This window comes from Bacillus sp. bc15, assembly GCF_900142585.1.
Taxonomy (GTDB): domain Bacteria; phylum Bacillota; class Bacilli; order Bacillales; family Bacillaceae_G; genus Bacillus_A; species Bacillus_A cereus.
Map to the genome: position 1 here is coordinate 403,700 of NZ_FRBJ01000002.1, position 57,671 is coordinate 461,370.

Here is a 57,671-nt window from a genome sequence, read left to right on the forward strand (position 1 = left end):
CTCTTCACGATTTGTCTTCTCACCACGAACTTTGAAGGAATGGCATTACAATTGTGGTTTATGATATTTAAAATTATTTTATTATTATTTACTCCATTAATGCTGCTTTTTTTTTATAAAAATAACCCCGAAAAAGAACGACCAAAGTCAGTAAAATTAACAGGGGATAATAGATGGTATCGGTTTACACCACTTATTGTCATTATAATCTGGAGTTACTTCAACTTCTTTTCTATATTCTCTACACCATTTGTTTCAATGAAAATGGAACCCACGATTTTAATCTCCATTTTACTTGTAGGGTTTCTTATAAATAGTGTACTTGAAGAGATTTTTTATAGAGTTTGGTTGCAAACACGTTTGGAATTATTACTAGGTACTTGGCCGGCTATTCTTCTTACATCATTGTTATGGGCAAGCTGGCATATCGCATTACATGGCTCTGGTCATTGGGATATTGATACAGCTACGGTCATTGTGAACCTTGGTATCGTAGGTCTATTCCTTGGATATTTGTGGGCGCGTTATCGTAAGGTATGGGTAATTATTATTGTTCATGGATTAATTAATGCACATCCACAACAACTAATTGAGATTATATTTAAGTAAAGAGCGCGATTGAGAAATAAAAAATAAAAGGGATTATACATGATTAATATGTATAATCCCTTTTATTTAACCTTATTCAAACGTAACTTCTACCTGCACAATCTCCGACCTACTACCAAGTCTAAGCGGTGGTCCCCAAAATCCAAATCCAGAAGAAACAATTGCGTGGAACGCGCCTTTTTGTGCGTATCCCCAGTCTAGCTCGTACATTCTTCTCGTTACAATATGATTGGGCGCCATTTGTCCGCGGTGCGTATGACCGGATAACAATAAGTCTACACCTGCCGCTGCTGCTTGTTTCAACTCAAATGGCTGGTGATCCATTGCGATAACAGGCATCGATTTATCTACCGTACTCATTAATTGTTCAAAGCTTTGGCGATCTCGCTCTGTTTTATCTCTTCTTCCAACGAGATAGAAATCATCTTCAATGGTGATTACTTCATCTAAAAGAATACGAATATCAATCTTATCCATCTCTTGTAAAAACTCTGGAACCGCTCTGCCGTAGTATTCATGGTTTCCTAATACGCCATATACACCTAATGGTGCTTTCATTTGTTTCATGATTGGTCCCATATTCTTTTGAATGAACACACCTGGATGATCATCGATAATATCACCTGGCAGCAAAATAATATCAGGTTCCATCTCATTTACATGACGAACAAGTCTTTTTAAATGTGAAACGCCAGACAGTTTACCGAAATGCATATCAGAAGCCATCGCAATGCGTAAACTTTTACGCCCCTCTACTTTTTTCGGTATGTGCACTTCGTACTTTCTTACTACCGGACTATACGCATTAAATACTCCGTACGCAAAGATAAAGATAAATGCAGCTATCACAGCCGCCCCTGTCCAAATAATTGCTGCTTCTTTCTCCACTGAAAACTGTAAAAGAAAGACCATAATATCAGCTAATGGCAACAACATAAGTGCATATTGTATAACCGCAAACCAAATCGAACCTATCGTTCGCAGAAATGGCAGAAACTTAAACACTTGCACGAGAATGTACGCATATGAAATAAATGCGACTATGAAAGCATAATATCCCCAAGATTCCCAGCCAAATACCGCATGAAGCCAAACCCATCCGTTCCAGCCGATGTAAAACATAAGTAGTGTGTATATAATTAATATGGTAAATATATTGAGATAACGAAGATTCTTCACAGCCAGCCTCCTTATTGATTTCTTCTATTATAACTTGTTATGCACTTATAACGTAAATATTAAGCGCTTCAATCTTCAGAATAAGAACATTGATAAACATATTGTCTTAAAATTTTTAAGAACGGCTGTAATGGACATTTTTGAGTCTTACGTGTTGGATAAAATTCTATTATCTTTATCCTTCAAAACTCATCTATGCAATTATGCATAACCATCAATTCCGTTTTATTTTCATGTTACGATATAAATGTAATACGACATATATCGACAAAAATAAAAGGAAGTGATTGTATGAAACGTTCTAAAACATATTTAAAATGTTTAGCATTATCCGCTGTTTTTGCTAGTAGCGCTGTAACTCTTTCAACACCTGCTGCTTACGCTCAAACGACGTCACAAGTTGTAACAGATATCGGGCAAAATGCAAAAACACATACGAGCTATAATACATTTAATAATGATCAAGCTGATAATATGACAATGTCTTTAAAGGTAACTTTTATCGATGACCCAAGCGCTGATAAACAGATTGCCGTTATTAATACAACTGGTAGTTTTCTAAAAGCAAATCCTACTATAAGTGATGCACCTATTGATAACTACCCAATCCCTGGCGCTAGTGCAACATTACGTTATCCTTCACAATATGATGTTGCATTTAACCTTCAAGATAACAGCGCTCGTTTCTTTAACGTAGCACCTACAAATGCTGTAGAAGAAACGACTGTAACATCTAGCGTATCTTATCAACTTGGTGGCTCTGTTAAAGCTTCTGTAACGCCTAATGGCCCTAGCGGTGAAGCTGGTGCAACTGGTCAAGTCACTTGGTCTGACTCTGTAAGCTATAAACAAACTAGTTATAAAACAAATTTAATTGACCAAACAAACAAAAACGTAAAGTGGAACGTATTCTTTAACGGATATAACAATCAAAACTGGGGTATTTACACACGTGACTCCTATCATTCTTTATATGGAAACCAACTGTTCATGTACTCTCGCACATACTTATATGAATCTGATGCAAAAGGTAATTTAATACCGATGGATCAACTTCCAGCACTAACAAATAGCGGTTTCTCTCCTGGTATGATTGCTGTTGTTATCTCTGAAAAAAATACAGATCAATCTAACTTACAAGTCGCTTATACAAAACACACCGACGACTACCAACTTCGTCCAGGCTTCACATTCGGAACTGCAAACTGGGTTGGAAACAACGTAAAAGACGTTGATCAAAAAACATTTAACAAATCGTTTACACTAGATTGGAAGAATAAAAAATTGGTAGAGAAAAAATAAAGAAAACCGAACCGCCACTTAGATGACGGTTCGGTTTTTATTTAAATTACAAAATCCTCCGGAATAAACACTTTCACTTCTTTCGGCTGTACGTATACGAAATCACCCGCTTGAATGTTCAGCTGTTTGAACTGTTCTTTCGTAATTTCTGCTTCTAAATATTCATCTGTTTCGTCTCGTTTTAATTCTACATATACGACAGGTCCGACTGCGTGAGAATAAGATACTTTTGCCGGGATTGCATCTACGCTTTGTTTCGTACGAGAGATTGATAAGTCATGCGGTCTTACGTAGGCTATTCCGTCTACGTTGGAAACGTGCTTATGCTCTGGTGCTTCTAGTTCGACCGATCCTACATTTAGCTTTCCTTTATGAACGCGGCCGTGAAATAAATTTACATTTCCTAAAAAGTCATATACAAACGGACTTGCTGGGTTTTCATATACTTCTTCCGGTGTTCCCATTTGTTCAATGCAGCCTTCATTCATTACAACGATGCGGTCTGCAACGTCTAACGCTTCTTCTTGATCATGCGTTACGAATACGCTCGTAATTTGAAATTCGTCATGTAATTTTCGGAGCCATCTTCGTAATTCTTTTCTCACCTTTGCATCGAGTGCACCGAACGGTTCATCAAGTAATAAAATTTTCGGTTCGACTGCAAGTGCCCGGGCTAGTGCAATACGTTGACGTTGTCCACCAGATAATTGCGCTGGATAACGTTTAGCAAAGCCATCCATTTTTACGAGCTTTAATAATTCTGTTACCTTTTCTTCTATCGCTTCTGCTGACGGTCTTAAGCTTTTCTTTCTTACTTTTAAACCGAAAGCGACATTCTCAAATACATTCATATGCTTAAAGAGCGCATAGTGCTGAAAGACGAAACCGACTTGCCTGTTTTTTACGTGAATGTCTGTTAAATCTTCCCCATCAAATGAAATAGAACCCCCATCCGCTTCTTCTAATCCTGCAATAATGCGTAATAACGTCGTTTTCCCAGAACCTGATGGGCCTAATAAGGCCACAAGTTCACCTTTTGGAATATCCAAATGAATGTCTGTTAGTGCTTGAAATGTACCATATTGCTTTGATACACCTTGAATTTGAATACTCACCGTAATCCCCCTTATTGTCGTTTTTCCATTCGCCATTCAATCCAGTTTTTTATAACGAGTGTAAACACTGCAATTAATGACATTAACGTCGCTACTGCAAATGCTGCTGAAAATTGATATTCATTGTACAAAATTTCAATATGGAGCGGCATCGTGTTAGTAATGCCACGCACGTGACCTGATACGACAGAAACAGCTCCAAACTCACCGATAGCACGGGCATTACATAGAATCATGCCGTATAAAATCCCCCATTTTATATTTGGAAGCGTAACGCGCCAAAACATTTTCCAGCCACTTGCGCCAAGTGATAAAGCTGCCTCTTCTTCACTTTTCCCTTGCGCCTGCATAATCGGAATTAATTCACGTGCAACGAACGGGAAGGTTACAAAGATTGTTGCGATAATAATGCCTGGTACAGAGAAAATGAGTTTCACTCCATGTTCAAGTAACCATTCGCCAAGAGCACCCCTCGGTGTGAAAAGTAAAACGAATACTAATCCTGCGATAACTGGTGACACAGCAAACGGCAGTTCAATAAGAGAGAGTAATACTTGTTTTCCTTTAAACTGAAACTTTGTAATAAGCCATGCGGCCGCTACCCCAAATATCGTATTAAGCGGCACAACGATTAACGCAACGAGAAGCGTTAATCTAATTGCTGAAAATGCTTCTTGATCTGTAATAGCGGCAATGTATACATCCATCCCTCTTTCAAAGGCTTTTAGAAAAATAGTTATGAGTGGCAGTAATAGAAAGAGAGATAAAAATAAAACTGTAATCGTAATTAATATGCCTGGTACAAGCTTAGATTCTTTTTTAGCTGATACGCTTTTTACTATTTTCTTTTCTAATACTGTTGGTTCCATTTTCTCTCCTCCTATTCACTTTTTAGTTCATGCCTTCTACTCCAGCTTTGAATCATATTAATAAGAAGAAGGAAAAGGAGAGAAATAATAAGCATCACGGTCGCTACAGCTGTTGCCCCCGCATAATCATATTGTTCTAGTTTCGTCATAATCATCAGTGGTGCAATTTCTGTTTTCATCGGCATATTACCTGCGATGAAAACGACAGATCCGTATTCTCCTAATGCTCTTGCAAATGCGAGTGAAAAACCTGCAAGAAGAGCGGGAAAGATCTCTGGTAAAATGATTTTCACAAATATTTGCAAGCGGGATGCACCTAAACTCGAAGCTGCCTCTTCTACTTCTTTATCAATATTTTGCAGCACTGGTTGCACCATTCGAACGACAAATGGTAAACCGATAAAAGTAAGCGCAACGATAATTCCGAGTGGTGTAAAAGCTACTTTTATGTGAAACAGACTAAATATTTTCCCAATCCATCCATTTTCCGCATAAAGCGTTGTAAGTGTAATACCAGCTACAGCTGTCGGAAGTGCAAACGGTAAATCAATGAGTCCGTCTAATAGTCGTTTCCCTGGAAATTTGTAGCGTACGAGCACCCAAGCTATTAATAAACCGAAAATGGCATTTACAATAGCAGCTGCAAATGAAGTTGTAAAACTAACTTGATAGGAATGCAACACACGCTCGTTCGTTATAACCCCAGCGAACTTCTTCCAACCTAACTGTGAAGTTTGAATAAATACGATAGAAAGTGGTATAAGTACGAATAAACTCATGTACAACATTGTAAATCCAAGCGATAATCCAAACCCTGGTAAAACACGCTTCTTCCTCATCCTCTTTCACCTCATCCCCCTTTAGCAGTGCATTATTTTTGATAAATTTTATCGAATACGCCGCCGTCATTAAAGTGTTTTTCTTGTGCTTTTTTCCAGCCACCAAATAGTTCATCTACTGTAAATAATTGAACTTTCGGAAATTGGGATGCATATTTTTCTGCTACTTTTTCATTACGCGGACGATAAAAGTTTTTCGCCGCAATTTCCTGTCCTTTTTCTGAGTACAAATATTCAAGATACCCTTCTGCTACTTTTTTCGTTCCTTTTTTATCAACGACTTTATCTACAACCGCTACTGGTGGTTCTGCAAGTACACTAATAGAGGGGGTTACAATTTCAAATTTATCTTTTCCAAGCTCTTTTTGAGATAATAACGCTTCATTTTCCCATGCGATTAATACGTCACCAATTCCTTTTTCAACAAATGTTGTCGTTGCTCCGCGCGCTCCTGAATCTAATACTTCTACGTTTTTATAAATTTGACTAACAAACTCTTTCGCCTTATCTTCACTATTATTATATTTTTTCAATGCGTATCCCCACGCCGCTAAATAGTTCCAACGTGCTCCGCCTGATGTTTTTGGATTTGGTGTAATGACAGACACACCTTTTTTCGTTAAATCATCCCAGTCTTTAATTCCTTTCGGGTTTCCTTTTCGAACAAGAAATACAATTGTTGACGTGTATGGAGTGGAATTATTCGCAAGTCGCTTCTGCCAATCTTCTGCTAGTTGTTTTTTCTTACTAATCGCATCAATATCATAAGCAAGTGCTAGTGTAACAACGTCTGCTTCTAAGCCATCAATAACAGAGCGCGCTTGACTTCCAGATCCCCCGTGTGATTGTTTTACATTTACTGTTTGCCCATGCTTCTCTTTCCAATACTTCGCAAAATCTTTATTGAAATCTTGATATAACTCCCTCGTTGGATCATAAGAAACATTTAAAAGCTCAACTGTTTTTTTATCTCCACTTCCTTCAGAATTACTAGTGGATGTTGCCGAACCACACCCTGATAAAAGTACAACTGCTGATAATAAAACACCTGTACTTTTCATAAACGCTGTCTTACCCCACTTTTTCATCGTTAAGCCCCCTTAGTTTATACAATAGAAAAAGGCACACAATATATTCACAAATGTGAACATTGTGCGCCTTCAGTTTATCTGATTAGCTTCTAATGTATTGTATTCGATTTCTTTTCATTTTAATTCTGTAATTCATATGTGTCAACTTGGAATTTGAATTTTCTTACTAAACTAAAATATTGGCATACTTCGAGCCCAATGATTTTTCAAATCAGCAAATTCTTTTGGTAACTTACTATTTTCATTCCATTCTAATTTATATGCATTTACTAACACCGTAGCCATTGATTCACGGTTCATTACTCCATTTTGATTAAAATTACCGTTCTTATCATTTTCAGAGTTCATCCATAATTTCACAAATAAGATATTGCACTCGCCGTAAGCGTTAATCCCTTCTGTTCTATGTATATCTCCTCCTTGTTGGTCATATGAAGCTTTAAATATATGGCACCACAGCTTAATCAATGCACAAAAAAATGAGGCAACCACCTTCAAAGATGGTTGCCTCATTTTTACACTTGCATCGCTTTCTCTCTCAATGCTCTTCTTAACAACTTACCAGTCGTATTCTTCGGTAATTCTATTAAAAACTCAATGCTTTTCGGCACTTTATATTTCGCTAAATGTAACGTACAGTAATGCATTAGTTCTTCTTCTGTTACGTTCGTTTGTTTCAGAACGACGTAAGCTCGCACTGCTTCTCCTAAGTTTTCATCAGGAACACCGATTACAACAACTTCCGCTACTGATTCGTGCGTATATAATACTTCTTCTACTTCACGAGGGTATACGTTATAACCGCCAACTAAGACGATATCTTTTTTACGATCAACGATATAGAAGTAACCTTCTTCATCCATTTTCGCTAAGTCACCTGTATATAGCCAGCCGTCTTTCAATGTCGCAGCTGTATCTTCTGGTGCATTATAGTATCCTTTCATAACGTTAGGTCCGCGAACGATTAATTCGCCGACTGCGCCGACAGGTACTTCTTCCCCAAGTTCATTTACAATTTTATTTTCTACATGCCAAATATTTGTGCCAATTGATCCTGGTTTACGAGGACGATCTAGCGGGTTGAAACAAGTAACTGGTGATGCCTCTGATAAACCGTATCCTTCTGAAACAATAACGTTAAAACGTTTTTCAAAGTTTTGCAGAAGAGCAACAGGCATCGATGCACCACCGGAAATACAAAGACGAAGCGTCTTCACATCTTCTGCGCTTGCTTCTTCAAATAAATATAAATAATTGTACATCGTCGGTACGCCAGCAAAAATCGTTGGTTCGTACGTGCGACAAATACGGAATACTTCTTTCGGACTAAATTTCGGTAACATTAAAATTGTTGCCCCGTTCACAATCGGTGCATTTACCGCAACTGTTAAACAGAACACATGGAACATTGGCAGTGCCGCAACGACGCGATCGTCAGCAGTAAATTGTAAATAAGACGCAACATCATTCGCATTACTATATAAATTTTTATGTGTTAACATAGCGCCTTTTGGTTTTCCAGTTGTACCTGAAGTGTATAGGATAACCGCTACATCTTCTTCATCTAGTTCAGGGCCTTCGTATTGTAAGTCTCCAGCCCCCACAAAACTAGTAAACGTTTTCATTTTTTCGGTTTCTGTATGGTTAAAATCTGATGAGGTTTCGCATATGATGATGTTTTCTAATGAAGGAAGTCTTGTTGTAAGAGATTGTATAACAGGTAGAAGGACGTCGAGTACGATGATTGTTTTTACATCTCCATTTTGTAAAATGTAATGCATTTCGTCTGCTGTATAAATTGGATTAACTGGAATAACAGTTGCTCCGGCTTTCATTGTTCCGTATAAACCGACCAAAAAATGTGGTGAGTTCCCAACAACTAATGCGACATTGTCCCCTTTTCCAATGCCCATTTCTGCTAAATTGCTAGAAAACCTTGTGACCATTTTGTTTAATTGGTCATATGAGACCGACTGATCCATAAATATATAAGCCGGTTTATCCCCCTTCTTTTTTGCCGTTTCAGCCAAAGATTGAACGAGATTCACAAAAACCCCACCTTTATAAAATTTAGAATATTTAAAAATTCTAAATTAATTATATTAAAAGAAAATTAAAGTAGCAAGTGATATTCTATTAACTGCATATAGACAGATCACCTTCTCTTAGTTTACTTTGGAAAAATAAGGGGATTTTATTTGCAAGTAATTTATAACACTAGACCAAAAATCATTTTAGGATAATATGCACTCATCTTTTCTTTAAGCTTTTCAAGTTCCTCTTTATTTAAGTTCGTATACTCTCCATACAAATTCAAAACGTCCGCTCCATTTTCATGAAAATACACGGTAACATATAACGTCGGTAACCCTTTATTGTTTTCATCTATTGATAAGACGACATCTGGCGTTTTATTAACAGTGCTGAATGTTTCATTTCTTTTCCACTTCTTATTTTGAAACATGTCTTGTATATTATGTATCTTTCGTTTGTTATCTATATGCGTAAAATATATAACATTATCCCGCGCTGGCTTTCCGATAGATAAAAGGGTACGACTTGAGGAAGTTTCACTGTTACACGCTGCAATCCCAATGACGAATCCGAGCAATATTACAATGTGTATGACCCTTTTCATATCGATCCGCCTCCTTTTCATATATATATTCCTTTATAAGAGGCAGATGTCCTGTAAGTATACATTTTGTGGTAAATGGAATTATATCGACAAAACTACAAAAAGAAAGAGGCTGCCTTTATGGCAGCCTCCCTCATTTTTAGAAGAATAAATGTAAGAAATCTTCTGTTGTAATGTTACCGAAGTAGCGTGCGATATCTACGCCTTCTAAAGCTGCAGTGAATGCATCTTTATCGAACTGAATGCCTGTTAGACGCTCTTCAATATCATGAACATCTAGTGAACCAAAGAAGTCGCCGTAAATTTTACATTCTGTTACTGTTCCTTTTTTCACTTCAAGACGAACATCAACTTGTCCAACTGGGAAGCGGTGTGAATGTTGTAAGTTGAACTTCGGTGATTTTCCGTAGTTCCAATCCCAATTTTGGTAACGTTCTTCAGAAAGTTTGTGGATCTCTTTCCAATCATTTTCTGTTAATTCGTACGTTGGGATTTCTGTTTCTCCTTCGAAAATTGTTTCTAGAAGAAGTTGTCTGAACTCTTCTGTCGTCATTTCTTCGTTTAGAAACTCTGTAATGTTCGCAACGCGGCTACGGATTGATTTAATTCCTTTTGATTGAATCTTATCCATTTTTACTTTTAATGCTGATACGACGTGATCGATTTCAGAGTCAAATAGTAACGTACCGTGACTGAACATACGACCTTTCGTTGAGAACTGCGCGTTACCTGAAATTTTTCTACCTTCAGCTAAAATGTCGTTACGACCACTTAGTTCTGCATTTACGCCTAATTTACCAAGCGCTTTCGTTACAGGCTCAGTAAATTTTTTGAAGTTGCTGAAACTGTCTCCATCATCTTTCGTAATAAAACTGAAGTTTAAGTTTCCTAAGTCATGATATACTGCGCCTCCGCCTGATAGACGACGAACGACATGAATACCTTTTTCTTTTACGTAATCTGCATTAATTTCTTCTACTGTGTTTTGATTTTTACCAATGATAATCGAAGGCTCATTAATGTAGAACAGTAAATATGTTTCGTTAATATCTAAATTCTTCACACAATATTCTTCGATCGCTAAGTTTATTCTAGGATCTGTAATTCCTTTATTATCAATAAATAACATCGTATCACCTCATGAGTTCCATACGTAGCCACTATGCGCTAGCGTAATATGGCCACTGAAAATTTGTTTTGCTTCTGTTACTAAATCAGATGGGTTGCCTGTATGCGGTAAGTGCGTTAATAAAAGTTCTTTTACATTCGCATCTTTTGCAATACTTGCTACTTCTGTACTATTCATATGCCCTGCTTTTGCAGCCTCTTGATGTGCATACATATTACACTCACAAATGAAAAGATCAGCATCTTTTGTGAATGGAATGAATTCAGGAATATAACTTGAATCAGCGCTGTATACTACAGCATCATCTCCAGCTGTAATACGCATCGCAAAGCATGTAACAGGATGAACAGTTTTTAAGAACGAAATCGAGAACGGTCCAACTTGAAGTGTTTCTTCTGGATTGTACGCGATTCCTTTCGTATGTGGTTCATGTGTTAAAGAATGGAATCCATTCTCGTCAAACGTATGACCGTATATTGGTAATTCCGGTAGTTGCCTTGTTGTCGCACTCGTAATTAATCTCGCATATTGCAATACCCCAATGTCCGCAACATGATCGTGATGATAGTGTGACAGTACAACTGCATCTATATGAGATGGTGTTATATATTTTTGAAGCTGTGCTAGTACACCACTACCACAGTCTACAAGTAAACGAAAACCATCGTGTTCAAACAAATACCCCGACGTTGCTTCTCCCGCTTCTGGAAAGCCGCCCCAAAAGCCGACAACAGTCATTTTCATATGTATCCATCCTTTCTAAAACCGAGTAGGAATGCAGTTTTTCTCCGTACTTGAGAAAGTTTTTTACTTACATCCTACATTGTTAACTATAATCCATTTCCTAAACTTTTTCATTAATTTTCAATTTTGTTATAAAACAGTTGTTGACTTTTATTTTTTGTACTAATACAATGATAGTAAGAAATGGAAATGGAGGGATTGACATGATCGATCAACCAATGGAGTTTTTCAGAAATTTACCGACGAAAACTTGCGCACACTGTGGGAAAGAAATTGATGAGCAACACGAAGCATACCATAACAAATGTGATGACTGCGTTCACGAAGAATAGTAGTTTGTGAACATAAAAAAAACTAGCAGACATAGTCTACTAGGCTAATAACATCTTATCCTTCATCGTTGAACCTTTCACCAAGAGCTCCAGTTCAAACTCATACAATTCTTTTTTTCGATAATTTTTCGTATGGATTTTATCCATCATCAGATCGACAACTTTTCGGGCCATTTCATCAATTGGCTGTTCAATTGTCGTAATACCTGGTTCTGTAATCTGCGATAATATTTGATTATCAAAACCGATAACAGCGAGATCCTCTGGAATGCTCCAGTTATGGTGCTTCGCCTCTGAGATAATTCCAGCTGCTACCTCATCGCCTCCTGCCAAAATCGCGGTAGGATTTTTTTTGTCCTTTAATACTTCATGGAATATTCGTTTTCCATCTTCCCAAGAGAAAGCGTTTTCAAGAAAGTCAATCGCTTCTACTTGGCGGCTCTTCTCAGTTATTGCACGTAAAAAGCCCATTTTTCGCTGCTGGCTAACTAATTTGGTTTCGTTACCACGGCAAAAAATAAGATTACGATATCCTTGATCTAACACATGCTTCGCAGCTATGTATGCTCCTTGCGCATGATCAAACTTCACTGTTGGAATATTTGCTTCCTCAATATATTCATTACACAACACGATTGGACCGTGCTGTAAGTATGGCTCTACATCTTCCCACGGATTTTCTAGTGAACATAGAATAATCCCATCTACTTGTTTCGTAGATAATAATTGTAAATACTCCATCTCTTTTTCCGGTAAATATCTTGTTTGACAAATAATCAGTTTATATTTATGTTCAGAAGCAGCAATCTCGATTGCTTCAATAAATCTACTGAAGAAAGGATTTGTAATCCTTGGAACTAGCACCGCAATTGTTTCCGTTTTTTGTTTACGAAGCCTTCTCGCCGCAGAATTAGGAACGAAGCCTAAATGCTTCATTGCTAATTGAACCCTTTTTTTCTTCTCATCTGAAACATATGGATGATTATTAATCACCCTAGAAACCGTTGTCCTTGATAACCCCGCTAATTTCGCCACGTCCTCTATAGTCGACACGAAATTCTCCCCCTTTGCATGAAAACGTTTTCTTAAATTGATTATATAGTATATTATTGGAAACTGCAATATCGGTTGTTATAATTTTACTATATTAATATTATACATAGGAAAAAGTCTGTTAATGCAGGGGCAATATACTACTTTTAGAAATTTACGTTATGTACATTCCTTTTCTTAATACCATATATCCTTTATTCAATATAAAACCCCATCAATACGTCATCTCCATATGATCCATCTTCATACTTTATTTGCTTTCGTTGTCTCCCTTCTTCTACAAAACCCATACGTTTGTACACTTTAATTGCCCGATCATTAACAGAAACTACACCTAAGCAAATTTTCTCTAAACCTTTCTGCCCTTTCGCCCAACTAATAAGAAATTCAATTAATTTCGTGCCGATGCCTTGATTACAATACGCCTCTTTAATCCCCATTCCCATTGTGCCTGCGTGTTGTAACCGTTCTAGTTCATATCGGTTGAAATTTAAAAATCCAACTACCTTCCTATCTACTTCATACACGATATAAAGATTACCTTTCTCATTACTTTTCCGTATCTTTTCTCTTTCTGCATTACTATCATTCGGTAACTTCTTTGGGGATACTATGAAAAATTTTGTAGTAGTTTCCGATAATATAATTTCTTTTCTAATATTCATAATTGCTTCTGCATCAGTCTCTTTTACTAACCGTATCATTGAATCACCTCGTACTTTTTCTTTTTAAAAATAATATTAAAACTATAAAACGCCCAATATGCAATATTACATATTGAGAATCTTTTTACTCTTGATACAATATTCATATATCAAAATAAAAGGAATGTATGCAATGAATCCAATATTAACAGCTGCAAAACAACTATTACATAAAGAAGAAAAGATTTTATCTACTTTAAAATGTTCACTTACTGGCTATATGATTACGCATAAAGTCCCATATCGTGGCATGTTACTTGCTACTAATAGAAGACTTCTCTTTTTTAGCCAATATAAAAACACATTCATTGCCGAATTTGATTATGAAAAAATATTATCCGTAGAAACGAAGAGAAGAATCTTTGACAAAAAAATAATATTTTACTATGAAGATGAATATATAACACTTGGATACATTACAAGTTCGAATGTTGAAGCGTTCATAGACTTACTACAAAGAAACAGCAAGACTAGCACAGGCTTATAATCAGCGGGGATCCCCTCGCTGATTCATTATTTTAACTCCTCCCACTTCGTCCAAACTTCTCTCCCGTTTATACGGTACATATTATCCTCTCTATCCATAAACCCCTGTACAATAAATTCACGTCTAATTGTACAAAAATCATCATGATATTGTTTTATGAATGTATTAATTTCTTTTTCTGTATATTGATTTTCAGCATTTAACTTGCTAACTAAATGCTCTAACAATACTAGTTTTTTCTTCTTTTGACCTGGAATCGATTTTAAACGATCCTCTTTATCGAAAAAGTTACGAATGGGCGTATCGCGGAATTTCATTTCACTTTCAGTCATTTTGTTGTCCTCCATCGATTTTCACGCCATAAAACTTTATTATTTGTCCTCACTATTCTTCTTCATTCTTTTACTTATAACATCCATAAAGTAATACCCGCTAATTAGCACATAGTAAACTAAAAGTATTCCTAGTGCATCTTTCATATTTATATATTTTTCTTTATGAAACAAGATAGGTGAAAGGGCGTAAACAAGAAAGATGATTAGCGGATTTAAGATAAAATAATAAGTAAGATTTCCTTTCATCATATCAACTCCTCTATTCTAGTTTTCTCTGTAAATTGTTGTAAATCCTTTTCTTTCGTTTAAACTGCACATGCGATATGGTGAAATTAAGGAGAAGGATGATTATAAATGATATTTCACTCTAAAATTGATAAATTTTTCTTATCCATTATCTTTTTTGCTATTTTTCACCATAGGTGCTTCAACACTGCTTCCTCCCTTATTCGATAATGAAGCTACTACGACAGACGTATATATTCTACTATCTATTTTCTTTGTATCTTCTGGTTTCCTATTATGGAATTCCTTTTCATTTTTACTCCTCTCACCCACACTTTCTTCAAACTGACTTACCACTTTTACATTTGCAACCCATTATTCAAATTAACAAATTAAAAATGGTAAATTATGTTACAATTAACTTATACATACTTTGGAGGGTACATAGTGAAAAAAGCTATTATAGTATTAAGCATTCTATATCTTATTTTAACCGTACATACAGGAGCTGTTCTTTTAGGAAAAGAAGATTATAGAAGTGCTATCAATACATTAAAAGAAACGAAAGAAGTCTCTTCATTTCAATCTGCAAAAGACGGTGTGATTTTATTAAAAGGAGCATTAACTACTGCGCAACCTATTACAGAGGAAAAACTTCAAAATAAAGAATTCGCACTCCTTGAAATTAATACGTATAAACGACGAAAAGCAAATTGGATAAACATTGATACAGAGCAACATATTGCAAAGCAGCTCTTACTAAATAATGAGGTTCTTCCTGCATTAAAAGAAATTCGTTTTTCGATGGAACCAATTACACTGTCAGGAAAAGATATTTCCATCGAAGATTACTCACTAAAAAAGGATGATACTCAATTAACAATTAAAAGTAAAGGATACCGATATACGGGAATAGAAAACAAATCAGACACTCTTATTTTTGGCATAAAAAAGGGGGATACCCTTGAAGGGTATAGTGGTTCTGAAATTCTAATAGGAAAAACAAAAGAGGAAATTGCTAGTAATATGAAACTATATACTTTTGCTGAAAAATATGGTCCATTTATTTGGATTGTAGCTACAATTATTCTTATAAGTATCGTTATATACTTGTTCCGTAAAAACAGAAAAACAAATGAACTTTCTCAACCAATGAAGTGAAACTTTAATCAGTGGGGGTTTCTTCATCCCCCACTGATTATTAGCCCTCACCAATGGGGCTTTAATGGGCAGTTGATCCCCACCTAACTTCTTTGCTTTCGCTGAATTTTGAGGTGGGGTCTTACTGCCCATCATTAAAGCGGGATAAAACAAAACTAATAAAAAAAGCACCAAAAAGGTGCTTTTATCTACGCTTCAACCGATTGGTTTTCAGCAACATTTTTAAATTGTCGTTTGTGCATCAAAGTTAAGGAAGCGATTGTTCCAAGTGATAATACAACGATAAAGATCATGAGCATTCCTATGTTTTGCCACATGAAGTCAAAGTCTCCACTCGATACGACTGCTTTCAATCCTGATACAGAGTATGTCATCGGTAACCAAGCATTGAATGGTTGTAAAAACTTCGGAATCAACTCTAACGGGAATGTTCCAGCACTTGTTGTAAGCTGCATAATTAATGTGATGATGGCGATAAAACGGCCCGCATCACCGAATGCTGTTACTAAACATTGAATTAATGCAATAAACGCTAAACTTGTAACGATGCTAAAGAGTATGAAGTACGGAATACTTTGTACTTCTACACCTAATCCGAACAGTAATATAACATCTGCTACTATCGCTTGAATAATACCGACGGATAGTAAAACACCGAACTTACTAATAAACCAGCTAAACCCTGATTTTGGAACACCGACTGTATCGCGTAATGGGTATACGATAGATAGTAGTAATGCCCCAACGAATAAACCAAGTGATAAAAAATATGGTGTAAATCCAGTTCCATAGTTTGGAACTTCCGCTATTTTTTCCGTCTTCACTTTTACAGGACTTGCAAACATATCATACGTTTTATCCGTCCCTTTTACTTCACCAGTTTTTTCTGCTCCTTCGCCAAGTTTCTCAGCAAGTTCACCTGAACCATCGTTTACTTTTACGAGACCATCCGTTACTTTTCCTGATCCGTCTGCTAGTTTATTTACACCGTCGATTAGCTGGGTTGAGCCAGTTGATAATGTACCTAAGCCTGTTGTTACTTGACCGGAGCCGTCTGCTAATTGATTTACTCCACCTGCCATTTGATTTGCTCCTACAGATAATGTTCCTAAACCACCTGTTACTTGGCTTGAACCATCTGCTAATTTGGATACCCCTGCTGATAATGTTCCTAAACCGCCTGTTACTTGACCGGAGCCATCTGCTAATTTGGACACCCCTACAGATAATGTTCCTAAACCGCCTGTTACTTGGCTTGAGCCATCCGCTAATTTCGTTACTCCTACAGATAATGTTCCTAAACCGCCTGTTACTTGGCTTGAGCCATCTGCTAATTGATTTACTCCACCTGCCATTTGGTTTGCTCCTGCAGACAATGTTCCTAAACCGTCTGTTACTTGACTTGAGCCATCTGCTAATTGATTTACACCACCTGCCATTTGATTTGCTCCTACAGATAATGCACCTAAACCACCTGTTACTTGACCAGAGCCATCTGCTAATTGATTTATCGCATCAATTAATTGACCGGATTCATTTTTAAATTTATTTGCGCCTTCTTTTGCTACATTTAAATTCTTACCAAACCCTTGGAAATTTTCAACAAATCCTTTTTGTGCACTGGCTAATTTCTCAATACCCTCTGTTAAAGAGTCCAATTTCGCTGTATTCGGTAGTTTGTTTTGTGCATCACTTGTTTTTTGATTTATTTCGCCTTTTAATTGTTTTACTTCTTCATTTAATTTATTTGTTCCACCTGCTACTCCGGTAGATTTTTGTTGAACTGTAGCTGTACTTTTTGCAGCACTTGTTATAAATGGTTGTAACTGCTCTTGATATTCTTTCGGTAAACTCTCGATTTGCTTTTGTAAATTCGCTACATCTTGCGCTGCATTTTTTGCATCTCCTGCTGTTGATTGCGTAAGTTCATTTAACTGATTTACATTCGCCCCAGCTCCATCTATTTTCTCATTTACTGTATTCAATATAGAAGGGCCTTTCGACTGTATTTCCTCTAAACCTGCAGCAGAATTTTTCACTTTACTATTTAAATCTTGCAAACCCTTTTCAATTTTTTGAGAAGCTACCTCTAATTGGTTTTGTCCCCCAACCAGTTGTTCCATACCATTTGATAAATCAGTTGTTCCTGTTTTTAATTCACCGGATTTACTTACTAATTTGTTCAAACCACCGGTCACTTTCTCAGATCCATTACGCAATTCGCCAATACCTTTTTGCATTTCACCCGTTTTGTTATTTAACGTATTTAAACCGTCTGTTACTTTTCCTGACCCATCTACTAATTTTCCGATACCTGTTTGCATCTCACTTGTTTTACTATTTAACGTATTTAAACCGTTCGTTACTTTTCCTGAGCCGTCTACTAATTTCCCGATACCCGCATTGCCATTTAGTGCATGTAAACCATCTGTTACTTTTCCTGATCCATCTACTAATTTCCCGATACCTGTATTGCTATTTAGTGCATGTAAACCATCTGTTACTTTTCCTGATCCATCTACTAATTTTCCGATACCTGCATTGCTATTTAATACATGTAAACCATCTGTTACTTTTCCTGATCCATCTACTAATTTTCCGATACCTATTTGCATCTCACCTGTTTTACTATTTAACGTATTTAAACCTGCTGTCACTTTCCCAGATCCATCAAATAGTTTCCCAACGCCATCCTTCATCTCCCCAGATTTCCCTTGCAGTGTATGAAGGCCATCCGTCACTTTACTTGAACCATCATGCAGCTCACTTGATCCGTCGTGTAGTTTATTTGCTCCTTCCGCCCCATCTGCTAATCCTTTTGAGACGTCTTGAATGGAATCAAACATTTTCTCTGCATATGTTTTCGTTAACGTGCTTGCTACTTCACCTTTAATTTTTTCAATGGCTGTTCCGCCAATTTGTGAAGATAAGAAGTTCAAACTTTCGTTTGGAATATATTCTAAGTTTAATGGCTTCGGATCGTCTTTTAGTAACGTTGTAGCGTTACTTGAGAAGTCATCTGGAATGCGCACTAACATGTAATACTTTCTACCTTCCATTCCTTTCTTCGCTTCTTTTTCACTTACGAACTCCCATTTAAAACTTTTATTATCTTTTAAATTATCAACGAGCCCTTTTCCGACCTCAATTGGTTTCCCATCAAATACTGCGCCTTTATCTAAATTGACTACTGCAACTGGTAAGTCATCTAACTGTTTATACGGATCCCAAAAAGCCCACAAAAACATCCCTGCATATAAAATTGGTACGAATAAGACCGCAATAATTGGAATTAATATTTTTTTACTTTTTATAATTTCCGTGAACTCTTTCCGAAGTAACTGATTCCCTTTCATAATTTCTCCCCCTTTTATAAAATGACCAAAATGTTCATATAGTCATTTTTACCCAAACAAAAAGGCTATACTTGTTCATACATATGCCTTATCCCTGAATTTATTACTATGCAACTTTTTCTTATTATGATTATAATTTTTCTATATCCCCCCTTAACTTAAATATATGACCGCATTGTTCATTTGGTCATTTTTTTATAAAATTAAAAGGATTATCTTAGTTTGACAATCCTTTTAGTAAATAAAGTTCAAATAACTCTGCAATTTTTTCTTTTTCTAGCGGTTCGTGATTTTTTTCCCAATCAAAAATAAGCGATACATATAGACGAAGCATAATAAATGCTGTAATTTCTGGATCACATTTGCTAATTTCACCTTTTTCAATCGCAATTTTTAAATACGATTGAATAACAGAAACGATTTCCACATCAACTTGTTGCATCACTTCTTGTACTTCTTTCGTTCCCATATCGCGCTCTTCTTGAATTAATTTAATCATGAGCTGATGTTCTTTTCTAAATTCCAAGATGCTATATAATGCTCTATGTACATTTTCAAAAAATGAAACATCTGAACGAATTGCACTTTCTGCAACTTGCTTCATTTCTGTAATTAAATTAGAAATAATTTCACCAAATAGCTCTTCTTTATTTTTGAAAAAAGTATAAATCGTTCCTTTTCCTACATTCGCTAACTTCGCTACTTGATCCATCGTTGTTGCTTTATAACCGAACGCTGAAAAAGACTTTGTTGCAGCTTCAATAATAGAACGTTTTCGATCTATCGCCACATTGTCACCTCCAAAAATGACCAATTGGATAATATAGTCAATCAGTACATCTTTGATATTACCACACGCTTACATTCTATACAAGTTCTCTTTTTATTATTTCCAGTATAAAAGATTTCAGTCAAGTTATATCATACTGTCCATAGTGTATCAAAAAGTATACTTGTATGGAAAGCTAGAATATATTCATAATAATTGCTGGCTAGATCCCACTAGAAATTTAATAAAATAGACAGTGTTCTTAAAACTAAAAGTTTAAGAACACTGCCTTTTATTTTGACATAGAAAGTAATATTTTCTCCATTTCTTTCTTAGTTAGCTCATCATCGATTATCTCTTCGTATATCTTTGTATCTCTTGTAAAAATATCATTCACTATGACAATTTGATACTCACTATTCTTACCTTGTGCTGGTACAAACATTTTAAGGCCTCTTAACTTCCCCTCTCCATGAGAAGATTTATTATATACCATTCCTTTCCCATCTAAACTATAACTTTCTAGATTCTCTACTCCAGGCATCATATAGTGTAGCGGATCCTTACCACCATTAACATTACCATCCATATACATCCTTGACTGGTAAATTGTAAAACCATATTTTCCTTTTGTATATTCTGATTTAATAACTAATTCTACATCTCTTCCAAAATATGAGTCAGCCCATTCTCTCTTTAATTCATAACCTTCAGGTATATAAGTCGGCTGCTTAATTTGATACGGTACATGTTCTTTCGCTTCTTCTATAGTATATGTTAAAGACTTCTCCAGCTTATCTCCAAGCGGTTTTAATGTCTTCTCAATAGTAGCTAGTCTTTCTTGATCAGCTTTCTTCAAGCGTTCAGGTTTATATTCCTTTGTATCTCCATCATAATTCTCAGGCACATTTTTCTTAACCATTGCTTTTTTATGAATTTCTTGCGCTTCCTTAAATAATCGAACATACTGCTCAAATTCTTCTTTTGTAAAATTCTTTTCTGCCAAATACAAAAAATCTGTATTCTTTTTATATGACGTTATTGACATCCCCCATTCTCTACTTGCATTCTCCGGTGTACCTAATACTGTTTCTATCGCTTTTTCAAATGCCGCTTTAGATTGCTTTTTTTCTACAACTTTTTCTTTCTGTCTTTCATCTCCCTCAGTTATCCTTGCATTTAATAAAAATCCGCCCGCTATAGCTGCTATAGCAATCACTCCGAGTAAAGAAAGACGATACGATTTCTTTTGGAATTTTTTAATCATAACGATTCTCCTTTTTAGTGTTCGTTTATTTCTACTTAAATTTGCTAGGCTTGGTACTTGATAGGAATAGTGTTCTAGAAGGGTAATAATTGTATGTCCGTATGCAATTTGCTCCTCTTTATCTATGAAAGTAAGCGCATATGCATCACATGCCAATTCTTGATCTTCTCGCATACAAAAATAGGCGTACCAAAGAATTGGATTGAACCAATTTAATAGGATTAAGCTATACATAATCCAATTTACAGCTACATCATTTCTTTTAATATGAGCTAACTCATGATAAAAAACATATTGTAATTGTTGCTCATCTAATACTTTCAAATGTTTTTTTGATAGCAATACTTTTGGGCGGAAGAAACTAAACACAGTTGGACTCGCAATCTTTCCTGCTAGACGTAATGAAACTGCCTTCTTCATTTTCATAGACTGCTTACAGCGATTAAACACTGTAACGACCTGTTCATCCATAATATCCGGTTGTTTCTTTATGTAAGAATATAAACGTCTATTTGTAATAAACGTGATGGCTGCTAATACAATTACCCCAGCTAGCCACACATATAAAGCAAGTTTGTATAAAGAAAATGTAGTCTGTTTTTCCGAACTGACTTCTACTTCCGGTTCGCTAGTTTTTGTCACCATTTTAGGATTTGATTCCAATTCCACTGTACGATCGCTTTCTATGTTCACTCTACTCTCAGTAGACGGCATATTTTTTGGAATAACTTCTGATACGCTAGAACTATAAGAAAGTAATGAATAAATGCTATACGAGCTATCTGGTGACCATGGTAAAAGGAGTCTAATCATTAATACAATCCACAGCATATATTGCCATCGGGGGGGTAATTTATTTCTAAATAGAACTTTTATACATAAAATAAATCCAACTAATATGCTGGCCATAAGTGACGTTTCTATAAGCCAATCAAAAAAATGAGGAAGGTATACATTTATAAGCGTGTTTATCATTTTTATCGATCCTTCCTCTTATTCTCCTCTGTCTTCTCATCTAAAATGCGTTTCAGCTCATTAATATCTTCTGAAGACAATTTTTCCTCTTTTAAAAAATTAACAAGTAACGGTTTAAACGCTGCACCGCAAAAACGCTTTAGTAAAGATTTCGTTTCCACTTGCAAATAATTATCTTGTGATACTAACGGATAATAAGCATACATTCGCCCTTTATCTTGATGATAAGAAACGGCTTCTTTTTGTACTAATCGATTAATTAATGTGCGGATTGTTTTCGGTTTCCAGTCCATTGCATCTTCCAGTTCTTCTATAATTTCATTCGCTGTTTGCGGAGAACTCGACCAAAGTACTTTCATAATTTCTAATTCCGCTTCAGATATTTTAGGTAATTGATTTGTCATCGTATGTTTCACTCCTAAGTATTACATTTGTAATCTATAATTAAGATTACAAATGTAATACTTAATTGTCAACCATATTTTAGAAAAATCCCTTTCAGCTAAACCTTACTTCACAACAACAAAATTCCTCTTTTTCAAATAATCAAATAAAAAAACAAGAAAATCTTTACAATTAATAGTAATATAGAAAATAGACAAGTTTATCAAAATAGTGGAGGCTTTTTCAGTCATGATGCGTGCGCTTCGTTTAAATATAAAGCAAGCTTTTTGTAATCGTGTTTCTTTAATTATTATGTTTAGTGGACTAGCTCTTATTTTTATTTACCATTATTATTATGTAATTCGTTACATTGGGGATGGAACGGATGCCTTTGTAACAACAGCTGTTAAATGGATTGGATTTCGCGACAATGAAATGGATGTTTATTTATTATTAATGCCCGTTATTGCTAGTTTCCCCTTTAGTACAAGTTACAATTCGGATAAATCAGATGGTTTTAAACCGTTTGTAAGTAAAGGGATTTCTTTGTTCCCTTATTCAGTAACGAAATATATCGTTACATTCTTTTGTGGCGGATTTCTTTATACATTTCCATTCATCTTATCGTTATTATTTTGCAAATTAACCATTCCAGACGGAGAACCGACTGCTGGTTCAGGCATTATAAATGATAATGGGATGTTTGCAAACTTATATTACGAATCTCCCCTCACTTACATTGCTGTATATATCGGAATTAATTTTTTATTTGCAGGTTTAATGGCCCTTTTAGGACTTGCAGCATCTGCGTGGTCACAAAAGGACTATATGGCGATTCTTTTCCCATTTGCAGTTGCCTCCATTCCATACGTCCTGCTAAATACGATATTCCCTACAATAGGCGGAGCGCCTTTTCATTTATATGACCCAAAACAACCGTTGCATGGCATGTCTCCGTATATTTTAACGATGCAATGCACTTTCTTCCTCCTCGTTAGCTTAATCATGTATATACAAGGAGTAAAACGTGATAGAAAAAAATATAGAAGAAGGTTGCAAAAAAGAGAGCGGTGTAGAAAGGCGTTTCAAGTAATTTCAGACTAAATCATTGAACGAATAAAAGCGTAATTCCCTAAGTTAACATAGAGAATTACGCTCTTATTATCATTACATATAATCATCCTCCCCTTTACGGTGTACCTGCCAATCCCCATAAGATAACGAACACCGCAAAATAAATTGCTTTAATACCTACCACTGAACATAATAAAATAATTGCATATTTACTTAATTCTCTTCTTGCACCTATTAAAGTGAAAATAACCGCCAAACTAAATGTTATATAAGAAGCTGCTGTATGTATTAAGTTATACGTAATATCTAGATTGCTTGTAAGTCCTGTTATATCAGCTACAAACTGAAGCATGATGATCGTACTAAAAAAAATTGCAAACTGATTCATTACCTTTCCATTTATTTGTAACTGCATTGTTGTCCCCCTTATTAAAAACTAAATATTCAATCAATTTTATCATTAGATTACAAAAAAAGGAATAATCTCTTTATACTATTCTATAACGATGCAAAAAAAGAACGCTTAGTCACCTAAGCGTTCCCCACTTTAAGAAGCCTTCTTCAAATCAATTTGAGCAAGTACTGGGTCGTGGTCACTTACACGTCCGTGTTCTTTCATAATGTTTGAGTTTAAGTGTACTGGGTCTACAATTGTGTGTGGTGCGATATTGTTTGTTACTAAAATATGATCTAACACTTGTGCATTTCCTTCATGAATGTACGTGTAGCGGTTCTCTTTCGGCACTGTGTTTAACATATCTTTTAAGATTGTTCCCTCTAGTGTTTTTAGTGGTTTAGAGAATTCGAAATCGTTCATATCACCTAACACAACAACTGGTGCATTCGTATTCTTTTTCTGGATTCCTTGCACGAAATGATTTACTTCTTGTGCTAACTGAATTCGTTTGTCTTCACTCTTTAATACGAGCGGCTGCACTTTTCCAAATGGCGTTGCATCTCCTAGTTTTGAGTTTAAGTGATTTGCAACGACAACAATGTTTTGTCCTTGGAACGTAAATTCTGCCGCTAGCGGTTTACGTGTACTTTCAAACAATAGATTTTCGTCTCCAATACGAACAACATTTTTATCAAGTAACTTTGGTACCGTCGCTAATTTCACGCGTGATGGATTATAGAAGAAGCCGACGCGAATATTCGCTCCTGGTGCTCCTCCGTCTTGATTATTGTTTGGAGCGATTTCTACATACTCATACTTCGGTCCACGAATTTCTAGAACTGCATCAATGATACGTTTTGCGCTTAATGACGCATCTGTTGTACCGTCATTAATTGATCCGTTATTATCTTGCATTTCCTCTACACCGATAATATCTGGCATTTTTAAGTTGTATTTAATAGAATACGCTAACGCTTTTACCTTTTCATCTGTTGTTTCTTTTTTATTCGCTGAGAAGTTTTCAATGTTATATGTAGCAACCGTTAACTTATCAAGACGTGGCTGAATATTTGCGCCTACTTGCTTAAATCCACCATCCACTACAGCTGGCAGTTCTGTTATTGGCGAAATACGGAAAGAACCGTAATCATATCCTACTACCCCTGTTATATCTCCAGTGAAAGTATCTCCTACTTTTGCTACATAATCGCGAGGTACTTTTACAGAAAGACGCTCTGGGTTTAATTGATTTTCATCTAATAGAGGTGTCCCATATTGTGTTACTATTTTATCTCCACCATTTTTTACTGTTACATATAAATTCCCGTTTTTCTGAGGTGTAATAATTTTTGGTGTTGGCATCGTAACACGCATACCTTCTATACTTTCATAGAAGTCGATTGCATCTTCATTTGGATCAAATAAACCAAATGCATCATTATCAATAATCTGGTCCGGGATTTTCACACCGTTTTCTCCAAGTACAATCGGTGCCGGCAAAGATTGATCTTTTGCGATTACAGCAACGCGACTCGCCTTAATTTCTGTCGTCGTTAAGTCTGTTTCAAATCGCTCTGCATATCCTGCTCCTACATATTCTTCTACTACTCCATCAACTTGAATAAGATCTCCTACTGCTACATTCGCATCTTTTTTATATACGTACATACCTTCTGAAGTAGCTGGATCATTATCTGGCTGATTATCTTCTATATAAAAGCCGTTTTTATCAAGCGCTGTGACAACGCCTTCCACATTGTTTACTTTCTTCCCGTTGTAAGGAGACATATGTGATTTTCCTTGAATGTCATGAATACGAACCTGTTCATTATTTACGATAATAAATGAAAATGTCGAAATTGCTGAAGAAGTAAGTCCTTCTTTTTCTGCGATTGCTTTCACTACACTATTTTCATTCACTATAATTTGTCCATTATAACGAACGCTTTTATTAGTAGGATTAGAGCCATCTAACGTATAGTAGATTGTTGCGCCTTCTGTATTCGTCGTTAATGTTACCGCTGTTCCTTTAGCAACTTCTCCGCCGTTCGGCGAAGCTACTACATCGCTAACACGATTTTGTCCTTCACCTTGAAACTTATAAGCTGTTACTGATTTTAGACCTGGGTTACTAAAATATAATTCAAGAGTCCCAGTCAAACTAACTTTCTTCCCGATATTTTCAGGGTGATCTTTTACATTCACTGCCGTTCTCACATCACCTTTTGGCAACTGAACGGGCATGATTTTGTCTGGATTCGTTTCGTTTGGCGAATCTGCAATTGCTACGTTTGTATCATCAAACTTAGCTGGATCCTTCGTATATTTAGAAGAACTTTGCGTATATCCAACAATATATCCTTCCACAATCCCCTTCGTTTTCCCTTGCTGCTTAAATACTTGAATTGCTTTTTCTACTGACATAGAAGCAGTTTCTTCTGCTTGCGCTAAAGTTCCAGTAAATGAAAGCAATAGCAAGAATGATAAAAAGACGCTTAACAATTTCTTCACAGCCATTTTCCTCTCCCTATTTCATATTTTCTCAGCATTTCTATCATAACAAATGATTCGTTATATAGAACTATTTTTCGACAAATTTTACAAAAGATTTATTTAATTTACAAGCTTTCAAACTATAATACAAAATAATAATTTTACACCTTCTACAAATGCACTCTATAATGTTAGAGAGAGAAAACAGAAAATATCGATATTTGATTGGCATGTAAAATGGATTCATTTGAATAGGAGTGATTGGATGGAAGTGCAAACAGAAACATACCGCGCAGCTATGAATGGAACATTAGAACGTCATTTTTCAGATATGATTGCTGTTATACCAACTAGAATTACAATTGAGCAGTTAAAACACCGACTAGAAATTATCGCTACTAAAGTTGATGAGTTAAAAATTGTTTATAGTGATGAGAAAAGCCTTATTGTTGAATTACATATGGGTGAAACAGTCATACCGTATGAACTGCATATTGATGAGGCGAACGACCCAGAAGAATATAAAATGTATAATAGACAAGATTCTACAATTGTAGATCGTAATTTTGAAGATGTGGCTTTCGGCACTGAAATTTTCACTCGTACGCTATTTGTAGGCGATGTACTGGACTGCTTTTTCCAGCAGTTACAGTTTTTATGGAATCTCGCCCCAGATTTGTTATTTGTAATAGATTCAAGTGCAGCAATGAAAGTGATATCTAGAAGCTATATTGAATATCACGTTGAAAATGAATTATTACCTGACATTCCTGACTTGTACGTTATTCATTCTGTTTATGAAGACGATAAAGATGATGAGCCTACGCAATATTGGTTTCATACACATGGTCTTTTAAGAGCAGGCGTAACTGAAATAGAGTTAATTATTCCAAATCGCATTTCTTCCTACTACGGCATTGGCGATCTCTTTCAAACATTTGCTAATAATGCCGTTGAGAATGGACAAGTCCCTATGAATGAGCCTATCGTTATCGCACATAGTCAGCAAGGTTCTATACATACAGTCGCTGTTCCGTGGGAAAAAGGATTATCTTATATAGGGCATAAAACGAGTATGGACCAATTATCTTCAATCGAGGATGAAGAAGTGAAACTACAACCAATAGATGCACAAAATACATTCTTAGGCGGAATGGATGCCCGAGATGAATACCATCAATCTCCATCCGTTCTCTTATTCAAATTTAATACTTCAGAAGAATATATTGAAAGTTTTTTCAAAGAACACAAGGAAGCTACAGGGCTCATGTTCTATAAAACAAATAGTGAAACGGCTCGTATGGCTTACAATGCGAAAAATACTTTCGGGTATTTCAGCAACATTTTTCATATTGAACAATCAAATGAAGATTTTCGTTTCCTTGCTAAGTTTGGTGTCTCCTACGAAGAAGGAAAAAGTGAACATATGTGGTTTGAAATGCAAAACATTACGGAAGATTTCATTCAAGGAATACTCATTAATGAACCATATTTTATAAAAGATATGAGTGAAGGAAATAGTTATCATTTAGATTTTGATAACTTAACAGAGTGGGTTATTTATGCAGGAGATGCCGTTATAAAGCCAAATAACTTATATATGTTTATTGGCGAATAAATATTTTATATAATAAACGAAACGCCTTCAATATGATTGAAGGCGTTTCTTATAGTTTATTGTGCGATTAATTCAGCATCTATTACTTTCTCCAAATGAGATAATACACGCTTTGCAGCTTCCTCACCTTGATTAATACAATCTGGAAGTCCAGCACCAGCATAGGAGCTACCTGCCAAATATATACCAGGTAACTCTTTCTCCATAAATGTTGTGAGCTTTTTCATTCGCTCGTTATGACCTACTGTATATTGGGGCATCGCTTCTTTCCAGCGACTTACGATTGTAAACTCTGGATCCTCTGTAATATCCATCGTCTTTCTTAAATCTTCTAGTACAAGCTGAACGAGTTCTTCTTCAGTTTGTTCTACAACCGCTTCATCACCAGCACGTCCAACGTAACAGCGAAGGAGTGTTTTTCCTTCTGGCGTTGTATGTGGCCATTTTTTATGCGTCCACGTACATGCTGTAATGGTGTAATCGCTATTTCGTGATACGACAAATCCTGTACCATTAATATCGCGCTGGATTGCGGACTTTTGGAAAGCAAGTGCGACATTCGCAACGGATGTGGATGGAATATTACGGAAGAAACGAAACTGCTTGTACTGAGCAAACATGGACGGCAATACTTTATGCGAAGTTGCCACTACGATGGCGTCCGCTTCTATTTCTTTTCCGTTACTAAGAGTAATCGTATAACCATCACCCTGTTTTGCAACTTTTTCAATGCGAGTTCCCTTTATTATCGTACCTTCATGCATCTTTGCTTCGAGAGATTTTACGATAGATTCTAAACCAGTTTTCACTGTTTGGAAGATTCCTTTTTTCGGTTCAGCTTTCTCTTCTTTCGAAGCGAGCGTACGCATACCGAGTGAAATACTGCGATGTTTCTGCTCAATTTGATACATTTGCGGGAATGTTGACATTAAGCTCATTTCATCAATATCCCCTGCATAAATACCTGATAGTAACGGTTCTATTAAGTTTTCAACCACTTCATTTCCAAGACGATGTCTGAAAAATTGTCCGAGTGATTGGTCAGATACTGGCTTTGACCTCGGCATTAATAGATCAAAACCAGCTCTTAATTTACCAATTGGGGAGAACAGCCCGGAAAATAGAAACGGCGTAATTTGCGTTGGAATTCCCATCATTGATCCGCTCGGCATTTTATGTAACCGATTGTTTACGAGGATAAATGATTGACCGGCTTGATTATTTACAACTTCATCGCCAAGACCTAATTCTTTCACTAATCTAGCTGCACTTTCTTTTCGTGCTAAGAAAGAATCCGGTCCGCGCTCAATTGTAAATCCATCTTTTCGAACGGTTTGAATTTTTCCGCCAAGTTTACCCGATGCTTCTATAAGTAATGTATCAATCGGCAAGTTTTTTTCATGAATATTTTTTTGTAAATTATACATTGCTGTTAATCCAGTAATACCTCCGCCGACGATCACAACTTTTTTCCTCAAGCAGGCTCCCCCTTTCTTCTTACAGTACAGATTCTTTTTTCTTTAATACAACATCTGTTAAACAATCAATAAATGCGTCCGATGCATTTGGCATTTCTGGACGATAATATTTCGCACCAATTTCATCCGTTACAACTTTACACTCAAAGTCGTTGTCATATAAAACTTCTAAATGTTCCGCAACAAATCCAACTGGTGCATATACGAATGAAGTATAACCGTGCTTTTCATTTAGTTCTCTCGTTAAATCTTGTACATCTGGACCAATCCAAGGATCTGGTGTGTTTCCTGCACTTTGCCAGCCTACTGCATAGTTTGCTACTTCCGCTCCGCGCGCGATATAATCCGCTGTTTCATTTAATTGATCTGGATATGGATCGCCCATTGCAATAATTTTCTCTGGTAGGCTGTGTGCAGATACGATTAGTACTGCTTTTTCACGCTCTGCATCTGACATACCGTTATATATAACTTTCACTGCATCGACCCAGTACTGGATGAATTTCGGCTCTTTATACCAGCTATCAATACCGTGAATTGTTAAGTTTCCAAGTTTCTCAGCTTCTTCTTGTGCTCGTCCAACGTATGATTTCACGCTAAAAGTAGAATAGTGAGGTGCAAGAACAAGTGCGATTGCATCTTGTATTCCGTCGTTATGCATATCTTTCACCGCATCTTCAATAAACGGTTCAATATGTTTTAAGCCAAGATACATATGGTACTCTACTTCATCTTGTACTTCATTTAAACGCTTCTCTAACTTCTTAGCTTGCTCTAATGTAATAGTAGCTAAAGGAGAAATACCACCAATTGCACGGTAACGCTCTGTTAAATCTTCCAGCATTTCAGGACTTGGCTTTCTTCCTCTGCGAATATGTGTATAGTAACGTTCAATATCTTCTTCTTTATATGGCGTTCCGTATGCCATTACAAGCAAACCAATTTTCTTTTTCATACAGCAATTCTCCTTTACTTCGCTAACTGCCCTTTAGAGTATTCATGAATAAATGTAGTTAAACGTTTTAATGTATCTGGATTTACTTCTGGGAATACACCGTGACCTAAGTTAAAGATATAACCCGGCTGTTTCATCCCTTGATCTAAAATACCTTTTACATGTTCTTCAATAACAGACCATGGTGCAAGTAAGAATGAAGGGTCCATATTACCTTGTACCGCCTTATGAACGCCACGTGCACGTGCTTCTTCAATCGGTAAGCGCCAGTCTAAGCCGACTACATCAAGCGGTAAGTCGTGCCACTCATTCACTAAGTGTGCAGCTCCTACGCCGTGCATAATCATCGGTACACCCATCTTACGAACTTCTGCAAAAATACGCTCCATTGCTGGTTTAATAAATACGCGATAATCTGCTACATTTACTGTTCCAACCCAAGAATCGAAAATTTGAACTGCTTTTGCTCCTGCGTTAATTTGCGCTTTTAAATATGTAATAACCATATCTGCTAGTTTATCCATTAAAGCGAACCAAGCTTTTGGCTCTGCATACATGAACGCTTTCGTATTATGGTAGTTACGAGATGGACCGCCTTCAATCATATAGCTCGCTAATGTAAATGGAGCTCCTGAAAAACCGATTAACGGTACGTCTAACATTTCTGTCGTTAATAAACGAATTGTATCTAGTATGTACGGTACGTCATCTTCTGGATTGATTTCCCCTAGTTTTTCTACGTCTTGTAAAGAACGGATTGGATTATCAATAACTGGGCCAATACCTGATTTAATTTCTACATCCACACCAATTGCAGGTAGTGGTGACATAATATCTTTATAAAGAATTGCTGCGTCTACGTTATATTGATCAACCGGCAATTTTGTAACGTAAGCACATAACTCTGGATTGTGTGTAATTTCAAATAAAGAATACTTTTCTTTAATCTTTCTATATTCCGGCTGTGAACGACCTGCTTGACGCATATACCATGCTGGTACATAATCGGTACGTTCCCCCCTACATGCTTTTAAAAATGTCTCATTTATAGTTCTTACCAAGACCCTTGCTCCCTTCCTTACCAATGCTTCGAATACGTTCGATATTTATCTTTTTTTACTATACAGCTTGTAAAAACAAAATGCATAATATTATGTACGTTGTTCATTAAATTGACACAAACATTCTTAAAAACGCTTACTATTTTCACAACATTCTTATTATAACACAGAGAAAAACTATGGTTTAGCTACTTTTGACTTTTCTCCTTCGCGATTCGTTTGTGTATTATATGGTACAACGTAAAAGCTCGGTTTTGAAAATATGTTAACGAACTTTTCCTCATATTCTCCAGCACCGTTTACAGTGCTAACATGCGTATGAATTCCATTCTCCACTCTATAGATTCGGTACATAATTCTGTTATCTGGAAGTGGCGTCCAGCTTAATTTTGCTTTAAATAAACCGAAAGGACTAAATGATAGTTTCATTTTTACATCTTCAATTCTTCGTAGCCGAATCGGAGCACCGATTGTTTCCACACCTTCAGGTTTCATAAACTTCTCTTTATGCTCTACATTAGCCTTCGTTAAAATTTTCTTAAATAATTTTGTCGCAGATGCACTTTCTCCTTGCAACTGATGCTCCTTATCCGTACGGTCATAACCAATCCAAACAGCGCCTACTAAGTTCGGTGTATAGCCGACGAACCACATATCTCTTGCTCCCTTATCGTCATTTGGCAATGAAGTTGTACCTGTTTTCCCAGCTAACGCACCGTTATATACACCAACTCTCGCTGTTCCTTCCTTCACAACTCCTTCTAACATTTTCGTCATATACCATGCTGTCTGCTTCGAGAAGATTTTCGTCTCTACTTTTGGAGATTCCCCAATGACTGCACCGTGTCTATTTAATACTTTATCAATAACGTGCGGCTCAATAATATTTCCATTTGCTAAAAATGAACGATACATTTTTACAAGATCAAATGTTGAAACGCCATTTTTCAATCCGCCAAGCGCTGTACTTAAACCAGCATCTGCAATATGGACATTTCCTTTTTCTAAATATTGCTTTCCTTCTTCTACCCCTAACTCATTTAATAAAGAAACTGCTGGTACGTTTGCCGACTCTAAAATCGCATCATACATCGTCATTTCTTTTGAATACTCATGATTATAATTTCGAGGTTCATACCCTTCAAAAGAATTTCTTTCATTTGTTAATAAAGAATACGGATTATACTTTTTCGTTTCTAGTGCTGGTGCATAAACGATAAGTGGTTTTAAAACAGATCCAGGCTGCCTTTTGGCAAAAACACGATTAAATCCTCTCGGGACGTACTTTCTTCCCCCAATCGCCGCTTTAATCCCTCCCGTACGATTATCCATTAATAAAAATGCACCTTGCGCCCCCTCTTCTTTCCCAGGGAAATTCCTTGCATCTTGAAACTGGTTATACGCTACCTTTTGAATTTTTTCATCCATAGGTACGACAAACGTATATCCTCCGCGAAGTACTTCCTGATGAGACAACCCGTATAAACGAGCGGCTTCATCTATGACCATATCAATATACGGCATATATGCAAGCTCATTCTCATCTAAGTTTTTATATAGAGCAATTGTCTTCCCTTGATAACGAACGCTTTCTTCTGCAGTCAAATAGCCTTGTTTATGCATAAGTGACAACACGAGATCGCGGCGTTCCTTACTCTTCTCTGCAGAGTAGTACGGTGAATATCCGTTTGGTGACTTCGGAAGGCCTGCAAGCATTGCCCCTTCCTCTACCGTTAAATCCTCAACATTTTTATTAAAATACAACTTTGCTGCCGCTTGAATACCGTAAGCCCCATGACCAAAATAAATATGATTCATATACATTTCAAGAATTTGTTGCTTCGTATATTTTTGCTCTAATTGAAGAGAAATTGCGACTTCCTTCAATTTGCGCGTAAATGTTTTTTCACGAGTTAAAAAGACATTTTTAGCGAGTTGCTGCGTAATGGTACTACCGCCCTCTACCTTTTCTCCAGCTAACGTATCTTTATAAAGAGCCCGGAATATAGACGGATAATCAATTCCTTGATGCTCATAAAAACGGGAATCTTCCACCGCAACAAACGCTTGCTGCACATACTTCGGAATTTGCTCGACTGGTACGAGTTCCCTATTTTCTACGTATAATTTCGTAATTTCTTTTCCTTTCTGGTCAACAATACGTGATGAAGAGTGGAAAACGAGCTGCTTTTCATCCATCATATAGCCACCAGCTAACACGATAAGTTTATAGAGTACAATTGCTACTACAAACGTTGCGACGCCGCCTAATAAAGTCCACTTTACTTTCTTCATACATCGTCCTTCTTTCCAAATGATGGTACATTTATTATTTGAAAAAGAAGTATCTTTATGTATATAATCTTCGAAGTTTTTTAAGAGAGTTGATATAATAGAAACAAACTATTAAGGGGGCATTAAAATGAAGGCTATTATTTCATACGAAACACCTCTAGAACAATCACATTTCACTGCAAAAAATGATGAGAAAAATATGTTTTATAAAGAAAATACAGAAGAATCTGTAGAAGGTTCACTTCAGTATGACGTACTAGATGCTGTCGGTGAATTTAAAGGACAACCTGGCTATATCGTTTGTAACAACATTTCTGTCACAGACGAAGGTCGCCCAGTATTTGAAAACCGCTTTAAAAACCGCGCAGGTCTTATTGAAAACGAACCAGGATTCCAAGCGATCCGTGTTCTACGCCCATTAAGTAACGATACATATGTCATCTTAACGATGTGGGAAACAGAGCAAAACTTTAAAGACTGGACAGAATCACGTTCATTCGAAAATGCTCATAAAAAACGTCCCACGCAAGCAGAAGGACAAGCACAGGCGCATCCACATGCCGAACAGCAAAAGAGTATTTTCTCTCGTCCGTCGTTCGTGACTACTTTTGATGTGTTAGTTTAATTAAAAAGTAATACAACACTATCAGTACGTGAAATTATATTAACGATTTTTCGAATATATCTATCACATCTTTGAATATATCAACGATTTTTCGAATATATCTATCACATCTTGAAATATATCAACGATTCGACTAAAGATATCGATTTAATGACAAAAAGGAAACACCATTACACACCGGTGTTTCCTTTTTCTTTGTACCAATTATATATACGAAGCGAATCTTTTTTTCTCATATGCTTTACTTCATAACCGCGCCCGGCTACCGCTACAAGAGTTGTACATAATTCATCTTTTCTTTGAAAATACGATTGATCATAACCTACTGCTTGAACATGTCTTCTTCGCATTATTCCTGTATATTTCGAAAAATTACGATATACAACCGTTAGTTGATTTTCTCTTAATTCATAACCACCACTTTTATATCTAGCATACGCAAGTAACGAAAACACGATAAATAACGGTAAAATAACAAACAACGCAATATATTGTTTAAAATATATACTCACGCTGGCAATTAGAACTGTGAGTATGATACTTATTAACCAGCCCATAATGAAATAACGACGCAACGCTGTTTTTGGTAAGTGAACGATCTCCGCTTCGATTTCATAAGGTAACTCTAAATATGTGAGCAGGGGCTGTACATCTTTTTTCTTCATAAATGGATGCAACATTACTTCGTTACTTGCTGCTCCAATACTTTGAATTGCTTCCACTTCAACAGCACAATAGCCAAACGGCTGGCGAAGCATACCTTCTTTTACAGTAATCGCTTGAATGCGGTGCAATTTTAAGACAAACTCTTTCTTTTCAAATAATCCTTGAACGATACGAATCTCTTCCCCTTTTCGCTCAATTTTAAAGTTTGCATATTTCAACACATATACAGCCGTGGAAATAATCCATGAAATTACCATTAAAATTAATGCAATTACAATTAGTTTATAAACACCGTTTCCCATCACATACGCTTCTACTTTACTTGTGAATCCTTCAGGAAGAACAAAATCAAACTTTGTGTAAAGAAGTACTAGTCCAGAGAACACTAGTCCGAACCGACCAGATGTAATCGCTGCGGCTAAAACCTCTTTCGCTGTTAACTGATAAACCATCTTGCTTTCTTTCTCTTCTATTTCTTCTTTTACAGTAGTTTCTTTCTTATGTAATAAAGAGATTAAATGTTTTGCCTCGTCTTCTTTAATACCAGCCAACATCACTTCTGGTTCATTACCACCACCGGCTACTTCTATATTTAACTTCATAAGTCCGAGCATTTGATAAATGATGTTAGAAGACATACTAATATTTTGTACACGCTCTTTATTTAAATAGCTTTCCTTCTTTACAAAAACACCGTGCTTTATATGTAAAATATTATTCTCAAGCCAGTACACTTTAAAATACCATTTAATTGCTGAAAAAATAGCCATGATGAATAAAACAACCAGAAGGAAAAGATAAAATAAATACCAAGGTTCCACTTGTTCATCAGGTTTAAATAAAACAAGAATAATAAGTGGCAACAAACTCGCAACCCTAATACCTAACAATATCGTAATCGGATGTTGCCTCTTATACATCCTCATCACTCACTTTCGCAAGTTCTCCAATTTGTCTTTTCAGCTGTTCTGCTTCTTCTTTCGTTAAACCTGGGATACTATGAGAAGTTGCGGCTGTTGAAATGTGTAATTCTGCTAAATTATACTTTCTCATAATCGGCCCTTGCTCAATCGTTACGTGCTGCACACGGATTATCGGAATAAGTACGCGTTTTACAGCGAACATTCCCTTTTGAATCTCAATCTCTTCTTCATTTAATCTGTAACTATAATAGCGCTGACGTAAATTTGGAAATACAAAATAATCAAGTGGAATAAATATAATGGCTCCTGTTACTAATAGTCCAAACAACCAGCCCCACCAGTTAAAGTTAATCATAAAAAAGAAATACGCAATTACGACTGTTAGTATAACTGCCGCCCCAATTAAAGCGTGAATCCTCCACACTTTCAGCATATTAGAATGAATCTCCCTTTCTAACGGCTGCATCTCATCACTCCAATTCTATGAATTTATTACTTATATATTATCAAAAAATAAGGTTTTATATACATTTTTGTAAATTTATAGTCAAATAAATATAAGTGAATCAAAAGCATGTTAAAAAACATATATTATAAATATGAATTATATTAGACCAAATAAACCCTGCATGATTCATGCAAGGTTTATCGTTTTATACACAATATATTTCATTATTGTTGAGATATACTAGCATCGCTTTCAATTCGCTTTTCTTTTTGGCTCAGTTTTTTATCTTTAGATTTTTTTAATGTTAAAGTCATGCCAATAAAAATAAATAGAATTCCTGTTATTTGCATTAAAGTTGGACGGAATCCAGTAAGTACAGTATCTAATAATATTGCCACTGCCGGATCTAAAAAAACTAATATTGAGATTGTTTTTGTAGATAAATGGCGTAAACTATCAAAAAACAGATAATACACTATCCCTGTGTGAATAAAACCAGTAGCTATAATATATGTCCAATTACTTTGAGTGAGGCCACTAAAAGCATCTAAATCTATAAATGGTATTAAAAGAAATATCCCCAAGAATGTTTGTAAAAATGTCATTGCATACGCACTCATTTTGTTAATCCCTTTACCAAATAAAGTTGTAAATGCATAAAAGAGAGCTGCAAGAAATCCCCATATCATACCTGAAGACATTAATGAACCGAAAGAGAAGCTTCCATCGATACCAGCAATTAATAAAGCTCCCACAAAACACACAACTATTGAAATGATAGATATTAATGTTAATTTTTCTTTAAAGACGATACTTCCAATTAACAGTACAATTACTGGTGCAAGATGATAAACTGAGATAGCAATTGTAACTGACATATTTTCAAAGGCTTTAAATAAGAAAACCCAATTAAATACTAAGAAAAAGCCACATATTAAAACTTGAATAACTTCTTTTCGTTCCCATTTATCTTGTTTATATTGCCCTGTAAGCAGCCAGCATACACTTAAAAATATTGTCGCAAAAATACACCTTACAAACACTAATTCAAACGAAGGTAAGTTTGTTTGAACAGAAAAAAATCCAACTGATCCAAAGATAACCATTGATGCTATCATCTTTAAGGCCGGTACCGTTTTCTCTTGCTTAAAACTTTTTTGAAGCAAATTAATCCCCCTCCAATAAAAAAATCTGTTTATAGTGAGAAAAACACCAGCCTAAAAAAGGACAGGTGCTTTTCCTCAAAAACACTCAACTACAAGTTTTTCCCAGCAGTCCAACCACCATCAATTACAAAATTAGAACCAGTAATAAAGCGGGCCTGATCAGAAATCAAGTACTCAATACATGAAACAATATCCTGCGGCAACCCCCAAGTATCTAAAGATTGATTACTTTTTATCATAGACATCAATGCTTTATTACTAAAGTATTCTTCTGTAAGTTCAGTTCTAATAACACCGGGAGAAATGCTATTTACTCTTATATTTTGCTTCCCAAATTCCATAGCCATCTGTTTAGTCAATCCGATTAAGGCATGCTTTGATGCCACATAAGCAGCTCGCTCTGGTTCAGCCATTAATCCAGAAACCGATGCTATATTCACAATACAACCTTTTATTTTCGATTCACACCATCGCTTAGCTACTTCCCTAGAAAGGATAAATGGTGCTACTAAATTTACATCAATTACTTTTTTAAACATATCATCGGATAAATGTAAAACAGGTGTTATCTCTCGAATACCAGCTGCATTTATTAATATATCAGGAGAAAGCTTTTCTAAATCTAATTGAGTAAAAAGATTATGAATCGCTTCGCTATTACTTAAATCAATTTGCACTACTTTCAAAGGCATATCTGTTTTCATATAATCTATTAAGTTATTATTATTAATATCAAGAGCTATTACATGAAATGATTTTTCTAAAAAATATTTTATACAAGCATGACCTATACCGCTATTGGCTCCAGAAATCATAATTATTTTATTCTCTCTCATTTTGTCTCCTTATAAGAAAATGTTACTAATAAAATATCACGAAAAGCCTCCGTACTACATTCTGTTCCAAGTGGCGTTACGGCATGGAAGACCTTTTGTCCAAATACTAAAGTTTCTAAAGGCTCCTTCAAACTTATAAACTGATTAATTTCCCGAGGAGAATTAGCTATTAAATTATCTCCGCCGATAGCTGTATTACTTAAATTCATAAGGTGTAAAAACACTACTGGTTCATCATCTTTATGTAACCAAATAGGTGAACTAAAAGATGGTCTTTCTTTAGTAGCTTTATATCTTACTTGATGTAAGCCTATAATTAAATCTTTACTTTTATCTATTATATTTGTTTTAAATGCAAACTCAGTATCGAAACGCACGATATTTTGAATTAAAGGATTACATAAAAAGCTATCATTTATGCTATTGAACTGTCTAACTTTCCCGCCATCATCATAGTTATATTCTTTAGATTGGAAGTAATCATTACTATTATCTAAAATATAATCTGGTGAATCAACATACTTTATATACCTTGAATAAGATCTAGCACGGCATTCACCGTACGCATCATCTTCCAAATTATAATAATCTAACTGTGCTTGTGTTAATAAACTATGATTCTCTTCCTCTTGTAAAAAGATTTCATTTGAGATTTCAAGAAACCCTTTAGATTCAAATTCATGTACCTTTTCTTCTATGCTAAAGCCACTCATTTTACTAAGAACAAACGTCATTATAAAAACCTCCACACTATTGTATTTTTCTTTCTCACCCTATGTTAGAAATGCAATAAGTAACCGAGATTCTTGCTTAATAAAATTAAAAATTATGATATTCAATTAATACACCAAATGAAATATATGTAATCCATTAAAACTATTTCTTAAGCAATATTATATATCCTTTTGGACATTATTTCTAATTATCTGAAGATTTATCAACATTAGTCTTAATATTCGGAACTAAAGAAATAACTTTTTCAGGAAGATAAAACTGCGAGTATTGCAATTATTTATGTATATAACTTTTTTTATAATTATATTTTAAATATAGCTAGTTTTTTATAATTTTTTTGATATAATTACATACGGGAAACGGGAAGAATTTTGTCTTCCCATGTGTTTTTATTTGCATCTAGTTCTTTTGCTAGATGCTTTTTTTATGCTAAAAAAGGTATCCTCAAATACTTTGAGGATACCTTTTCACTTTTATTATCTCTGCTGTTTTCTACCTAATACGAATAATCCAAAACTCATCATTACAAGAAGTGCTCCCATATATGGTTCCACAGGCATTTTCTGCCCTGTCTTCGGTAATTCTTTTTCCGGTTTTTCTGAATTCGGTGTTCCAGGCTTTTCTGGATTTGGTGTTCCAGGCTTTTCTGGATTTGGTGTTCCAGGCTTTTCTGGATCTGGTGTTCCAGGCTTTTCTGGATTTGGTGTTCCAGGCTTTTCTGGATCTGGTGTTCCAGGTTTTTCTGGATCTGGTGTTCCAGGTTTCTCCGGATCTGGTGTTCCAGGCTTTTCTGGATCTGGTGTTTCTGGACCTGGTGGTGCTAAATGATTCAATTTGTTTAATACTTCTAATTGAACTGCATTTATCATTCCATTTGTAATTTCAAATGGAATTGGATTAGTTAATTTTTCATATCCTTTTGGTGCTTCTACTTCTACTAGTGTGTAGTTACCTACAGATAGATTTGCGATTTTTGCCTTTCCATCTTTATCTGTTGTTACTTTCACTACTACTTTTCCCTTGTCATCATGAACTTCAAACACAGCTCCTGATAAGACTTCCTTGCTTTCAGCGGCCATTTTTGTAATCTCCACTGAACCTTTGTCTAACTTTTCATTCTCTACTTTCAATGATAAGACTTTTGTCATACCTTTTTTAATTTCGAATGATACTGGTTCCGTTAACTTCTTGTAACCTGGTAAGCTCTTCGTCTCTACTAATTTGTATTTTCCTACTGATAGATCTGAAACGTTTGCTTTTCCATCTTTATCTGTCGTTACTTCTGTTACTACTTTGCCTTTGTCGTCTTGAACTTCGAAGACTACGCCTTCTAATACTTTTTGACTATCTTTATCTACTTTTGTGATTTCTATTGAACCTTTGTCTAACTGTTCATTCTCTACTTTTAATGATAAGACTTCTGTCATACCCTTTTTAATTTCGAATGATACTGGCTCTGTTAGCTTTTTGTAGCCTGGTAAGCTTTCTACTTCTACTAGTTTGTAATTTCCTACAGATAGATCTGAAATTTTCGCTTTTCCTTCTTTATCTGTTTTTACTTTCGTTACTACTTTGCCTTTTTCATCTTGCACTTCGAATGTTACGCCTTTTAATAACACGCCACTTTCTTTGTCCACTTTTGTAATTTCTACTGAGCCTTTATCTACTAATTCGTTCTCTACTTTTAGTGATAAAACTTCTGTCATACCCTTTTTGATTTCGAATGATACTGGCTTCGCTAGTTTTTTATATCCTGGTAAGCTTTCTACCTCTACTAGCTTATATTTCCCTACTGATAAATCGGAAACGTTTGCTTTTCCTTCTTTATCTGTCGTTACTTTTGTTACTACTTTTCCTTGCTCATCTTGAACTTCGAATGTTACGCCCGCTAATACTGCGCCACTTTCTTTGTCCACTTTTATAATCTCTACTGAACCTTTATCTAACTGTTCGTTCTCTACTTTCAATGATAAAACTTTCGTCATACCTTTTTTGATTTCGAATGATACTGGTTCTATTAATTTTTTGTAACCTGGTAAGCTCTTCGTCTCTACTAATTTGTATTTTCCTACTGATAGATCTGAAACGTTTGCTTTTCCTTCTTTATCTGTCGTTACTTCTGTTACTACTTTTCCTTTGTCGTCTTGAACTTCGAAGACTACGCCTTCTAATACTTTTTGACTATCTTTATCTACTTTTGTTACTTCCACATTTCCCTTGTCTAACATTTCGTTTTCTACTGTTAAAGCAAGAGATTTTGTCATGCCTTTTTCAATTTGGAAAGCAATCGGATCTACTAATTGTTTATACCCTTTTGGTGCCTTTACTTCTACTAACTTGTATGTGCCGACTGATAAATTAGTAACTTGTGCTTGTCCTTTTTTATCTGTCGTTATTTTAGCGACTACTTGTCCTGCTGCATCTTGAATCTCAAATACTGCATCAGCTAAAGCATCTTTATTTTCTTTATCTACTTTTGTAATTTCTACATTTCCTGTATCCACTAATTCATTTTCTACTGTTAGCTTTAGCGCTGTTACTCTACCCTTTTCAATTTCGAATGAAACTGGCTTTTCTAGTGGTTTGTATCCTGCCGGTGTTTCTACTTCCACCAACTCATACTTCCCAATAGGTAAATCTGAAACGTTTGCTTTTCCTTCTTTATCCGTCTTTACTTTCGCAACTACTTTTCCTTTTGAATCACGTACTTCAAATACAACATTTTCTAATGGAGCTTTACTATCTTTATCTATTTTTGTTATCTCTACATTCCCTGTATCCACCATTTCATTTTCTACTTTTAATGATAGAACCTCGGTCATGCCTTTTTTGATTTCAAATGATACTGGTTTTTCTAGCTTTTTATAACCAGGTAAACTTTCTACCTCTACTAATTCATACTTTCCTACAGGTAAATCTGAAACATTTGCTTTTCCATCTTTATCTGTCGTTACTTTTGTAACTTCATTCCCCTTTTCATCTTGAACGATGAATGTTACTCCCGCTAACGGTGCTTTATTATCTTTATCTATCTTTGTTATCTCTACATTTCCCGTATCTACCATTTCATTTTCTATTTTTAATGATAGAACTTCAGTCATGCCTTTTTTAATTTCAAATAATACTGGATCTGTTAGTTTCTTATAGCCTGGTAAACTTTCTTTCTCTACTAATTTGTACTTTCCTACTGATAGATCTGAGATTTTTGCTTTACCATCTTTATCTGTTTTTACTTCCTTTACTACTGTTCCAGCTTCATCTTGCACTTCAAAGACTACGCCTTTTAATGCTTTTTTGTTGTCTTTATCTACTTTTGTAATTTCTACTGAACCTTTATCTAACTGTTCATTTTCTACTTTCAATGATAGGACTGTTATCATACCTTTTGTAATTTCGAATGATACTGGTTCTGTTAGCTTTTTGTAGCCAGGTAAACTTTTCGTCTCTACTAATTTGTACTTTCCTACTGATAAATCTGAGATTTTTGCTTTACCATCTTTATCTGTTTTTACTTCTGTTACTACTTTTCCTTGCTCATCTTGCACTTCGAAGACTACGCCTTCTAATACTTTTTGACTATCTTTATCTATTTTTGTAATTTCTACTGAGCCTTTGTCTAACTGCTCATTTTCTACTTTTATTACTAAAGCTTTTGTCATACCTTTTGTAATTTCAAATAGTACTGGTTCTGCTAGATTTTTGTAACCTGGTAAGCTTTTCGTCTCTACTAATTTGTACTTTCCTACTGATAGATCTGAAACGTTTGCTTTTCCATCTTTATCTGTTACTACTTTTCTTACTACGTCATCTTTCTCATCTTGGACTTCAAATTCGACACCGGCTAATACTGCTCCGTTTTCTTTGTCCACTTTTGTAATTTCTATATTACCTTTGTCTACCATTGCATTTTCCACTTGTATTGGGAATATGCCGTCCCCTGTTACATTTACTTCGAACTCTGTTTCTTTTAATTGGTAGCCTTCAGGTGCTTTTGTTTCTTTTAAAATATATTTTCCTGGTGCTAACGGTTTAGAGATTGCCTTACCATCTTTATCTGTAACAATATATTCGACTACTACACCGTCTTTTACTATATCAAACTCTGCATTTGCTAATGGTTTTTCACCATTTTCCGAATCAATTTTCTTTACTTCAATTTGACCCTTTTGCATAGTATTTTTAATTTCAATTGTTTTTATTTCTCCAGCTTGAAGTGTAACCTCTACTGGGCTTGTTAATTTTTGATATCCTTCTGGTGCTACTGTTTCATAAACTTTATACGTCCCAGGAGCTAAAGTTTGAGGTACTGAAAAACCTTTTTCGTCCGTTTTCAGTTTTACAACAACTTCATTTGCACTATTTCGAACTTCAAATTCGGCACCTTTTAACCCTTTGTTCGGATTCTCAGAATCTATTTTATGAAGCGATACTGTACCATCTTTTGGAGCTTCAGGCGGCGTAATAGTTACTTCTTTTGATGTTAATGTTTTATCATCAAAATGTAATTCCGCTTTATTAGGAATCTTCTTATCTACGTAAGAAGATAAGTCTGCATTATTTTTAATTTTCGCCTTAATACTAAGGTTAATTATCTGGTCTTCATATGACTTATAGTCAAAACTCTCACCAAATGTAAATGTTACTTCACTTCTTTGTTTATCTATATTTAACGTTCCTTTAGAAGTAATATCTTGGCCATTTTGATCATACACTTTTGCCTCTAATACTTCTAAAACATCTTCTAAATCATCACTAATTACCATAGATGTGTATTTAGGAGGATCGTTCGGTATATGTGTACCAACTTGGTATTGAATAACTTGATCCATTTGTGTTAACTGCTCATTCTCTACAAGCTTGCCATTCTCATCAACTATATTTTTTTCAATGCTAGGTGGATTATTGTCACCTGAACCGGATCCTCCCCCACCACTTACAAATACTTGTCCTACTTTTTCTTCAGTTTTAATATTTTTACCTTCTAATTTCACAGTATTTTTATGAGGCTTTGCAGCAGGATTAGTAATCTTTGTTTTATATCTTAAAATATAGCCTTTTGAACTGTCGGGAAATTCAATTGTAAATCCAGTCTTCGTTGCATTTATTTTAATGTTAGATAAATTTGCTGGCTTAATATTTGTTGGTGCATAACCATCTTCAAATACAGCCTCTTCTAATACTACGCTGTCTGTAATTAACTCATGCCCAGGTCCTAATGTATCTGTTAATTTAAGATCTTGCATTTCTGTTCCAGTCGCATTTACATATACAAGCCAATCAGCAATGGACGGATCTTCTTGATTATAAGAACCCCATTTCAATAGATTATCTGTATTGGGCTGTGGCTTCGGTCTCTCTGTAGTATTACTTACATTTACTTCTTTATTTACGATTTGACCATCAACGTTAAATTCTAATGGAATTTCTTTAACACCATCATATGCTTCTAGACCAAAGTAGAATTCTACGAATAAAGAACCTTTAATGTTATTCTTTCCTTCTACGTAATCACCCATAGTACACGTTAATAGACCCTTTTTCATCTCACATGTACCAACTGTTTTTCCTTCAGCATCTTTTAAAGGAAAACTCATATTCATAAGGTCTTTTCGAAACTCTTTTGGCATATCAATTGTGAATTGATCTCCACTTTTTATTTTTTCTTTAGCTGACCACTTCACTTCTACTTTCATACCATCTGAGGCTTGATATGGTTCAGATGTCGTGCCATCAGTACGGGAAATATTAATTTCGTCCACTGGACTTTTCATCACAGCAGCTTGAATCACTGGAGCCCACACATTCAGCACTGAAAATAATACTAGAAAAACTAATGAAACCATTGAAATATGCCTTTTAGTACTTTTCATTTGCATAGTTCCCTCCTATTTTTTATATTTATATAACAAAAAAAGACCGTCCGGTTGCATCAAAAATGTGCAACCAGACGATCTTAGTAACCAATATGTATTACCGTAGACTCTAAGCTTTGCGGCCTATCCTTTCGAATAGTGTGCTAAAAATATCTTTTATTCTTTTTTTGTTTCATTTTCCTCTTAAACCAAATATTACTATACCGTCTGGACGGTTATAATTCAATACTCTATAAAATTGTTCTATTTTTCTAATAAAAAAAACAATTCACCACTACATTAAATAAGTAATGGTGAATTGTTTTCGCATTATATAGTTCGTATATTCTATTTATATGAATTACTAATAAGAGCTTGAATCACTTTTTCTCTTAACTCGGGGCTTAGTCTGCCAACCCCTAAATATTCCGAATACCATAATCCATCTGCTGCTAATCTAATAATTGTTGCACAAACTGAATCTATCTCATCGTTTTCTATATTCTTTTGCAGTTGCTGAAATGATTGTTGTAATGGCTCAAGTAATTCAGGTTTTAACATGAATGCTGCCATCATACTACTAGACAACTCTTCTGTTCTTCTCTCATTACTTAATCTTTCCTCTACAAAAGAGCGAACCCATCTCCCTTTCCTCTCTGAGTCTTCCGCTACTTTATTGTAAATAGCGCCCTCATTATCCTCTATCCCTCTGACTATCATACCTTCTATTAAAGCTTCTTTATTTGCAAAGTGATACAATAATCCACCTTTACTTACACCCGCCTCTTTTGCCACTGCTTCTAAGGTTAATTTAGCAACCCCTTTACATTGCACAATTTGAGAAGCGGCCGCCAAAATCTTTTGCCGCGTTATGCTGATACTCATTCCTTTTTAAAACCCCATTTCTACTAAATTTATATAAATACGAATCTTATTTTTAATATTGTTGATTACTACTAAGTATTTTCTTTATACAACAAAAGCTGCATTACCTTTGAATTTTTAGTTACTTATTCCATTAAAAATTTCCATATCATTCAATATGATAACATCAAATATATAACATTGACTATACATCTATACTTTTATATTCATCGAAAATATATCCATAAACACGAAATGTATAAAAATTGATTATCCTTATACATCTAATCTATAATTTAAAGAGGTTTATATTTTCATAAAAATAAAGTGAAATTTTATAAGGATGATTCCATTGAAAAAATTTTCTATTAGTTATTTAATATGCTTATTGTTTTTTTCTATCATTGTGAATGTTTTACAGTATACAAGCGTTCCAAATTATGCGGATTCATGGGGGCCGATTTGGGTATCTATTATTATGCTTTCAATTCTTGGAAGTATTCCTGTTCTTATCGGTTGTTTAATAGGCGAATTTTGTTATAGAAAAATAAAAGGAAGTCACGAATTAAAAATTGGTATTCCTTTATTTATAGTGTTAGGTATTTCCTACAATCATTTCTTCTTTATGTTATTTAACGACCGATATTTTCTATCCTTTAATTTAGAAGCCTTTTTGGAAACAGGCCTACCTATTACGTTATCATCTTTATTATTTTACCTTATAAGACGCCGTTAATTCTTTCATCATTACATAAAAAAATGTTATTACTCTTGTTACATCGAGTAATAACATTTTTATTTAAATCTATTTAACTAATTTGCTTCCAACTAGTATTCTTCACATCTTCGCTAGTCGGCTTTCTAACTGATTTCACAAAACATTCCTCGCAAGCACCAAATGCAATGAAGTTTTTCTGTGCTTGTCTTAACGAGACTTCATTTGCCCCGCCTTCAAAGTCAGGATCGTTAAACTGTACCTCATCATCTTCCCAGTAACATATATTACAAATTTCATATGTACCTGGTGGTTCTTCTTCTATTGTTCTATACCCGCAGCACGGACATGTATATTTCATTCTGTCACTCCATTATTCATTTCTTTTTTCTCCCATATATTCCGGCCCATAAAGAATGTAACAGCGCAAATCATAGTTATTACCATGAAAGTAGTATTAGAATCCTCATATGTAGTTGGAATTCCAACCGTTACAGAAACAATACTAAAAGCTAAAAGTAAATATAATAATAAAGATAGAATATAGCTTAGTTTAAATCGTAAAATGATACCTCTAAACAATAGCTCACCAAGTAGACAGCCACCTAAAATGATAGGTACTCCGAAATATAATGTAAGGACTCCCATTTGCGCAGTAGATTGAATTATCTTACCGATTATGTTCGGCGAAACCAGCTCACTATTGTTTCCCATCCTATCATATAAATCAAGTGCCGTTACTGAAATAAAGAAACTTAATATAGAAAACGAATACGGTATTAAAAATTTGCTCACTCTCATTCACCTCACTTTTTTTGTTTCACATATATTATTCATTACTTTCACAAAAAAAATAGCCCTCTATGCTAAAACATAGAGGGCATAATTTTTATATAAAAACCTATACCTTATCCTGAAATCCCCCCTAAACAGAACATCTAAACTATCTGTGCCCTATATTCTTTAGGGGATAGGTGGTTATTAGAAAGTAGTGCCTTCTTTTTTATAATATTCTTTTGAAATCTCTTCATAAAATGCGGCTGATGTCGCGTAGAAATACGGTGCTAACCATAAGAAACCGATTCCTATAGTAAGAATACTTAATATGAACCAGCCTAAGAAACTTAAGCATAGTAAAAAGTAATCCATTTTATGTCCATTCATCATATGACGACTCTCAGTAATCGCTTGATTCGCTGTATATTCTGGATGATCATTCAAAATAAAATATGTCATAGAATAAGAAAATGATTTAATAATACCTGGAATAATAAGAAGTAATGTCCATAGAGTCAAGTATACATACATTAGTAAATATGTTAAAAACGACTTCATCAACTTACTTCCATCGCTAAACCATCTAAATATATGACCAATGCGAGCATCAGTCCCACGAATTGCATTTAAAACAAGATAATAGGCACCTATTGTTAATGGACCAATAACAAGCATTACTATAATACTTACTGTAAGTGAATCACTTGCCTCTTCCCAACCCCAAAATATCGAGAAAATACCTGTTGTTAGCATTTCAACAGCTCCAATAAGGATTCCAATTAATAAAGTTGCCCCTACCGCTAATCCCCATCTTCCTTTTAATGCATCAAGCGCTTCTCTTTTCAACTGACTTATCATATATAACCTCCTAATACTATTTATATTTTAGTATACCATTTATATCAAAAATTCCACAGATTCCCCTGAAATAGAAGCATACTCCTTTTTGCATACGTATTGATACATGTGTGCTGTAGTTGTACTAATATATGGATTAAACGACTCTTTTCCCTATAACAAAAAAGCTTGCCCTTCATAATAGGCAAGCTTTCTCAAGTTATTTCTCACTTAACTTCTTATACCAATTCTGCATTCTCTCCGCATCTTCTACTCTCGTATGCTCTATTTTATAACTAGATGATGCACTCGAAAACTTATACGTACATAAATCCGCACGGCGCTGGAAATATGATTGTGTCTTCTCCATTGATTGGACATGTCTTCTTCTAATAAGTCCTGTATATTTTCCGACGCTACGATAGACAAGTGTAATTTGTTCTCCGTTAACACTGTAACCATTTGTTTTAAATGTTGCGTATCCAAGTGTAAAGATGAGGATCGCGAGCGGAATTAATGCCCACATGATGAAGTGCTTTTCAGAGTATATACTTATTCCAATAAACGGGATTGCTAGCATTGCGAAGAAAATGAAACTATCAATGAGATAGCGGCGTAATGCTGCTTTTGGTAATGCAATAATGTTTGCATTCAGTTCGTATGGTAATTGTAAATGGGCGAGTAACTGTTGTACTCGATCTTTTCGAATGATTGGGTGCAGTGTAACCTTTTCTTTTTCGTCACTCATTCCTTTACTTTGAATGACTTCTACTTGCACAGCACAATAACCGAATGGTTGGCGTAAAATACTTTCTTTTATCGTAATACCTTGAATACGATGCAATTTTAGTACGAGCTCTTTTTTCTCAAGCAATCCTTGCGAAATGCGGACTTCGTCATTTCTTCGATTCACTGTGAAATCGCCATGTTTTAACGCGTAACCGATTGTAGATATAATCCAAGAAAGAACGAGTAACATGGCTACCATGAAAATCCAGCCATATATATCATGTTCCATTACATACGACTTTACGCCATTCTCTATCCATTTCGGAATGTACTCATCTACTTGGTGATAAACGAAAAAGATTAAAGAGAATAATAGTCCAAATTGACCAGATGTAACAGATGCTAATAAAATCTCTTTCCAAGTTAATTTATATTCTGTCGCTTGTTTTTCTTCTGTAACAATTTCTTTTTCTACTACATTTTCTGTTGCTTCGTCTAACGTTCCTTCTGCTTTCACTTCTGGAGTTGGCTCATTTAGCAAAGTAATAAGCTCCGCCGCTTCTTCTGCCGTAATACCAGCTAAGCTAACTTCTGCTTCATCGCCCCCACCAGCTGTTTCAATCTGAATTTTTTTTAAACCGAGCATTTGATATAGTACGTTAGAACTTGTATTAATCGTTTGAACACGTTCTTTATTTAAGTAGCTCTCCTTTTTCACGAAGAGACCTTTTTTCACATGTAATACGTTATTTTCAACCCAATATGTTGTGTAATACCATTTTTCAAATGCTGAAAAAACGGTGAGTAAACCAAATGCTGCGGGAATTAAATACCAAAACGGGAATTTTCCGTTTAAGCTAAACATGAAAATAATGAGTGGTATAAAATCTGTTATTTTTAATTCTAATAACATCGTGATTGGATGCTGCCTCTTATACATCCTCATCACTCACTTTCGCTAATTCTGCGATTTTCGTTTTCAACATTTCTGCTTCATACATCGTTAAGCCTGGGATGCTATGAGAAGTTGCTGCTGTTGAAATGTGTAATTCTGCTAAGCCATATTTTCTCATAATTGGTCCTTGTTCAATCGTTACGTGCTGCACACGAATCATCGGTACTAATACGCGCTTTACGACAAAAAGACCATGCTGAATTTCAAGCTCTTCTTCATTTAGTTGGTAGCTGTAATAACGTTGACGTAGTTTCGGGAATAAGAAGTACGAAAATGGTGCGAACACAACTGTCAGCCCAATCATTACATACAAAATCCACGCCCACCAATCAAACTTTATCATGAGGAAAAGGTAAGCTAAAATGACGAGTATACCGATCCCTTCTTCAATTACAGCACGAACTTTCCACACCTTGACCATGTCAGGGTGAATTTCATTTTTCAATGGATCCATGTAACCACTCCAAATCTAGTAATCTAATATATGAATACTCTTAATCTACATTTTACATAACTTTACAGAAAATTGAAATTTAATCTTCTTTCTTCTCAGGAATAAAATATCCGAACCAAAGTAACCAAATGAAACCGATTAACTTCATCCAACTTCCATCCGCTTGAAAAGCTTCAATCATACCTGGTATTTTATAAATCCCAATAAATCCAAGAAAACCGAGCCACCAGTTTTTTTGCATTTTCATCTTTACTCCTCCTTCATGACGTTTTTCACATTTCGAATCCAAATTTCTTTATACTTTAAATGGAATCCCATGAGCATATAGTTGCTCATATTATCGATCACAAGCGCTAGCGTATGAGCATTTTCTTCCGTTTCATGTTGTGACACAACGCCCAGTCTCGCGCCTTTCTTCAATAAATCGTGGAAACCATGTAAGAAATCCTCTTGTATTTCAAATAAACGTTTCTGGTACTTTTCATTTCGCGATGCAGTTACGATAAATTCATTGATAACGCGCAGTATTCCTTCTTGCCCTTCATACTCAGAGAGCATATGTAAACCATCTGCGATTAGCTTTTCTGCAAAGTTTTCTTTCGTATACTGCTCTTTATCGAAGTAATTTGCAAAATGATAATCAGAAAAAATCTCTTCAAATAAAAAATCAACTAACGCTTCTTTAGAAGAAAAATGATAGTAAATAGCCGGTTTTGAAATACCTACCTCTTTCGCAATCATGGAAAGACTCATCTTCTCAATGCCGTGTTCTGCCATAAGTTTAAATGATGCCTCTACAATGTTCTGCGATGTTTGTAAATTCTTCGTCATATTGTACCTCACTTATTTTTACTTACCGGTCGGTAAGTGAATTATAAAACAAAACGAAATGATTTTCAATTTAGTTAGCACTACATAAGGTATTTATTGGAAAATACAGAAAGTTATAAAGTAAAAGCAATATATAACAATAAGGAGGATATCATATGGGACTTGGTGGTAATGGCGGCGGTGAAGCGGGACAAGCTGGTAAGAGCGGATTTTCATTAATCATTGTACTTTTTATCGTATTGATTATAGTTGGAGTTAGCTATATCGGACTTAGCTTCCAAGAAAAGGCGTCCTACATTACACATGTAGGACGCCTTCTTTTTAATCCCTATTCAGCAACCGCATACGATAACAATTCATCGTTACTTCCCCAAGTCTTTGCAGTAATTGATAGTTCGCATACGCGCCGACTGGGGCACCGATTATGGGTACGAGCTGAAGCATTTTTGCTAAATCGATATAGTCTCGGTACTCTGTTTGGAACTTTTCCCAGTCCATATGATTTTCTTCTTCTGTATCCCATGTTTCGATTGCTTTCCATATTTCTTTTCGGTGGTCGTCACTTGAAAAGGCAAGCTGGAAAACGTGAAGGATAAAAAGGCGCTCTTCTTTGTCGCTCGTATCAAATCCGTACAATGTTGCTGCATCGAATAAAAATTTAATTTTAATGCCGAGTAAAAGCGGAAAGTCAGCAAGGCCAAGGAGAATACCGCCTGCTCCCGTCCCTGCTCCTTCTGCCGCTGCTATTTTTTTGTACTCATCCATTTTTTTACGTACTTCATCGTCTCGTCTTTGCAATGACCAGTTCGTCTCTTTTAATTTCGGCTTTATAAAGTTTGATCCGGCGCTAATTGTTTGTACCATCATCCGAATCGTTTCTGTTAATACTTTTTGCACTTTCGCCGGAATAAGCTGTTGTACTTTCGTCTGCACTTTCTTTGAGAACCGTGTCATCATAGAAGAATCTTTCATGAATGTAGCTTTCCACTGCTCCAGTTCTTTTATAACCTTTTCTTCATATGTAATCATAGGTTCATTCCCTTCAATTTAAACGCTCAATACGTTTTGCCCCGTATTGATAAACGAAACCGATACTAAATACTATGCTTACGACTAGTAAAATTCCCGTCATCATGAAATCTTTCGTCGCAAGTGCAAATATCACTGTAAAGATTACGCTCCCGATGATTAGAATCGCATTTAATAAAGTAAGAAAATCTTTCTTCTTCTCTTCTCCCCCTACTGGGTACAAATCAAGCCAAATTTTCATGCGGTGATGTTTCCATAAAGTTAATAGCTGATAACCGATTAAGTATAGGAAGATAAGGCTTACGATAAATCGTCCATATAAAAACGGAATGAAGTAAAGAATAACTCCGCCAAGAGCAAGCAGGCGCACATATAAGCCAAAATAATTACCAGATCTTAAGAAAGTTCTCGTATATAAGTATAAATATGTACGCTTTTCGCCTATCATCGACAGAATGAAATCAAGCCATTTTCTGCGTGCTACTCTCTCTTTTAATGCTGGTACATCAACGAACATATTCGCAATTCGGTACAGCAGCATCATTTTCTTACCTTCTTCAGAAATTAAATACTCCCAGTTTAGCGGCTTTCCTTTTACCATTTGATGCATGATAGCAAGATATAACACCATGAGCAGAACGATTCCGCCAATAACAAGAACTGAATTACGTTCTACAAGGAAATATACAAATAAACCGTTTAAGATAAAACGAATAAACCAATCAGCCTTTTGTATATTTTGATCTGTTAAAAATGACTTTTCCCACGCTACAAATAAATTCCACGCTTTTACAATGACGAATGCGAGTACGATCCATATGTAGCCAGCACCTGTTTGCTTCATTTGTTGGAAGTATAACGGAGCAAGCGCAGCTGCTACGATTGCAATTATGTATAACTGAATCATAAATGTAAAAAGAAATGCCTTGGTGAAGTAAGGTTTTAACTTTTCTTCAACTGGCAGTAAGTAAACGAGATCCGCTTCTTTTAATAACGTTTGAATGGATCCAGCTGTTAACACGAGTCCAAGCAACACTGCCATAACAAGCGCTGTCGGAAACGAAGGTGTTAACGTTTGTAACCATTGCTGGTAATAATACGCTCCTGCGCCGATGATAAATACAAAAATAAATTTCAAATGATCATTAAATACGTATTTACTATATGTACGAACTTCTTTTAGAAAGTGACGAAATCGTTCTTTCCATAATGCTGTGCTATTCATAATCTTCTTCCTTTGTTAGCGCGATGTAAATATCATCTAACGTTGCACCTGGCATATTAAACTGTGATTGCAGCTCAGATAACGTTCCCTTCGCTCTTACTTCACCTTGATGCAAAATAATGAACGAATCACAATAACGCTCTGCCGTCGCTAAAATATGTGTGCTCATTAAAATGCCGGCGCCACTCTTTTTCATTTGATCCATCATTTGAAGAAGTGATTGAATTGCTAACGGATCTAATCCAACGAAAGGTTCGTCTACTATGTAAAGAGATGGCTCAACTAAAAACGCGCTCATAATCATTACTTTTTGTTTCATCCCTTTTGAGAAATGAGATGGAAACCATTTTAAACGATTTTTCATGCGAAATTCATGTAATAGTTGTCCTACACGTTCTTCATATTGTTTTTCATCGACACCGTACGCCATCGCTGTTAGCTTCAAATGTTCTTCTAGCGTTAGCTCATCATATAATACAGGTGTTTCTGGGATGAACGAAAAACTAGAACGGTATGCTGTCATATCATCACGAATTGTTTTCCCATTAATTGTGACAGTTCCTTTTTTCGGTTCCATTAAACCGATAATATGTTTAATCGTCGTACTTTTACCAGCTCCATTTAAACCGATTAAGCCGACAAGTTCGCCTTTATTAACAGAGAACGAAACATCTTTTAATACAGGTCGTTTCGTATATCCTCCTGTAACATTTTCTACACGCAATAACTCGCTCATACGACACCACTTTCTTCATTAGTATTCATTCTATATTCATCTTACCAAAAATGGCGCTGTACTACATAGTATCGATGTCTTAAAAAAAAATTAAATTTGTTAGCATATATTTTTACGAAAGCGGACATCATAATTAGTGAAGAAGGAACACATTGAAAAAGCGACCACCAATTGATGAGTACAACAACATAGTGAAGTCATCATGAAATGGGGTGTCCATGTTGGACAATGAAATTTACACATAACCAGATTATTTGTTTCATTTTCGAAACGGGGTGTCTCTGAAAGAGCATATACTGTTTTAAAAAATAAACAATTTCATTTTAAAAAAGATTGCAATTCATTTCACTTGAAAATGGGGTGTCTACGGCAGAAACTTTAGCCGATTTACCGTGCATTTCTTAAATAAATGAGGTGTCTGCGAAACGTAAATTACGATAATGCTTTTTCAATCCCTCTTCAGAAAACAGGAAGCTGAGTCAGCTTCCTGTTTTTCGTGTTTGTTCTCTTATGTAATTATGGTAAAATACGGCTAAGGATATTTGAAAGGATGAGATCAATGAATCATACAGCAGACAATTGTATTTTTTGTAAAATCATTGACGGGCAAATCCCTTGCTCAAAAGTATACGAAGATGAACATGTGCTTGCATTTTTAGATATTAGTCAAGTAACAAAAGGACATACTCTTGTTATTCCGAAAGTTCACAAACAAGACATTTTTGCGTTAACGCCAGAAATCGCATCACACATTTTTTCTGTCGTTCCAAAAATCGCAAATGCGATTAAAGCAGAGTTTAATCCAGTTGGCTTTAACCTACTTAACAATAACGGTGAAAAAGCTGGACAAACTGTGTTCCACTTCCACCTTCATTTAATTCCACGCTACGGTGAAAAAGATGGTTTCGGTGCTGTTTGGAAATCACACCAAAATGAATACACTATGGAAAATTTACAAAACATCGCAAGTACAATTGCAAATAGTGTGAAATAATGACACTATAAGAAGGCGTAATACATAACAAGCCACTTCCCTGAAGTCATCAAATTCCGCATGGCTTGTTTCTTCACTTAAAATGCTCAGGGATGATTGTTTGTGCATAGCACATATAAGAAAGATATGCATATTTTTTCACATCATGAATACGAACAAAAAATAAGGAGGTCTCCTTTTATGTCAAAAGCTAAATCCTTTATTACAGGTGTTATTTGCGGGGGAGCAGTTGCTGGACTAGCCGTTCTTTTCTCAACTCCTTCTTCTGGTAAAGACATGCGCGGCAAGTTAAAAGAAAAAGGAAATGATATTAAAAAGACTTTAGCTGATATTACAGCTGATACGAAATTATTAAAGCGTCAAATTGTTGAAACGGCTTCAGAAGGTAAAGAAGTGTTTCAAGAACTAAAAGATGACATGCAAGACACGCTTTCTAACTGGAAACAAGATATTTCTCAAAACAAGCGCCATATTGAGAAAGAAATTTTGGACATCCAAAAGTCAATTGAGAAACTACAAGAAGCTGTTCCAGAAAAAGCGTAAACAAATTCCTGCTTAGTTTTTTGCATATAACAAATATTTTTTATATAAATTGACCTTGACACGGCATATCGTATAGATATGCCGTGTTTTTATGCATTTACAATATATGTTATCAATTAACATGTAAGGACAACGCATGTATTCACGACTCATAAAACGCTTCCATAGTTATGCATGATTTGTATAGAATGTCATTTTGTTAAAAAATTTTCACAATTCTTACAAAAAGACTTTATTAATTTTTATTTTACTGGCATAATAGATAGTAATGAAAAAGAATGTTAAAGTGGGTGAGTAAATGAAAAGTGGAGAAAAAGATTACTCGGTAAAAGAAGCGATGATTTTCAGCCAACGCATTGCTCAATTATCGAAAGCGTTATGGAAATGTGTAGAGAAAGATTGGCAGCAGTGGATTAAACCTTACGATTTAAATATTAATGAACATCATATTTTAACAATCGCTTATCATTTAAAAGGGGCTTCTATTTCTGAGATTGCTAAGTTTGGAGTTATGCACGTATCAACGGCGTTTAACTTCTCGAAAAAGCTGGAAGAACGCGGCTATCTTGTATTCTCAAAAAAGGAAGATGATAAACGAAATACGTACATTGAAATTACAGACAAAGGGGAAGAATTACTACTTCGCTTAATGGAGGAGTATGATCCTGAAAATAATTCAGTGTTTAATGGGGCTCTTGCACTTCGTAATTTTTATGGGAAGTTCCCAGAAAATATCGAACTGATTGCAATCCTGCGTAATATTTACGGACAAGACTTTATCGATATTTTTGAGAAATCATTAGAAGATATTGAAGAGAACTTTACAGAATCCGATCAAAAGTTAGTTAAGAAATAATCTATTTATTTTTTCGCAATCATGCTTAAGAATTCATTCATAAGCGGCTTAAATAAACCTTGTTTTGCTAGCGCTTCCGCAGTTTCGTGTACTTCGAGCTGATGTGGAAGCGCTTTTTCAAATTGATTTAACAGCGCATCGAACAAAAGAAGCCCTTCAGCTTTCTCCACTACATATTGCTCGTTCAGTTTTTCACAAAGATTTAGTATACGTTCAATATCTTTTTTACGAGCTTTTTTCTTTATGATCAAAGAATAAAATGGACACTTCTCTTCATCAATCATTTTAAATAGTAGGTCTACGTAGTATTCAGCTTGTTCTAATCTTCTAACAACGTCCATTTTCTCCCTCACTTTCTAACACAAAGTCTTCTATTTCTGAATTTTGTAACACGAACAAAATATCGTGTGATACAATATATGTATATGTATTTTAGCCAAAAGGAGGTCTCGCCTCATGACACTTATAACAGTTGTTTTTGTCGCATTCGCACTTCTTGTTATATTTTACACGAATTTCATGACACATACACTGTGTGAACGAAAACAAATAGCTGCGAGCCGCCAGCCCGGTGTCTTTCGGGTTATTAATGTATGTATAACAATTTTATTAATTTCTAGTTATATAGAAATTATATTTCATGGAAAGTGAGGAAGGAAAGCCCCTTCCTCACTTTTTTCCTCTATAAGCAAATTATACCTACAATAACCAATAAAATAAACAGTACAAGTAATAAAATAAGTTGAGAATTCATCCCCATCCCCTCCTCTATTCTGTATATGCGGCATACGCCCAATATGGCACACTTTCAAAATCTGACACGTACTGGTTAATTTTTCTTTATCAATATGAAAACGCGTCGAAATATGATATATTAAATTTTGTACATATTGCTTATACTATAGAACAAAACATTCATCAAAACTTTATCCTCAGCCACG

58 protein-coding genes, 1 pseudogene and 1 riboswitch (1 of these 60 cut by a window edge) are annotated in these 57,671 nt (G+C 35.4%); of the genes and pseudogenes, 15 read left to right on the forward strand and 44 right to left on the reverse strand.

Going from position 1 to position 57,671, the window contains the following annotated elements:
• Positions 1–609: the 3' portion of a CPBP family intramembrane glutamic endopeptidase gene (locus BUA87_RS11930; RefSeq protein WP_072939751.1), read on the forward strand. 282 nt of this gene lie to the left of the window's left edge; only the last 609 of its 891 coding nucleotides appear in the window; the start codon falls outside the window, past its left edge; the stop codon is at positions 607–609.
• Positions 610–681: 72 nt separating this feature from the next.
• On the opposite strand, the gene BUA87_RS11935 is transcribed toward BUA87_RS11930, so the two are convergent.
• A complete protein-coding gene (locus BUA87_RS11935) occupies positions 682–1,788 on the reverse strand; it encodes a metallophosphoesterase (protein ID WP_000793728.1) in 1,107 nt (368 codons plus the stop codon).
• Positions 1,789–1,822: 34 nt separating this feature from the next.
• Here BUA87_RS11935 and BUA87_RS32145 point away from each other — a divergent pair, with 34 nt between their 5' ends.
• Positions 1,823–1,999 (forward strand): TetR family transcriptional regulator, encoded by a 177-nt coding sequence (locus BUA87_RS32145; protein ID WP_071714124.1) that lies wholly within the window; start codon positions 1,823–1,825, stop codon positions 1,997–1,999.
• Positions 2,000–2,079: 80 nt separating this feature from the next.
• The gene (gene cytK2, locus BUA87_RS11945; RefSeq protein ID WP_016513148.1) at positions 2,080–3,090 is read left to right on the forward strand and encodes a beta-channel forming cytolysin CytK2; all 1,011 of its coding nucleotides are present in this window, start codon (positions 2,080–2,082) and stop codon (positions 3,088–3,090) included.
• Positions 3,091–3,131: 41 nt separating this feature from the next.
• Here the strand turns inward: cytK2 and BUA87_RS11950 are convergent, their stop codons facing one another.
• From BUA87_RS11950 to BUA87_RS11990, 9 genes are all read right to left on the reverse strand, one after another.
• Positions 3,132–4,205, reverse strand: a complete 1,074-nt coding sequence (locus BUA87_RS11950) for a sulfate/molybdate ABC transporter ATP-binding protein (RefSeq protein WP_016513149.1) — start codon at positions 4,203–4,205, stop codon at positions 3,132–3,134.
• An 11-nt stretch (positions 4,206–4,216) separates the two neighbouring features.
• Positions 4,217–5,074: a sulfate ABC transporter permease subunit CysW gene (cysW, locus tag BUA87_RS11955; RefSeq protein WP_072939754.1), complete on the reverse strand. Its 858-nt coding sequence runs from the start codon at positions 5,072–5,074 to the stop codon at positions 4,217–4,219.
• An 11-nt stretch (positions 5,075–5,085) separates the two neighbouring features.
• A complete protein-coding gene (gene cysT / locus BUA87_RS11960; protein ID WP_001227879.1) occupies positions 5,086–5,913 on the reverse strand; it encodes a sulfate ABC transporter permease subunit CysT in 828 nt (275 codons plus the stop codon).
• Between the two features lie 32 nt (positions 5,914–5,945).
• Positions 5,946–7,001 carry a sulfate ABC transporter substrate-binding protein gene (locus BUA87_RS11965; RefSeq protein WP_000758702.1) on the reverse strand — a complete coding sequence of 352 codons (1,056 nt, stop codon included), beginning with the start codon at positions 6,999–7,001 and terminating at the stop codon, positions 5,946–5,948.
• A gap of 174 nt (positions 7,002–7,175) precedes the next feature.
• On the reverse strand, positions 7,176–7,352 hold the full coding sequence (locus BUA87_RS32150) for a hypothetical protein (protein WP_001986183.1): 177 nt from the start codon (positions 7,350–7,352) through the stop codon (positions 7,176–7,178).
• 167 nt (positions 7,353–7,519) lie between these two features.
• Positions 7,520–9,052 (reverse strand): fatty acid--CoA ligase family protein, encoded by a 1,533-nt coding sequence (locus BUA87_RS11975; protein WP_053565058.1) that lies wholly within the window; start codon positions 9,050–9,052, stop codon positions 7,520–7,522.
• Between the two features lie 161 nt (positions 9,053–9,213).
• The gene (locus tag BUA87_RS11980; protein ID WP_072939757.1) at positions 9,214–9,642 is read right to left on the reverse strand and encodes a hypothetical protein; all 429 of its coding nucleotides are present in this window, start codon (positions 9,640–9,642) and stop codon (positions 9,214–9,216) included.
• Positions 9,643–9,781: 139 nt separating this feature from the next.
• Positions 9,782–10,771 carry a lipoate--protein ligase gene (locus tag BUA87_RS11985; RefSeq protein ID WP_029442085.1) on the reverse strand — a complete coding sequence of 330 codons (990 nt, stop codon included), beginning with the start codon at positions 10,769–10,771 and terminating at the stop codon, positions 9,782–9,784.
• Between the two features lie 9 nt (positions 10,772–10,780).
• Entirely contained in the window at positions 10,781–11,515 is a 735-nt protein-coding gene (locus BUA87_RS11990) for an MBL fold metallo-hydrolase (RefSeq protein WP_000784690.1), read from the reverse strand.
• Positions 11,516–11,718: 203 nt separating this feature from the next.
• Between BUA87_RS11990 and yhfH the strand changes: the two genes are divergently transcribed.
• Positions 11,719–11,847 (forward strand): protein YhfH, encoded by a 129-nt coding sequence (gene yhfH / locus BUA87_RS11995; protein ID WP_000567010.1) that lies wholly within the window; start codon positions 11,719–11,721, stop codon positions 11,845–11,847.
• A 39-nt stretch (positions 11,848–11,886) separates the two neighbouring features.
• Here the strand turns inward: yhfH and BUA87_RS12000 are convergent, their stop codons facing one another.
• Positions 11,887–12,900, reverse strand: a complete 1,014-nt coding sequence (locus BUA87_RS12000; protein WP_000103711.1) for a LacI family DNA-binding transcriptional regulator — start codon at positions 12,898–12,900, stop codon at positions 11,887–11,889.
• Positions 12,901–13,094: 194 nt separating this feature from the next.
• A complete protein-coding gene (locus tag BUA87_RS12005) occupies positions 13,095–13,604 on the reverse strand; it encodes a GNAT family N-acetyltransferase (RefSeq protein ID WP_000620473.1) in 510 nt (169 codons plus the stop codon).
• A gap of 133 nt (positions 13,605–13,737) precedes the next feature.
• On the opposite strand from BUA87_RS12005, the gene BUA87_RS12010 reads away from it, so the two are divergent.
• A complete protein-coding gene (locus BUA87_RS12010; protein ID WP_001068222.1) occupies positions 13,738–14,091 on the forward strand; it encodes a PH domain-containing protein in 354 nt (117 codons plus the stop codon).
• A 26-nt stretch (positions 14,092–14,117) separates the two neighbouring features.
• Here the strand turns inward: BUA87_RS12010 and BUA87_RS12015 are convergent, their stop codons facing one another.
• The 3 genes from BUA87_RS12015 to BUA87_RS31315 form a co-directional block, all read right to left on the reverse strand.
• The gene (locus BUA87_RS12015) at positions 14,118–14,423 is read right to left on the reverse strand and encodes a DUF2087 domain-containing protein (protein WP_071714121.1); all 306 of its coding nucleotides are present in this window, start codon (positions 14,421–14,423) and stop codon (positions 14,118–14,120) included.
• A gap of 39 nt (positions 14,424–14,462) precedes the next feature.
• On the reverse strand, positions 14,463–14,675 hold the full coding sequence (locus BUA87_RS12020; protein ID WP_002093902.1) for a hypothetical protein: 213 nt from the start codon (positions 14,673–14,675) through the stop codon (positions 14,463–14,465).
• A gap of 138 nt (positions 14,676–14,813) precedes the next feature.
• Positions 14,814–15,008, reverse strand: coding sequence for a hypothetical protein (locus BUA87_RS31315; protein ID WP_000254585.1), 195 nt, complete (start codon positions 15,006–15,008; stop codon positions 14,814–14,816).
• A 51-nt stretch (positions 15,009–15,059) separates the two neighbouring features.
• Here BUA87_RS31315 and BUA87_RS12030 point away from each other — a divergent pair, with 51 nt between their 5' ends.
• The gene (locus BUA87_RS12030) at positions 15,060–15,812 is read left to right on the forward strand and encodes a hypothetical protein (protein WP_003283506.1); all 753 of its coding nucleotides are present in this window, start codon (positions 15,060–15,062) and stop codon (positions 15,810–15,812) included.
• Between the two features lie 188 nt (positions 15,813–16,000).
• Here BUA87_RS12030 and BUA87_RS12035 read toward each other — a convergent pair whose 3' ends face one another.
• The 4 genes from BUA87_RS12035 to BUA87_RS12050 form a co-directional block, all read right to left on the reverse strand.
• The gene (locus tag BUA87_RS12035; RefSeq protein ID WP_072939760.1) at positions 16,001–19,168 is read right to left on the reverse strand and encodes a YhgE/Pip family protein; all 3,168 of its coding nucleotides are present in this window, start codon (positions 19,166–19,168) and stop codon (positions 16,001–16,003) included.
• Between the two features lie 217 nt (positions 19,169–19,385).
• Positions 19,386–19,958 (reverse strand): TetR/AcrR family transcriptional regulator, encoded by a 573-nt coding sequence (locus tag BUA87_RS12040; RefSeq protein ID WP_000963381.1) that lies wholly within the window; start codon positions 19,956–19,958, stop codon positions 19,386–19,388.
• 271 nt (positions 19,959–20,229) lie between these two features.
• Positions 20,230–22,179 (reverse strand): M56 family metallopeptidase, encoded by a 1,950-nt coding sequence (locus BUA87_RS12045; protein ID WP_000611128.1) that lies wholly within the window; start codon positions 22,177–22,179, stop codon positions 20,230–20,232.
• Positions 22,180–22,181: 2 nt separating this feature from the next.
• Positions 22,182–22,583, reverse strand: coding sequence for a BlaI/MecI/CopY family transcriptional regulator (locus BUA87_RS12050; protein WP_000184509.1), 402 nt, complete (start codon positions 22,581–22,583; stop codon positions 22,182–22,184).
• 229 nt (positions 22,584–22,812) lie between these two features.
• Here BUA87_RS12050 and BUA87_RS12055 point away from each other — a divergent pair, with 229 nt between their 5' ends.
• On the forward strand, positions 22,813–23,667 hold the full coding sequence (locus tag BUA87_RS12055) for a hypothetical protein (RefSeq protein ID WP_000984164.1): 855 nt from the start codon (positions 22,813–22,815) through the stop codon (positions 23,665–23,667).
• Between the two features lie 85 nt (positions 23,668–23,752).
• Here BUA87_RS12055 and BUA87_RS12060 read toward each other — a convergent pair whose 3' ends face one another.
• Positions 23,753–24,052, reverse strand: coding sequence for a hypothetical protein (locus tag BUA87_RS12060; RefSeq protein WP_001176842.1), 300 nt, complete (start codon positions 24,050–24,052; stop codon positions 23,753–23,755).
• Positions 24,053–24,184: 132 nt separating this feature from the next.
• Positions 24,185–26,551: a DUF6359 domain-containing protein gene (locus BUA87_RS12065; RefSeq protein WP_000279285.1), complete on the reverse strand. Its 2,367-nt coding sequence runs from the start codon at positions 26,549–26,551 to the stop codon at positions 24,185–24,187.
• Positions 26,552–26,792: 241 nt separating this feature from the next.
• On the opposite strand from BUA87_RS12065, the gene BUA87_RS12070 reads away from it, so the two are divergent.
• The gene (locus BUA87_RS12070; protein ID WP_072939763.1) at positions 26,793–28,145 is read left to right on the forward strand and encodes a DUF4026 domain-containing protein; all 1,353 of its coding nucleotides are present in this window, start codon (positions 26,793–26,795) and stop codon (positions 28,143–28,145) included.
• A 56-nt stretch (positions 28,146–28,201) separates the two neighbouring features.
• On the opposite strand, the gene hemY is transcribed toward BUA87_RS12070, so the two are convergent.
• From hemY to BUA87_RS12090, 4 genes are all read right to left on the reverse strand, one after another.
• Positions 28,202–29,623 (reverse strand): protoporphyrinogen oxidase, encoded by a 1,422-nt coding sequence (gene hemY, locus BUA87_RS12075; protein ID WP_072939766.1) that lies wholly within the window; start codon positions 29,621–29,623, stop codon positions 28,202–28,204.
• Positions 29,624–29,642: 19 nt separating this feature from the next.
• Positions 29,643–30,578 carry a ferrochelatase gene (hemH, locus tag BUA87_RS12080; protein ID WP_071714114.1) on the reverse strand — a complete coding sequence of 312 codons (936 nt, stop codon included), beginning with the start codon at positions 30,576–30,578 and terminating at the stop codon, positions 29,643–29,645.
• A gap of 14 nt (positions 30,579–30,592) precedes the next feature.
• Positions 30,593–31,639 carry a uroporphyrinogen decarboxylase gene (gene hemE / locus BUA87_RS12085; protein ID WP_000252605.1) on the reverse strand — a complete coding sequence of 349 codons (1,047 nt, stop codon included), beginning with the start codon at positions 31,637–31,639 and terminating at the stop codon, positions 30,593–30,595.
• A gap of 177 nt (positions 31,640–31,816) precedes the next feature.
• Positions 31,817–33,934, reverse strand: coding sequence for a transglycosylase domain-containing protein (locus BUA87_RS12090; RefSeq protein WP_053565068.1), 2,118 nt, complete (start codon positions 33,932–33,934; stop codon positions 31,817–31,819).
• Positions 33,935–34,061: 127 nt separating this feature from the next.
• On the opposite strand from BUA87_RS12090, the gene hmoB reads away from it, so the two are divergent.
• Entirely contained in the window at positions 34,062–34,559 is a 498-nt protein-coding gene (gene hmoB / locus BUA87_RS12095) for a heme-degrading monooxygenase HmoB (protein ID WP_071714113.1), read from the forward strand.
• A 170-nt stretch (positions 34,560–34,729) separates the two neighbouring features.
• On the opposite strand, the gene BUA87_RS12100 is transcribed toward hmoB, so the two are convergent.
• From BUA87_RS12100 to BUA87_RS12130, 7 genes are all read right to left on the reverse strand, one after another.
• Positions 34,730–36,145 carry a PH domain-containing protein gene (locus tag BUA87_RS12100; RefSeq protein WP_072939769.1) on the reverse strand — a complete coding sequence of 472 codons (1,416 nt, stop codon included), beginning with the start codon at positions 36,143–36,145 and terminating at the stop codon, positions 34,730–34,732.
• Complete coding sequence (locus BUA87_RS12105) at positions 36,138–36,614, reverse strand: PH domain-containing protein (protein WP_072939772.1); 477 nt, start codon at positions 36,612–36,614, stop codon at positions 36,138–36,140. The genes BUA87_RS12100 and BUA87_RS12105 overlap by 8 nt, the downstream gene beginning before the upstream one ends.
• A gap of 206 nt (positions 36,615–36,820) precedes the next feature.
• Positions 36,821–37,762, reverse strand: coding sequence for a DMT family transporter (locus BUA87_RS12110; protein ID WP_000939632.1), 942 nt, complete (start codon positions 37,760–37,762; stop codon positions 36,821–36,823).
• Between the two features lie 89 nt (positions 37,763–37,851).
• Positions 37,852–38,598, reverse strand: coding sequence for an SDR family NAD(P)-dependent oxidoreductase (locus tag BUA87_RS12115; protein WP_001208940.1), 747 nt, complete (start codon positions 38,596–38,598; stop codon positions 37,852–37,854).
• Positions 38,595–39,332 carry a 2OG-Fe dioxygenase family protein gene (locus BUA87_RS12120; protein ID WP_016082583.1) on the reverse strand — a complete coding sequence of 246 codons (738 nt, stop codon included), beginning with the start codon at positions 39,330–39,332 and terminating at the stop codon, positions 38,595–38,597. Before BUA87_RS12120 ends, BUA87_RS12115 begins: the two co-directional genes overlap by 4 nt.
• A 477-nt stretch (positions 39,333–39,809) precedes the next feature.
• A complete protein-coding gene (locus tag BUA87_RS12125) occupies positions 39,810–45,209 on the reverse strand; it encodes a SpaA isopeptide-forming pilin-related protein (protein ID WP_072939775.1) in 5,400 nt (1,799 codons plus the stop codon).
• 59 nt (positions 45,210–45,268) lie between these two features.
• Positions 45,269–45,361, reverse strand: a riboswitch (cyclic di-GMP riboswitch).
• Positions 45,362–45,533: 172 nt separating this feature from the next.
• Entirely contained in the window at positions 45,534–46,070 is a 537-nt protein-coding gene (locus BUA87_RS12130) for a TetR/AcrR family transcriptional regulator (protein WP_000028013.1), read from the reverse strand.
• 331 nt (positions 46,071–46,401) lie between these two features.
• Here BUA87_RS12130 and BUA87_RS12135 point away from each other — a divergent pair, with 331 nt between their 5' ends.
• The gene (locus BUA87_RS12135; protein WP_000714567.1) at positions 46,402–46,785 is read left to right on the forward strand and encodes a hypothetical protein; all 384 of its coding nucleotides are present in this window, start codon (positions 46,402–46,404) and stop codon (positions 46,783–46,785) included.
• 73 nt (positions 46,786–46,858) lie between these two features.
• Here the strand turns inward: BUA87_RS12135 and BUA87_RS12140 are convergent, their stop codons facing one another.
• From BUA87_RS12140 to BUA87_RS12165, 7 genes are all read right to left on the reverse strand, one after another.
• Positions 46,859–47,125, reverse strand: a complete 267-nt coding sequence (locus BUA87_RS12140) for a CPCC family cysteine-rich protein (RefSeq protein ID WP_000877838.1) — start codon at positions 47,123–47,125, stop codon at positions 46,859–46,861.
• Complete coding sequence (locus BUA87_RS12145) at positions 47,122–47,565, reverse strand: hypothetical protein (protein WP_071713728.1); 444 nt, start codon at positions 47,563–47,565, stop codon at positions 47,122–47,124. Before BUA87_RS12145 ends, BUA87_RS12140 begins: the two co-directional genes overlap by 4 nt.
• 180 nt (positions 47,566–47,745) lie before the next feature.
• On the reverse strand, positions 47,746–48,399 hold the full coding sequence (locus BUA87_RS12150; protein ID WP_000625399.1) for a DUF975 family protein: 654 nt from the start codon (positions 48,397–48,399) through the stop codon (positions 47,746–47,748).
• Between the two features lie 199 nt (positions 48,400–48,598).
• Entirely contained in the window at positions 48,599–50,047 is a 1,449-nt protein-coding gene (locus BUA87_RS12155) for a PH domain-containing protein (protein ID WP_071713729.1), read from the reverse strand.
• Positions 50,040–50,516 carry a PH domain-containing protein gene (locus BUA87_RS12160; RefSeq protein WP_000371358.1) on the reverse strand — a complete coding sequence of 159 codons (477 nt, stop codon included), beginning with the start codon at positions 50,514–50,516 and terminating at the stop codon, positions 50,040–50,042. Before BUA87_RS12160 ends, BUA87_RS12155 begins: the two co-directional genes overlap by 8 nt.
• Before the next feature lie 79 nt (positions 50,517–50,595).
• Entirely contained in the window at positions 50,596–50,763 is a 168-nt protein-coding gene (locus BUA87_RS31320; RefSeq protein ID WP_000783808.1) for a hypothetical protein, read from the reverse strand.
• A 2-nt stretch (positions 50,764–50,765) separates the two neighbouring features.
• A complete protein-coding gene (locus BUA87_RS12165) occupies positions 50,766–51,347 on the reverse strand; it encodes a TetR/AcrR family transcriptional regulator (RefSeq protein WP_016082590.1) in 582 nt (193 codons plus the stop codon).
• Positions 51,348–51,497: 150 nt separating this feature from the next.
• Here BUA87_RS12165 and BUA87_RS12170 point away from each other — a divergent pair.
• Positions 51,498–51,625 (forward strand): annotated as a pseudogene (locus BUA87_RS12170) (YjcZ family sporulation protein); the annotation flags it as partial.
• Positions 51,626–51,668: 43 nt separating this feature from the next.
• Here BUA87_RS12170 and ecsC read toward each other — a convergent pair.
• From ecsC to ecsA, 3 genes are read right to left on the reverse strand one after another with little or no spacing between them, the layout of a single operon-like run.
• Entirely contained in the window at positions 51,669–52,376 is a 708-nt protein-coding gene (gene ecsC / locus BUA87_RS12175) for an ecs operon protein EcsC (RefSeq protein ID WP_000634126.1), read from the reverse strand.
• Between the two features lie 13 nt (positions 52,377–52,389).
• On the reverse strand, positions 52,390–53,601 hold the full coding sequence (gene ecsB, locus BUA87_RS12180; protein ID WP_071713730.1) for an ABC transporter permease EcsB: 1,212 nt from the start codon (positions 53,599–53,601) through the stop codon (positions 52,390–52,392).
• A complete protein-coding gene (gene ecsA / locus BUA87_RS12185; protein WP_001292598.1) occupies positions 53,594–54,337 on the reverse strand; it encodes an ABC transporter ATP-binding protein EcsA in 744 nt (247 codons plus the stop codon). Before ecsA ends, ecsB begins: the two co-directional genes overlap by 8 nt.
• A gap of 559 nt (positions 54,338–54,896) precedes the next feature.
• Here ecsA and BUA87_RS12190 point away from each other — a divergent pair.
• From BUA87_RS12190 to BUA87_RS12200, 3 genes are all read left to right on the forward strand, one after another.
• Positions 54,897–55,331: an HIT family protein gene (locus tag BUA87_RS12190; RefSeq protein WP_001016835.1), complete on the forward strand. Its 435-nt coding sequence runs from the start codon at positions 54,897–54,899 to the stop codon at positions 55,329–55,331.
• 180 nt (positions 55,332–55,511) lie between these two features.
• A complete protein-coding gene (locus BUA87_RS12195; protein WP_000030302.1) occupies positions 55,512–55,874 on the forward strand; it encodes a YtxH domain-containing protein in 363 nt (120 codons plus the stop codon).
• A gap of 298 nt (positions 55,875–56,172) precedes the next feature.
• Complete coding sequence (locus BUA87_RS12200; protein WP_000834924.1) at positions 56,173–56,730, forward strand: HTH-type transcriptional regulator Hpr; 558 nt, start codon at positions 56,173–56,175, stop codon at positions 56,728–56,730.
• A 5-nt stretch (positions 56,731–56,735) separates the two neighbouring features.
• Here the strand turns inward: BUA87_RS12200 and BUA87_RS12205 are convergent, their stop codons facing one another.
• Positions 56,736–57,071, reverse strand: coding sequence for a DUF1878 family protein (locus tag BUA87_RS12205; protein WP_000383657.1), 336 nt, complete (start codon positions 57,069–57,071; stop codon positions 56,736–56,738).
• 115 nt (positions 57,072–57,186) lie between these two features.
• On the opposite strand from BUA87_RS12205, the gene BUA87_RS12210 reads away from it, so the two are divergent.
• On the forward strand, positions 57,187–57,381 hold the full coding sequence (locus BUA87_RS12210) for a hypothetical protein (RefSeq protein ID WP_000172690.1): 195 nt from the start codon (positions 57,187–57,189) through the stop codon (positions 57,379–57,381).
• Positions 57,382–57,412: 31 nt separating this feature from the next.
• Here the strand turns inward: BUA87_RS12210 and BUA87_RS32155 are convergent, their stop codons facing one another.
• Positions 57,413–57,526, reverse strand: coding sequence for a hypothetical protein (locus BUA87_RS32155; protein WP_002023459.1), 114 nt, complete (start codon positions 57,524–57,526; stop codon positions 57,413–57,415).
• Between the last annotated feature and the right edge of the window lie 145 nt (positions 57,527–57,671).

Bases quoted from the DNA above. Each gene is read 5' to 3' on its own strand.
- cytK2 (WP_016513148.1), top strand. From the start codon at position 2,080: ATGAAACGTTCTAAAACATATTTAAAATGTTTAGCATTATCCGCTGTT.
- cysW (WP_072939754.1), bottom strand. From the start codon at position 5,074: ATGGAACCAACAGTATTAGAAAAGAAAATAGTAAAAAGCGTATCAGCT.
- cysT (WP_001227879.1), bottom strand. From the start codon at position 5,913: ATGAGGAAGAAGCGTGTTTTACCAGGGTTTGGATTATCGCTTGGATTT.
- BUA87_RS11965 (WP_000758702.1), bottom strand. From the start codon at position 7,001: ATGAAAAAGTGGGGTAAGACAGCGTTTATGAAAAGTACAGGTGTTTTA.
- BUA87_RS32150 (WP_001986183.1), bottom strand. From the start codon at position 7,352: ATGAACTCTGAAAATGATAAGAACGGTAATTTTAATCAAAATGGAGTA.
- BUA87_RS11980 (WP_072939757.1), bottom strand. From the start codon at position 9,642: ATGAAAAGGGTCATACACATTGTAATATTGCTCGGATTCGTCATTGGG.
- BUA87_RS11985 (WP_029442085.1), bottom strand. From the start codon at position 10,771: ATGTTATTTATTGATAATAAAGGAATTACAGATCCTAGAATAAACTTA.
- BUA87_RS11990 (WP_000784690.1), bottom strand. From the start codon at position 11,515: ATGAAAATGACTGTTGTCGGCTTTTGGGGCGGCTTTCCAGAAGCGGGA.
- yhfH (WP_000567010.1), top strand. From the start codon at position 11,719: ATGATCGATCAACCAATGGAGTTTTTCAGAAATTTACCGACGAAAACT.
- BUA87_RS12005 (WP_000620473.1), bottom strand. From the start codon at position 13,604: ATGATACGGTTAGTAAAAGAGACTGATGCAGAAGCAATTATGAATATT.
- BUA87_RS12010 (WP_001068222.1), top strand. From the start codon at position 13,738: ATGAATCCAATATTAACAGCTGCAAAACAACTATTACATAAAGAAGAA.
- BUA87_RS12015 (WP_071714121.1), bottom strand. From the start codon at position 14,423: ATGACTGAAAGTGAAATGAAATTCCGCGATACGCCCATTCGTAACTTT.
- BUA87_RS12020 (WP_002093902.1), bottom strand. From the start codon at position 14,675: ATGATGAAAGGAAATCTTACTTATTATTTTATCTTAAATCCGCTAATC.
- BUA87_RS12030 (WP_003283506.1), top strand. From the start codon at position 15,060: ATGTTACAATTAACTTATACATACTTTGGAGGGTACATAGTGAAAAAA.
- BUA87_RS12035 (WP_072939760.1), bottom strand. From the start codon at position 19,168: ATGAAAGGGAATCAGTTACTTCGGAAAGAGTTCACGGAAATTATAAAA.
- BUA87_RS12045 (WP_000611128.1), bottom strand. From the start codon at position 22,179: ATGATAAACACGCTTATAAATGTATACCTTCCTCATTTTTTTGATTGG.
- BUA87_RS12050 (WP_000184509.1), bottom strand. From the start codon at position 22,583: ATGACAAATCAATTACCTAAAATATCTGAAGCGGAATTAGAAATTATG.
- BUA87_RS12055 (WP_000984164.1), top strand. From the start codon at position 22,813: ATGATGCGTGCGCTTCGTTTAAATATAAAGCAAGCTTTTTGTAATCGT.
- BUA87_RS12060 (WP_001176842.1), bottom strand. From the start codon at position 24,052: ATGCAGTTACAAATAAATGGAAAGGTAATGAATCAGTTTGCAATTTTT.
- BUA87_RS12065 (WP_000279285.1), bottom strand. From the start codon at position 26,551: ATGGCTGTGAAGAAATTGTTAAGCGTCTTTTTATCATTCTTGCTATTG.
- BUA87_RS12070 (WP_072939763.1), top strand. From the start codon at position 26,793: ATGGAAGTGCAAACAGAAACATACCGCGCAGCTATGAATGGAACATTA.
- hemH (WP_071714114.1), bottom strand. From the start codon at position 30,578: ATGAAAAAGAAAATTGGTTTGCTTGTAATGGCATACGGAACGCCATAT.
- BUA87_RS12090 (WP_053565068.1), bottom strand. From the start codon at position 33,934: ATGAAGAAAGTAAAGTGGACTTTATTAGGCGGCGTCGCAACGTTTGTA.
- hmoB (WP_071714113.1), top strand. From the start codon at position 34,062: ATGAAGGCTATTATTTCATACGAAACACCTCTAGAACAATCACATTTC.
- BUA87_RS12100 (WP_072939769.1), bottom strand. From the start codon at position 36,145: ATGTATAAGAGGCAACATCCGATTACGATATTGTTAGGTATTAGGGTT.
- BUA87_RS12105 (WP_072939772.1), bottom strand. From the start codon at position 36,614: ATGCAGCCGTTAGAAAGGGAGATTCATTCTAATATGCTGAAAGTGTGG.
- BUA87_RS12115 (WP_001208940.1), bottom strand. From the start codon at position 38,598: ATGAGAGAGAATAAAATAATTATGATTTCTGGAGCCAATAGCGGTATA.
- BUA87_RS12120 (WP_016082583.1), bottom strand. From the start codon at position 39,332: ATGACGTTTGTTCTTAGTAAAATGAGTGGCTTTAGCATAGAAGAAAAG.
- BUA87_RS12125 (WP_072939775.1), bottom strand. From the start codon at position 45,209: ATGCAAATGAAAAGTACTAAAAGGCATATTTCAATGGTTTCATTAGTT.
- BUA87_RS12130 (WP_000028013.1), bottom strand. From the start codon at position 46,070: ATGAGTATCAGCATAACGCGGCAAAAGATTTTGGCGGCCGCTTCTCAA.
- BUA87_RS12140 (WP_000877838.1), bottom strand. From the start codon at position 47,125: ATGAAATATACATGTCCGTGCTGCGGGTATAGAACAATAGAAGAAGAA.
- BUA87_RS12145 (WP_071713728.1), bottom strand. From the start codon at position 47,565: ATGAGAGTGAGCAAATTTTTAATACCGTATTCGTTTTCTATATTAAGT.
- BUA87_RS12150 (WP_000625399.1), bottom strand. From the start codon at position 48,399: ATGATAAGTCAGTTGAAAAGAGAAGCGCTTGATGCATTAAAAGGAAGA.
- BUA87_RS12155 (WP_071713729.1), bottom strand. From the start codon at position 50,047: ATGTATAAGAGGCAGCATCCAATCACGATGTTATTAGAATTAAAAATA.
- BUA87_RS12160 (WP_000371358.1), bottom strand. From the start codon at position 50,516: ATGGATCCATTGAAAAATGAAATTCACCCTGACATGGTCAAGGTGTGG.
- BUA87_RS31320 (WP_000783808.1), bottom strand. From the start codon at position 50,763: ATGAAAATGCAAAAAAACTGGTGGCTCGGTTTTCTTGGATTTATTGGG.
- BUA87_RS12165 (WP_016082590.1), bottom strand. From the start codon at position 51,347: ATGACGAAGAATTTACAAACATCGCAGAACATTGTAGAGGCATCATTT.
- ecsC (WP_000634126.1), bottom strand. From the start codon at position 52,376: ATGATTACATATGAAGAAAAGGTTATAAAAGAACTGGAGCAGTGGAAA.
- ecsB (WP_071713730.1), bottom strand. From the start codon at position 53,601: ATGAATAGCACAGCATTATGGAAAGAACGATTTCGTCACTTTCTAAAA.
- ecsA (WP_001292598.1), bottom strand. From the start codon at position 54,337: ATGAGCGAGTTATTGCGTGTAGAAAATGTTACAGGAGGATATACGAAA.
- BUA87_RS12190 (WP_001016835.1), top strand. From the start codon at position 54,897: ATGAATCATACAGCAGACAATTGTATTTTTTGTAAAATCATTGACGGG.
- BUA87_RS12195 (WP_000030302.1), top strand. From the start codon at position 55,512: ATGTCAAAAGCTAAATCCTTTATTACAGGTGTTATTTGCGGGGGAGCA.
- BUA87_RS12200 (WP_000834924.1), top strand. From the start codon at position 56,173: ATGAAAAGTGGAGAAAAAGATTACTCGGTAAAAGAAGCGATGATTTTC.
- BUA87_RS12205 (WP_000383657.1), bottom strand. From the start codon at position 57,071: ATGGACGTTGTTAGAAGATTAGAACAAGCTGAATACTACGTAGACCTA.
- BUA87_RS12210 (WP_000172690.1), top strand. From the start codon at position 57,187: ATGACACTTATAACAGTTGTTTTTGTCGCATTCGCACTTCTTGTTATA.